Origin of the sequence: Aeromonas sp. 600948 (assembly GCF_049174875.1) — a bacterium.
In the GTDB taxonomy this organism is placed as follows: domain Bacteria; phylum Pseudomonadota; class Gammaproteobacteria; order Enterobacterales; family Aeromonadaceae; genus Aeromonas; species Aeromonas veronii_A.
The window spans coordinates 113,817-166,146 of sequence record NZ_JAAKTY010000007.1; the positions used below are offsets into that span (position 1 = coordinate 113,817).

General features: G+C 60.9%; 44 protein-coding genes, 1 tRNA gene and 1 rRNA gene (1 of these 46 running past the window's edge). 15 read left to right on the plus strand and 31 right to left on the minus strand.

The window, feature by feature from the left end:
• Nucleotides 1-108, minus strand: the beginning of a protein-coding gene (locus tag G5182_RS08470; RefSeq protein WP_216952313.1) for an aspartate aminotransferase family protein. Its footprint begins 1,224 nt before the window's first position; the window shows 108 of its 1,332 coding nt (coding positions 1-108); the start codon lies at nucleotides 106-108; the stop codon falls past the left edge of the window.
• A gap of 186 nt (nucleotides 109-294) precedes the next feature.
• On the opposite strand from G5182_RS08470, the gene G5182_RS08475 reads away from it, so the two are divergent.
• The 5 genes from G5182_RS08475 (at nucleotide 295) to G5182_RS08495 (ending at nucleotide 5,036) form a co-directional block, all read left to right on the plus strand.
• Entirely contained in the window at nucleotides 295-837 is a 543-nt protein-coding gene (locus tag G5182_RS08475) for a cupin domain-containing protein (protein ID WP_042012327.1), read from the plus strand.
• A gap of 125 nt (nucleotides 838-962) precedes the next feature.
• A complete protein-coding gene (locus G5182_RS08480) occupies nucleotides 963-2,459 on the plus strand; it encodes an aldehyde dehydrogenase (protein WP_216952314.1) in 1,497 nt (498 codons plus the stop codon).
• Nucleotides 2,460-2,584: 125 nt separating this feature from the next.
• A complete protein-coding gene (locus tag G5182_RS08485) occupies nucleotides 2,585-2,755 on the plus strand; it encodes a hypothetical protein (protein WP_005341999.1) in 171 nt (56 codons plus the stop codon).
• A gap of 118 nt (nucleotides 2,756-2,873) precedes the next feature.
• Nucleotides 2,874-3,797 (plus strand): EamA family transporter RarD, encoded by a 924-nt coding sequence (gene rarD / locus G5182_RS08490; RefSeq protein ID WP_421254325.1) that lies wholly within the window; start codon nucleotides 2,874-2,876, stop codon nucleotides 3,795-3,797.
• A gap of 129 nt (nucleotides 3,798-3,926) precedes the next feature.
• Nucleotides 3,927-5,036 (plus strand): YeeE/YedE thiosulfate transporter family protein, encoded by a 1,110-nt coding sequence (locus tag G5182_RS08495; RefSeq protein WP_216952316.1) that lies wholly within the window; start codon nucleotides 3,927-3,929, stop codon nucleotides 5,034-5,036.
• A 129-nt stretch (nucleotides 5,037-5,165) separates the two neighbouring features.
• On the opposite strand, the gene mgtA is transcribed toward G5182_RS08495, so the two are convergent.
• The 3 genes from mgtA to G5182_RS08510 form a co-directional block, all read right to left on the minus strand.
• Entirely contained in the window at nucleotides 5,166-7,928 is a 2,763-nt protein-coding gene (gene mgtA, locus G5182_RS08500; RefSeq protein ID WP_421254326.1) for a magnesium-translocating P-type ATPase, read from the minus strand.
• Nucleotides 7,929-9,149: 1,221 nt separating this feature from the next.
• Complete coding sequence (gene ompA, locus G5182_RS08505; RefSeq protein ID WP_216952325.1) at nucleotides 9,150-10,244, minus strand: porin OmpA; 1,095 nt, start codon at nucleotides 10,242-10,244, stop codon at nucleotides 9,150-9,152.
• A 126-nt stretch (nucleotides 10,245-10,370) separates the two neighbouring features.
• Complete coding sequence (locus G5182_RS08510; protein WP_182963048.1) at nucleotides 10,371-10,937, minus strand: TetR/AcrR family transcriptional regulator; 567 nt, start codon at nucleotides 10,935-10,937, stop codon at nucleotides 10,371-10,373.
• A 76-nt stretch (nucleotides 10,938-11,013) separates the two neighbouring features.
• On the opposite strand from G5182_RS08510, the gene G5182_RS08515 reads away from it, so the two are divergent.
• A complete protein-coding gene (locus tag G5182_RS08515) occupies nucleotides 11,014-11,466 on the plus strand; it encodes an HPP family protein (protein ID WP_227342965.1) in 453 nt (150 codons plus the stop codon).
• 49 nt (nucleotides 11,467-11,515) lie between these two features.
• Here G5182_RS08515 and ilvA read toward each other — a convergent pair whose 3' ends face one another.
• The 5 genes from ilvA to ilvG form a co-directional block, all read right to left on the minus strand.
• Entirely contained in the window at nucleotides 11,516-13,036 is a 1,521-nt protein-coding gene (gene ilvA / locus G5182_RS08520; RefSeq protein WP_167570662.1) for a threonine ammonia-lyase, biosynthetic, read from the minus strand.
• Nucleotides 13,037-13,039: 3 nt separating this feature from the next.
• Nucleotides 13,040-14,881: a dihydroxy-acid dehydratase gene (gene ilvD, locus G5182_RS08525; RefSeq protein WP_421254327.1), complete on the minus strand. Its 1,842-nt coding sequence runs from the start codon at nucleotides 14,879-14,881 to the stop codon at nucleotides 13,040-13,042.
• A 143-nt stretch (nucleotides 14,882-15,024) separates the two neighbouring features.
• Nucleotides 15,025-15,969: a branched-chain amino acid transaminase gene (locus G5182_RS08530; protein ID WP_227341748.1), complete on the minus strand. Its 945-nt coding sequence runs from the start codon at nucleotides 15,967-15,969 to the stop codon at nucleotides 15,025-15,027.
• Nucleotides 15,970-15,981: 12 nt separating this feature from the next.
• Nucleotides 15,982-16,260 (minus strand): acetolactate synthase 2 small subunit, encoded by a 279-nt coding sequence (gene ilvM / locus G5182_RS08535; protein WP_005342011.1) that lies wholly within the window; start codon nucleotides 16,258-16,260, stop codon nucleotides 15,982-15,984.
• Nucleotides 16,257-17,903 carry an acetolactate synthase 2 catalytic subunit gene (gene ilvG, locus G5182_RS08540; RefSeq protein ID WP_227341747.1) on the minus strand — a complete coding sequence of 549 codons (1,647 nt, stop codon included), beginning with the start codon at nucleotides 17,901-17,903 and terminating at the stop codon, nucleotides 16,257-16,259. Before ilvG ends, ilvM begins: the two co-directional genes overlap by 4 nt.
• Before the next feature lie 384 nt (nucleotides 17,904-18,287).
• On the opposite strand from ilvG, the gene G5182_RS08545 reads away from it, so the two are divergent.
• The 3 genes from G5182_RS08545 to G5182_RS08555 all read left to right on the plus strand — a co-directional run bounded on the left by G5182_RS08545 (nucleotide 18,288) and on the right by G5182_RS08555 (nucleotide 21,800).
• Complete coding sequence (locus G5182_RS08545) at nucleotides 18,288-19,802, plus strand: YifB family Mg chelatase-like AAA ATPase (protein WP_227341746.1); 1,515 nt, start codon at nucleotides 18,288-18,290, stop codon at nucleotides 19,800-19,802.
• A 126-nt stretch (nucleotides 19,803-19,928) separates the two neighbouring features.
• On the plus strand, nucleotides 19,929-20,828 hold the full coding sequence (locus G5182_RS08550) for an acyltransferase (RefSeq protein WP_005339610.1): 900 nt from the start codon (nucleotides 19,929-19,931) through the stop codon (nucleotides 20,826-20,828).
• A gap of 6 nt (nucleotides 20,829-20,834) precedes the next feature.
• A complete protein-coding gene (locus G5182_RS08555) occupies nucleotides 20,835-21,800 on the plus strand; it encodes an acyltransferase (RefSeq protein ID WP_227341745.1) in 966 nt (321 codons plus the stop codon).
• Here the strand turns inward: G5182_RS08555 and G5182_RS08560 are convergent.
• Nucleotides 21,725-22,231, minus strand: a complete 507-nt coding sequence (locus G5182_RS08560) for a DUF523 domain-containing protein (RefSeq protein WP_227341744.1) — start codon at nucleotides 22,229-22,231, stop codon at nucleotides 21,725-21,727. The two genes, G5182_RS08555 and G5182_RS08560, sit on opposite strands and share 76 nt — an antisense overlap.
• Nucleotides 22,228-22,878 (minus strand): NUDIX hydrolase, encoded by a 651-nt coding sequence (locus G5182_RS08565; protein WP_005339607.1) that lies wholly within the window; start codon nucleotides 22,876-22,878, stop codon nucleotides 22,228-22,230. Before G5182_RS08565 ends, G5182_RS08560 begins: the two co-directional genes overlap by 4 nt.
• Before the next feature lie 74 nt (nucleotides 22,879-22,952).
• On the opposite strand from G5182_RS08565, the gene G5182_RS08570 reads away from it, so the two are divergent.
• Together G5182_RS08570 and pncB are read left to right on the plus strand one after the other, a co-directional pair.
• A complete protein-coding gene (locus G5182_RS08570; protein WP_005357452.1) occupies nucleotides 22,953-23,588 on the plus strand; it encodes a nicotinamidase in 636 nt (211 codons plus the stop codon).
• An 89-nt stretch (nucleotides 23,589-23,677) separates the two neighbouring features.
• Nucleotides 23,678-24,856 carry a nicotinate phosphoribosyltransferase gene (gene pncB / locus G5182_RS08575; RefSeq protein ID WP_005342020.1) on the plus strand — a complete coding sequence of 393 codons (1,179 nt, stop codon included), beginning with the start codon at nucleotides 23,678-23,680 and terminating at the stop codon, nucleotides 24,854-24,856.
• A gap of 72 nt (nucleotides 24,857-24,928) precedes the next feature.
• On the opposite strand, the gene G5182_RS08580 is transcribed toward pncB, so the two are convergent.
• The 9 genes from G5182_RS08580 to rph form a co-directional block, all read right to left on the minus strand.
• On the minus strand, nucleotides 24,929-25,537 hold the full coding sequence (locus G5182_RS08580) for a thiol:disulfide interchange protein DsbA/DsbL (protein WP_005339604.1): 609 nt from the start codon (nucleotides 25,535-25,537) through the stop codon (nucleotides 24,929-24,931).
• A gap of 137 nt (nucleotides 25,538-25,674) precedes the next feature.
• The gene (locus G5182_RS08585; RefSeq protein ID WP_040095068.1) at nucleotides 25,675-26,664 is read right to left on the minus strand and encodes a serine/threonine protein kinase; all 990 of its coding nucleotides are present in this window, start codon (nucleotides 26,662-26,664) and stop codon (nucleotides 25,675-25,677) included.
• A 103-nt stretch (nucleotides 26,665-26,767) separates the two neighbouring features.
• The gene (gene ccoG / locus G5182_RS08590) at nucleotides 26,768-28,219 is read right to left on the minus strand and encodes a cytochrome c oxidase accessory protein CcoG (protein ID WP_005356121.1); all 1,452 of its coding nucleotides are present in this window, start codon (nucleotides 28,217-28,219) and stop codon (nucleotides 26,768-26,770) included.
• Nucleotides 28,220-28,374: 155 nt separating this feature from the next.
• Nucleotides 28,375-28,638, minus strand: a complete 264-nt coding sequence (locus G5182_RS08595; protein WP_005339598.1) for a YihD family protein — start codon at nucleotides 28,636-28,638, stop codon at nucleotides 28,375-28,377.
• Nucleotides 28,639-28,668: 30 nt separating this feature from the next.
• Nucleotides 28,669-29,823, minus strand: a complete 1,155-nt coding sequence (locus G5182_RS08600) for a GGDEF domain-containing protein (protein ID WP_005339596.1) — start codon at nucleotides 29,821-29,823, stop codon at nucleotides 28,669-28,671.
• A 127-nt stretch (nucleotides 29,824-29,950) separates the two neighbouring features.
• On the minus strand, nucleotides 29,951-30,340 hold the full coding sequence (cueR, locus tag G5182_RS08605; protein WP_005356117.1) for a Cu(I)-responsive transcriptional regulator: 390 nt from the start codon (nucleotides 30,338-30,340) through the stop codon (nucleotides 29,951-29,953).
• Nucleotides 30,341-32,770 (minus strand): heavy metal translocating P-type ATPase, encoded by a 2,430-nt coding sequence (locus G5182_RS08610; protein WP_227341743.1) that lies wholly within the window; start codon nucleotides 32,768-32,770, stop codon nucleotides 30,341-30,343.
• Nucleotides 32,771-32,949: 179 nt separating this feature from the next.
• A complete protein-coding gene (gene pyrE / locus G5182_RS08615; RefSeq protein ID WP_139460235.1) occupies nucleotides 32,950-33,603 on the minus strand; it encodes an orotate phosphoribosyltransferase in 654 nt (217 codons plus the stop codon).
• Nucleotides 33,604-33,944: 341 nt separating this feature from the next.
• Nucleotides 33,945-34,661, minus strand: coding sequence for a ribonuclease PH (gene rph, locus G5182_RS08620; RefSeq protein ID WP_005339589.1), 717 nt, complete (start codon nucleotides 34,659-34,661; stop codon nucleotides 33,945-33,947).
• Between the two features lie 147 nt (nucleotides 34,662-34,808).
• Between rph and G5182_RS08625 the strand changes: the two genes are divergently transcribed.
• Complete coding sequence (locus G5182_RS08625) at nucleotides 34,809-35,672, plus strand: YicC/YloC family endoribonuclease (RefSeq protein ID WP_005342032.1); 864 nt, start codon at nucleotides 34,809-34,811, stop codon at nucleotides 35,670-35,672.
• A gap of 120 nt (nucleotides 35,673-35,792) precedes the next feature.
• Here the strand turns inward: G5182_RS08625 and G5182_RS08630 are convergent, their stop codons facing one another.
• Nucleotides 35,793-36,698, minus strand: a complete 906-nt coding sequence (locus G5182_RS08630; protein ID WP_421254328.1) for a LysR substrate-binding domain-containing protein — start codon at nucleotides 36,696-36,698, stop codon at nucleotides 35,793-35,795.
• 118 nt (nucleotides 36,699-36,816) lie between these two features.
• On the opposite strand from G5182_RS08630, the gene G5182_RS08635 reads away from it, so the two are divergent.
• Entirely contained in the window at nucleotides 36,817-37,944 is a 1,128-nt protein-coding gene (locus G5182_RS08635; protein WP_421254329.1) for an S-(hydroxymethyl)glutathione dehydrogenase/class III alcohol dehydrogenase, read from the plus strand.
• Nucleotides 37,945-37,995: 51 nt separating this feature from the next.
• Entirely contained in the window at nucleotides 37,996-38,832 is an 837-nt protein-coding gene (gene fghA, locus G5182_RS08640; protein WP_421254330.1) for an S-formylglutathione hydrolase, read from the plus strand.
• 50 nt (nucleotides 38,833-38,882) lie between these two features.
• On the opposite strand, the gene G5182_RS08645 is transcribed toward fghA, so the two are convergent.
• Nucleotides 38,883-39,605: a head GIN domain-containing protein gene (locus G5182_RS08645; RefSeq protein ID WP_421254331.1), complete on the minus strand. Its 723-nt coding sequence runs from the start codon at nucleotides 39,603-39,605 to the stop codon at nucleotides 38,883-38,885.
• A 363-nt stretch (nucleotides 39,606-39,968) separates the two neighbouring features.
• Between G5182_RS08645 and ovoA the strand changes: the two genes are divergently transcribed.
• Nucleotides 39,969-42,119: a 5-histidylcysteine sulfoxide synthase gene (gene ovoA, locus G5182_RS08650; protein WP_227341740.1), complete on the plus strand. Its 2,151-nt coding sequence runs from the start codon at nucleotides 39,969-39,971 to the stop codon at nucleotides 42,117-42,119.
• Nucleotides 42,120-42,197: 78 nt separating this feature from the next.
• Here the strand turns inward: ovoA and G5182_RS08655 are convergent, their stop codons facing one another.
• The 9 genes from G5182_RS08655 to G5182_RS08695 all read right to left on the minus strand — a co-directional run bounded on the left by G5182_RS08655 (nucleotide 42,198) and on the right by G5182_RS08695 (nucleotide 52,214).
• Complete coding sequence (locus tag G5182_RS08655) at nucleotides 42,198-43,148, minus strand: bile acid:sodium symporter family protein (RefSeq protein WP_129504946.1); 951 nt, start codon at nucleotides 43,146-43,148, stop codon at nucleotides 42,198-42,200.
• A gap of 293 nt (nucleotides 43,149-43,441) precedes the next feature.
• Nucleotides 43,442-44,887 carry an amino acid permease gene (locus G5182_RS08660; RefSeq protein WP_158113477.1) on the minus strand — a complete coding sequence of 482 codons (1,446 nt, stop codon included), beginning with the start codon at nucleotides 44,885-44,887 and terminating at the stop codon, nucleotides 43,442-43,444.
• Between the two features lie 166 nt (nucleotides 44,888-45,053).
• A complete protein-coding gene (locus G5182_RS08665) occupies nucleotides 45,054-45,392 on the minus strand; it encodes a tRNA-binding protein (RefSeq protein WP_026080427.1) in 339 nt (112 codons plus the stop codon).
• 76 nt (nucleotides 45,393-45,468) lie between these two features.
• Nucleotides 45,469-46,914, minus strand: a complete 1,446-nt coding sequence (locus G5182_RS08670) for an amino acid permease (RefSeq protein WP_227341739.1) — start codon at nucleotides 46,912-46,914, stop codon at nucleotides 45,469-45,471.
• 103 nt (nucleotides 46,915-47,017) lie between these two features.
• Nucleotides 47,018-47,473 carry a beta-galactosidase subunit beta gene (locus G5182_RS08675; protein WP_149153830.1) on the minus strand — a complete coding sequence of 152 codons (456 nt, stop codon included), beginning with the start codon at nucleotides 47,471-47,473 and terminating at the stop codon, nucleotides 47,018-47,020.
• Nucleotides 47,470-50,544, minus strand: a complete 3,075-nt coding sequence (gene ebgA / locus G5182_RS08680) for a beta-galactosidase subunit alpha (RefSeq protein WP_227341738.1) — start codon at nucleotides 50,542-50,544, stop codon at nucleotides 47,470-47,472. The genes G5182_RS08675 and ebgA overlap by 4 nt, the downstream gene beginning before the upstream one ends.
• 321 nt (nucleotides 50,545-50,865) lie before the next feature.
• The gene (gene ebgR / locus G5182_RS08685) at nucleotides 50,866-51,831 is read right to left on the minus strand and encodes a transcriptional regulator EbgR (protein WP_058056272.1); all 966 of its coding nucleotides are present in this window, start codon (nucleotides 51,829-51,831) and stop codon (nucleotides 50,866-50,868) included.
• A gap of 165 nt (nucleotides 51,832-51,996) precedes the next feature.
• Nucleotides 51,997-52,111, minus strand: a 5S ribosomal RNA gene (gene rrf, locus G5182_RS08690).
• A 27-nt stretch (nucleotides 52,112-52,138) separates the two neighbouring features.
• Nucleotides 52,139-52,214 (minus strand) — tRNA-Thr (locus tag G5182_RS08695).
• Nucleotides 52,215-52,330 lie beyond the last annotated feature (116 nt).

Below are 52,330 nucleotides of genomic sequence, written 5' to 3' on the forward strand. Positions count from 1 at the left end.
CGCCGACTTCAGGATGCGCGGCGCCGCCTTGAACTGCTGGTTGGCGGTGAACGGCATCCAGAAGGCGGACATGTCGGAGGGAGTATTGATGTCGCTGATCGGTTTCATGGTCACCTCATCCTTAAGGTGTTTAGCAACTATTGGCCATTGCCTATTAAATTAAACACCTGAATCCATAAAAAAGGGCTCATTATCGCCCTGTCTGATGCCACCCCTAGCTAGATGACTCTACAGGGTGGTATAAGATATTTAACACAAATTTAATAATAGTAAACAGTCAAGGAGTGTCTATCGATGGATATCGGTCACCGTCTCAAGGCGGTTCGCACCAAGGCGGCCCTCTCCCAGCGCGAGCTGGCCAAACGCTCGGGCGTGACCAACGGATTCATCTCCCAGATCGAAAAGAATCAGGTGAGCCCGTCAGTTGCCTCCCTGCGCAAGGTGCTGGAAGGGATCCCCATGTCACTGGCCAGCTTCTTTACTGACGAGACCGAAATGGACTCCGAAGTGATCTTTCGCGCCGCCGATATGCCGGATCTCGGCACTCACCCCATCAGCTACCGGCTGGTGGGCCACAGCCGTGCCAACCGTGCCATCGGCATGTTGCAGGAGGTGCTGCCACCGGGCGCCGACACTGGCGACGACATGCTGAGCCACGAGGGTGAAGAGTGCGGCATCGTTATCAAGGGCGAGGTTGAAGTGACCGTGGGTGAGCAGATCTACCTGCTGACACCGGGGGACGGCTACTACTTTGACAGCCGCACTCCTCACCGTTTTCGCAATGTGGGCGAGCAGGAGTGCGTATTGATTTCGGCCAATACCCCCGCCAGTTTCTAACAGGGTGATAAGGGGTCAGCCAGCCGCCAATGTTTAATGAATTGTTACAAAATGGATTTACAAGTGGCAGGATGTTTAGCATATTGATACGCGGACAATGACTTTTGCCGGTTCAAGGAGTGAACATGAGTGACCTGACCCTGGCCCAGTGGCAACACAAGGCCGCCCATCTGACCCTGCCCTCACAAGCCTTTATCAACGGTAGCTATCGGGATGCCGTCAATGGTGCCACCTTCGACTGTATCAACCCGGCCAACGGCAAGCTGCTGACCAAGGTAGCAGCCTGCAATGCCGCCGATGCCGAGCTGGCGGTACAGGCCGCGCGTGATGCCTTCAACGACAAGCGCTGGAGCGGCCTGCCGCCGAAACAGCGCAAGCTGATCATGCAGCGCTTCGCCGAACTGATGCGTCTCAACAAGGTGGAGCTGGCACTGCTGGAGTCGCTGGACATGGGCAAACCCATCGGCGATGCCATGGGCTACGATGCCCCTGCCGCCGCCAACTGCATCGCCTGGAACGCCGAAGCGATCGACAAGATCTACGATCAGGTCGCGCCGGTCGAGGAATCCGCCCTGGCGCTGGTGACCCGGGAACCGCTCGGGGTCGTTGCCGCCATCGTGCCGTGGAACTTCCCGCTGGTGATGGCCTGCTGGAAGCTGGGGCCGGCGCTCGCTACCGGCAACTCGGTCATTCTCAAACCTTCCGAAAAGTCCCCCCTGACCGCCTTGCGTATCGCAGGTCTGGCCAAGGAGGCAGGCATTCCTGACGGCGTGTTCAACGTGCTGCCGGGCTTTGGCCATACCGTGGGCGAGGCGCTGGCCATGCACATGGATGTGGATTGCATCACCTTCACCGGATCCACCAAAATCGGCAAGCACCTGGTGGAGTGTTCCGGCAAGTCCAACCTCAAGCGCGCCTTTATGGAGTGCGGCGGCAAGAGCCCCAACATCATACTGGCGGATGCGCTGGACCTGGATACCGCGGCCAAGAGCGCCGCTGGCGCCATCTTCTACAACCAGGGCGAGGTGTGTACCGCCGCCTCTCGCCTGCTGGTGCAAAACAGCATCAAGCCGCAATTTATGGAGCGACTGCTGGCCCATGCCCGCGAGTGGATCTCAGCCAACCCGCTCGACCCTGCGACCCGCATCGGCGCCATGGTGGATCACATCCAGATGGAGCAGGTGCTGCGCTATGTCGAGATTGGCAAGCAGGAGGGAGCCAAGCTACTGCTGGGAGGCAAACGCACCAATCTTGAGAGCGGCGGCTTCTATATCGAGCCCACCATCTTCGACGAGGTGACACCCGAGATGCGGATCTTCCGCGAGGAGATTTTCGGCCCTGTGCTGGCAGTGACCGGTTTCGACACGCTCGAAGAGGCCATTGCACTGGGCAACGACACCGACTACGGGCTGGCAGCAGCGATCTGGACCGCGGATCTCAACAAGGCGGTGAAGGGTTCCCGCGCCCTGCGTGCTGGCACCGTATTCGTCAACAACTGGGATGGCGGCGACATGACCATGCCGTTTGGTGGCTTCAAGCAGTCTGGTAACGGTCGTGACAAGTCGCTGCACGCGCTGGAGAAGTACACCGAGCTGAAAAGTACCTGGATCCAGCTCGAATAAAGGTATAAATAGCCATCATCATCAGCAATGGGGGAGAAATCCCCCCTTTTGCATTTTGGTCTTCCATCAGGCGGCACAATCGATATAATCATCAAATAAGCAAACCATTAAATATAAAGACAAAAATGCTATTTTTTCTGGGAAGCGTACTTTTTCTGGTGATCGGGTTGCCCCTGCTGTTTTTCGTGCTGGGGCACGGCGAGGCCTACGTGACCTGGGGCCCCTGGATCTCCGCCATCGCCCTGATGTTGTGGCTGTTGATGGACGTCGACAAGATCCGTCGCGGCAAAGGCTGACCAGCTTCCAACCGTATTCTCAAACTTCGTTTATTCGCTTCTTTCCTCGATAAAGGATCGCTACACTGATTTTTTGCGATGTTTTCCCGCATCCAACGCTTCAGTAAAGGTCATCCGCATGCCGCAACAGATCCAGCGCCAGGGCGTCATCTACGCCCTGTGCGCCTATACCCTTTGGGGCATAGCCCCCATCTATTTCAAGACCATCTCTGCCGTCCCGGCCGCTGAAATTCTGACCCACAGGATGATCTGGTCCTGCGTGCTGCTGATGGTGCTCACCCTGGCTGGCCACCAGTGGCACAAGGTGCAGGCAGTGCTGCGTCAGCCAAAAGTGCTGCTCACCCTAGCTTTTACCTCGGTCACCGTTGGCGGCAACTGGCTGCTGTTTATCTGGGCCATCAACAACGGCCACATGCTGGATGCCAGCCTCGGCTACTACATCAACCCGCTGTTCAACGTGCTGCTGGGGATGGTGTTTCTGAGCGAGAAACTGCGCCGCCTGCAGTGGTGGGCGGTGGCGCTGGCCTTTGCCGGGGTGACGATCCAGCTTATCGCCTTTGGCTCCCTGCCCTGGATTGCACTGGTGTTGGCATCGAGCTTCGCCATCTATGGCCTGGTGCGCAAAAAACTGGCCCTCGATGCACTTACCGGTCTGCTGATCGAAACCATGATCATGCTGCCACCGGCAGCAATCTATCTGTGGGGCATTGCCGACAGCCCCACCAGCCATCTCACCCAGAACGACTGGCACCTCAACCTGCTGCTGATCGCTGCTGGCGCCGTCACCACAGCCCCTCTGCTCTGCTTCACCGCCGCCGCGACACGGCTCAAGCTCTCCACCCTGGGCTTCTTCCAGTACATAGGCCCCAGCCTGATGTTCATCCTCGCTGTCACTCTCTACGGCGAGGAGCTGGCAATGGACAAGGCTCTTACTTTCGCCTGTATCTGGAGCGCGCTGCTGATCTTCACGCTGGATGGGCTGCGCAACGGCAAGCGTCCTGCTGCAACGAGCAATATAAAGCCTTCAAAATCAAATCAGTAGCTAACAAAGTCATCAGAAGCGATATGCCATTTTCTCGCCCCCTGACCTGTTAAACCGGTAGCCTTGGACTCAATGTGGGAATAGGATCCGCACTCCCTATTCTCCATCCAGCTATAAGGAATTACAGCTATGACTCGAAAATGGTCGCTCCCCATCGTGGCAATCGCGGGGGGAGCGTTACTCTGGCTTGGCAACACCTTTGGTATGAAATGGGCCCTGATGGCCCTGATCGGATTCGGCTTTGGCTTCACCCTCTCCTTCAGCCGCTTCGGCATCGTGTTCGGTTGGCGCGAAATGCTGACCAAGCGCAACAGTTACTATGTGCGGGTTCACCTGCTCACCATCGCCATCGAAATTCTGCTGTTCACCACCTTCCTCTCCTTTAGTCACGCCCTGTTTGGCGATGCCATGGTGGGCAACGTGATGGCTATCGGCATTCCCTTCATCGTCGGTGCCTTCCTGTTCGGCATCGGCATGCAGCTGGCAGGCGTCTGTGCCACCGGCACTCTTTATTGCTGCGGCGAGGGACAACCCCGCTTCTGGCTGGTGCTGATCTGCTACGGAATCGGCACCCTCATCAGCAACCAGTTCCGCCCCGAACTGGAGGCCACCTTCTCCAGCCATGTGGTGCTGGCCAAGGATTTGACCGGCAATATCTGGAGCGGCATGCTGCTCAACCTGGCGCTGGTCGCCGCGCTGTTCCTGCTGTTTCGCAACAGCGAACTCAAGCGTACCGGCGAACTCAAGCCCCTCTTCAGCGGCGGCAACCTGTTCTGGCGCGATGGCCGCTTCACCGTGCTGACCGGCGGCATCATCATCGCCATACTCAACTCCACTGTCGTCGCCCTGCACGGCTCGGCCTGGACCATCACAGGCGCCGTCTATGACATGGCGCTGCGCGGCGCCTCTCTGTTCGGCCTGTTCGAGGGCAACCCCAAGCTGGCCCAGCCACTCTTCATCAATCCCATGGTCGGCATGTTCTGGCTCGGCATTCTGGGGGCCATGCTGGCGCGCTGCATCAGCGGTGGCGGAAACTTCGCCCCGATGCGGATCGGCAACAGTCTGGCATCCATCCTCGGCGGCCTGCTGATGGGGATGGGCGCCATGTACAGCGCCTGCAACCTCGGCGGCTTCTTCGACGGCACCGCCTCCGGCAGCCTGCACGGCTGGGTCTGGATGCTGATGGCCCTCGCCGGCAGCCTGATCGGTATTCGCCTGCGCCCGCTGTTCAAGCTCTAAGCCACAGGCCGGTACTCGCCAACAAGGGAGTCGGGTCACACCAAATAAAGAGAGCCAGTCCGCTTGCGTGGGCTGGCTCTCTTTTTTCTGTCGCGCCGGGATCACACCGGCCCGTCAGCTAGCACGTCATCAGAACCACTGGCCGTGGCGCTTGATGTAGATGCTCTTGACGGTCTGGGTCAGCCCCATGTAGGCCAGCATGGTAATCACCAACCACATGAAGTACTTGGGCCCATCCAGATTGATGAAACCGAAGTGCTCAGCCACAGGCGAGAAGGGCAGGTAGCAGCCGATGGCAATGGCGATCGAGGTGGAGAGCAGCACCGGCAGGGTAGCGGTACTCTGCAGGAACGGGATCTTGCGGGTACGCAGCATATGTACCACCAGCGTTTGCGACACCAACCCCTCGATGAACCAGCCGGAGTTCATGATGGCCTGACCGTTGACCAGCGGATCCATACTGCCGTTGGCGGTGGCATAGAGGGCGCCAGCACCGAACACGAACCACATCAGGCAATAGGTACTGATATCGAACACCGACGAGGTCGGGCCAAGCCAGAGCATGAAGCGCTTGATGTTGCTCGCCTCCCACTTGCGCGGTCGCTTGAGGAACTCGGGATCCATCTTGTCCCACGGCAGCAGCATCTGGGAGACGTCATACACCAGATTCTGGATCAGCATCTGCATCGCCAGCATGGGTGCCCATGGCAGCCAGGCGGAAGCCACCAGCACCGAGAAGACGTTGCCGAAGTTGGAACTGGCGGTCATGTTGAGGTACTTGAGGATGTTGCCAAAGGTCTCGCGCCCCTTGATCACCCCCTCCTCCAGCACCATCAGACTCTTCTCCAGCAGGATGATGTCGGCGGTCTCCTTGGCGATGTCGGCACCGCTGTCCACCGAGATCCCTACGTCCGCATCCCGCAGCGCCGGCGCATCGTTGATGCCGTCACCGAGGAAACCGACGGTGTTGCCGTTGGCCTGCAGCGCCTTAACCACCCGCGACTTCTGCAGCGGGGTGAGCTTGGCGAAGATGGTGGTCTGCTTGACCACCTCGCACAACGCCACGTCATCCATTCCTTCGATATCCTTGCCGAGCAGCGGTAAGCCGGGCTCCAGCCCTACGTCACGACACACCTTGCTGGTGATGATGGGATTGTCACCGGTCAGCACCTTGACCGCCACACCATAGTCGTTCAGCGCACGGATGGCCGGTGCGGCCGAATCCTTGGGCGGATCGAAGAAGGTGAGGAAGCCGCGCACCACCAGATTGACCTCATCACTGGTACGATAGCTCTGCTTGCACTCGCCTGCCGAGATCTCGCGGGTCGCCACGATCAATACCCGATAGCCCTCGGCATTGAACTCCTCGCTCTGGCGCAGCAGGGCAAGGCGATCGGCGTCGGTCAGATCCCGCACCTCCTGGCCATCGGCGATCTGGCTGGAGACGGCCAGCATCTCTTCCACCGCCCCCTTGGAGACCATCAGCTGCTGGCCACGCTCATCCTGTACGATCACCGACAGACGGCGGCGCACGAAGTCGAATGGCAACTCATCCACCTTGCTGTAACCAGCCGGCTTGCAGCCAGCTCCCAGCACATCGGCATGCTCGATCACCGCGATGTCCATCAGGTTCTTCATGCCGCTCTGATGATAACTGTTGAGCCAGGCCAGCTGCAGGATCCGGTCGTCCCGGTTGCCACGCACGTCGTAGTGGTGCTCGAGGATGATCTTGTCCTGGGTCAGGGTACCTGTCTTGTCGGTGCAGAGCACGTCCATGGCACCGAAGTTCTGCACCGAGTTGAGCCGTTTGACCACCACCTTGCGCTTGGCCATGGCCACCGCCCCTCGCGCCAGGTTGGCGGAGACGATCATCGGCAGCATCTCGGGGGTGAGCCCTACCGCCACCGCCAGCGCGAAGGTGAGCGCCGACATCCAGTCACCACTGCTGATACCACTGAGCATGAAGACGATGGGCACCATCACCAGCATGAAGCGGATCAGCAGCCTGGTGACGCTGTTGACGCCGCGATCGAAACTGGTCTCGATGCGCTTGTGGCTCACCACGTTGCGGGCCAGCGAACCGAAGTAGGTGTCGCTGCCGGTGGCCACCACCACAGCCTTGGCTGTACCGCTCACCACGTTGGTGCCCATGAAGCAGATGTTGGGCTGATCGAGCAACCCCACGTCCCCTGTGCTGTTGCCGTCTGCCGACTTCTCGGCCACAGCTCCCAGAGTGTCATACTTCTCTACCGGCAGTGCTTCACCGGTCAGCACCGCCTGGCTGATGAAGAGATCGCGGGATTCGATCAGCTTGATGTCGGCGGGGATCATGTCTCCCGCCTGCAAGTGCACTATGTCTCCGGCCACCAGCTCGGTCATTGCCACCTCCTTGCGCTGGGGGGTAGCGCCCGGCGAGGGACGACGCTGTACAGTGGCAGTGTTGCGCACCAGTGACTTGAGCGCCTCGGCCGCCTTGGCGGAACGGTACTCCTGCCAGAAGCGCAGCAGACCGCTCAGGCCCACCATGACACCGAGGATGATCACCTTGACCCAGTCCTCATCACCCGGCTCGGCCATCAGCACGTCCATCACGTAACTGACCAGCCCAAGCACCATCAAGACCATCACAAACGGGTTTTTGAACGCCTGCAGCAGCTGGATCAATGGATGGGGCGGCTTGTCGTGGGTCACCTCGTTGGGGCCAAACTGGACCAGACGGTTGGCCGCCTCGGTCGCGGTCAGGCCGTCGATATTGCCGCGCACGGCAGTGAGGGTGTATTCGAGGGACTTGTCGGCCTCGTCGAGCACCCGGGAGGAGAGCTTCTCATTGGCACGGCCCGGGGCGACGAACCCCTGTTGCTTGTGCCGGCTGGCAGTATGTTGTTGCTTCATAACTTTAAATCCTGATTTTCGCTTGCAGAAGGGCCCTGTCGCGGGCCAGGCCAGGCGTCAGTACTGATATCGAAAGCTGTGAACCCGACTCGTTGCCGGCACGCTCAACTGGCGCGCACGGGGCGGCTCGTCAGACAAATGTCTGCCGTCGAGCTAACCAGCATGGTTGGGTCAGATCAGGGGTCAGAACACCGCATCCCGTCCCCGCAGGGGGGATCAGGAGTGGGGAGGCGTGAACCCCGAGGGTCGAGGTTTGGGCTCTTCGGTCATACGATATCCTCCGAGTGGGGTGGAGAGAGGGCCGGACGAACCATGGACAGCGATACACACTGTCGTTGGCAGGCATGGCCGCGAGTCTGCATTATCAGCGGACCAATCCGGTGATCCCGCAACTAGAGCGGCATCACCCATAAAGAAAATCAGGATTACGACAGTTTGAAATAACTGGATGCGGGCAGGAAATAGTATCAGTGATATCTGGCGGGTAAGAACATCGGAGAAAACCACGCCTATAGAAATATTACAGCGCGACCCTTGCCACCGCCGAAATATATTAATCAATCACATCATTTATTTTAATGTGCAACCTGCCATATCGAAAACGAAATAGTTTTCAATATGAGATTATCCATCTTGTTATTTTACGCTTGATCCCTTCCCGACCACGGCACGGATGCATGGTTCCGACGCTGTGACGGCCCTGACGGGCAGTACCGGGATGCATGATGAAGCGTTCAATTGCAGGGGTCGCGAGGCGCGCATGGCTCGCAGATGAGCGGAACGATCCAGATTTACAACCGGAATCCCTGATGAAGGCGGGATAAAGAGGTTGTGAGAGTCGATGCTGACTCATATAGATGCTGCACTCTATGCTTGTGATTCGAGCAATCAGAGTGAGAGAGAAGATAAAATATTCGGCCTCAGCTCTGGTAAACCCGCATCGCGATTTGCAATCGGCTACAACTGTCGCAGTCCATAATATTTACCTGTCTATTGATAACACGCAGAGATTCTAACCAAAAGGATCTTCAGGCGCAAAGTTTAATTCTATTTTTTTACCCTGTAATTTCCTGGAAATATAATAACTATTCCTATTAGGAAAAGATTCGATAACTCATGATGTTGGCAAATCAGGTCTGCACCACCATCCGATCACGCTGACCATAGAAAACGGGAGGCCTGGCCTCCCGTTCTTCTCGAATCCCATCTCTAGCCGCAGCATCACTGCGCCGGCTGGGAAACCCCTTCCAGATGGATTTCAACCCGACGATCCGGTGCCAGACAGGCAATCAGCTCCTGTTTGGAACGGCTGGCGCAGTTGTTGCCAGTAACCGGATTGGCCTTGCCACGCCCTTCGACCCGCACCTTGTCAGCATACAAGCCTTTGGCTACCAGATAGCTGGCCACGCTCTGGGCCCGCTTCTCGGAGAGGGCCAGGTTGTAGTTGTCGGAGCCGATGCGGTCGGTATAACCGACCACGGTCGCGACGCCATCCTTCGGATTGGCCGCCACAATCTGGCTGAACAGGGCATCGAGCGCCTGGCTGGCGGCTGGTTTCAGGGTCGCCTTGTTGAACTCGAACAGCACATCGGAACTCAGGCTGAAGGTCTTGGGCTCCACCACCACAGCCGGGGCAGGCTCGGCTGCCGGAGCTGGCGCCGGCACAGCAACCTCACCCCCTTGCTGACCGAAACGATAGAGCATGCCGAACGAAATCAGGCCGTTATCCAGCTCGATGCCTGAGCGATCGAGAGAGGCATCTCCCAGCGGCGTAGTGTACTGGTACTCCAGACGGGCGGCCCAGTCACGATCGATGGCGTACTCGGCACCCAGCGCCCCGACAAATGCGGCGCCATGCTTTTTACCGGTCTCGCTGCTATTGGCGAAGCTGATCTCGCTATCCGTCCAGGCATAGGCACCGCCGAGCCGGCCATAAAGATCGAGCACATTCGTTGCCGGGAAGCTGATCTTCATGGTGGCCTGAATCATCTGGCTCTTGGCTTCGGTATTGAGGGTATTGGCGCCGGTGCCCGAGGTGGTGTCGTATTTGCCAAGCCAGTCATAACCCAGCTCGAACCCCAGGTTGGGGTTGAGCTGGTAACCGGCGAACAGACCCAGACCCAGATCATCCGTGTTCTCGCTGGTATTACCCAACGTCTGGGCAATCGACTCGGCATACTGGTTGTGGTCAACGCCATAGTAATTGGACCAACCGGCCTTGCCACCGACATACCAGGTATTGTCCTGAGCAGCGGCCTGCACGGCTCCGGCCGCCAGCAAACCACTGACCAATACGGCAAGCATGGATTTATTCATATTTTCGCCTCTGCAATAAGTCGTTATGGGCGCCTGAGTGCGCACTCTTCCCTGTGTGAAGCCGTCAGGCGGCCTCTCCGCTATTCAGGGTATCCCATCCGAACGCAGCCTCAAATGACCAGCATCTCAGGAGTGTGAAGCGGCCTGCATTATCGCGCCATCGTCGGCCAAAATGGTCTTTGCCAGCATTCTGGCCTGCTCCAACGCCAGTGGCTGCTGATAGCTGTGAGCCATCACGATCGCCCCCTCCAGCAACAGGCAAAGCTCGGTGGCCTGTGCCAGAGAACAGTTGAGCTGGTTTATCACCCAGCCCAATAACGCCTGCTTGTGGGCCATCACCAGCTTGCGCACCGGATGGCGTGGGTCGGCAAACTCGGCGCTGGCGTTGATAAAGTTGCAGCCATAGAAATCAGAGCGGCCAAACCACGCCGCGAAACCATCGAACAGCGCCTGGAGGCGAGCTTCACGTCCGCTCACACCGGCCAGCCGCTGGTCAAGCAAGGCGAAGAACTCCCGGTCACGAGCGAGCAGCACCTCCTCAATCAAGGCATCCTTGGTCGGGAAGTGGCGATAGAGGGTGCGCTTGGTACTCCCCGCCTCGGCCCAGATGCGATCTATGCCGGTGGCATGAAAGCCATGACGGTTGAACAGACGGTAGGCCGTCGCCACCAGTTGTTGACGCTTCTCACTCATGATTTGCCTCTTGAAGTACACCGATCTGTCTACCTAATGTGCCTAATCAGTTCTGGCAAACCAAGAGGAAAGCATGATGACAAAATGGTATGGCCCGTTATGGGCAGGTGTGGGCGCCGCACTCACCATCGGCATATTGGGATGGCTCAATCTGAGCTGGCATGTCGCGCTAGTCATGGCACCTTTCGGGGCCAGCTGTGTGTTGTTGTTTTCCCTGCCAGATAGTCCGCTGGCGCGCCCCAAAAACGTGCTGGGTGGACACCTGCTGACGGCCTGCGTCGGACTGGTCATCGGCCTGCTTCCCCTCCCTGCTGAAATGCAGATGGCTCTGGCAACCGGGCTGGCCATCGCCCTGATGCAGGGACTGAATATTCTTCACCCTCCGGCGGGCGCCAATCCCTTGCTGATCCTGATGACAGGACAAGAGCCAGCCTTCCTGTGGCAAACGGTGCTGCCCGGCACCCTGCTGCTGATGGCACTGGCCCATGGATTTCAATGGCTCAGACAGAAGTTCCCAATTGCAGCCTAAAAACAGAGGGAGGACAACGCCTCCCTCCTGCTTCATCGCGATCCCGCCATCAACTAGCCAGGAATAGCCGGTAGGCGGGGTCGTCGCTCACCTCTTTCCAGCCGTAGCCAATCTCGCGCAGGTAGTCGTGGAAGGCTGCCACGTCTTCATCCGGCAGCTCGAAGGCGCAGAGCACGCGGCCGTAGTCGGCACCGTGGTTACGGTAGTGGAACAGGCTGATGTTCCAGCGACAACCCAGTGTCTCGAGGAAGCGCATCAGGGCGCCAGGCTGCTCCGGAAACTTGAAGCTGTAGAGACGCTCACCAAGGGGCCGGGCCGGGCGGCCGCCAATCATGTAGCGCACATGATTCTTGGCCAGCTCGCTCTCGGTCATGTTGACCACTGGATAGCCGTTGCCACCGAGCTGATCGATGATCTGGCCGAGCTCTTCGTCACCGCCGGTGAGGCGCACCGAAACGAACAGCGACGCCTGTTCGGCATCGGCGTAGCGATAGTTGAACTCGGTCACCATGCGGGGGCCAAGCTGACGACAGAAGTCGAGGAAGGCCCCCTTGCGCTCGGGGATGGTCACCGCCAGCATGCCCTCGCGCTTCTCGCCGATCTCGCAGCGCTCCGACACGTAGCGCAGGCTGTGGAAGTTAACGTTGGCGCCGGAGAGAATGGCCGCCATCCGCCCCCCTTTGACCTGCTCCCGCTCGCTGTAGGCCTTGAGGCCCGCCAGCGACAGGGCCCCCGACGGCTCGGCGATAGCACGGCAGTCGTCGAAGATATCTTTCAGTGCGGCGCAGATCTGGTCGTTGGAGACGGTCACTACCTCGTCCAGATACTGGTTGCACAGGCGGAAGGTCTCCTCGCCGATGCGCTTGACCGCCACCCCGTCGGCAAACAGCGAGACCCGCTCCAGATTGACCGGCTCACCGGCCGCCAGCGCGGCCTTGAGGCAGGCGGAGCCCTCAGCCTCCACCCCGATCACCTTCACATCCGGCAGCAGCTGCTTGATATAGACCGCCACCCCGGCAGCCAACCCGCCACCGCCCACCGGCACGAACACGTGGGTGAGGTGGGTATCCTGCTCCAGCAGCTCTTTGCCGATGGTGCCCTGCCCGGCGATCACCTCGACGTCGTCAAACGGCGGGATCAGGGTGTAGCCCTCCAGCTCGGAGAGGCGGCGACTCTCGCCATAAGCCTCGTCGAAACTGTTGCCAAACAGCATGACGTTGCCGCCCTGCCGGCGCACCGCGTCGATCTTGATGTCCGGCGTGGTCTTGGGCATCACGATGATCGCCTTGATGCCGAGCTTGGCGGCCGAAAGGGCGACCCCCTGCGCGTGGTTGCCGGCGGAAGCAGCGATGACGCCACGCGCCTTCTGCTCCTCGGTCAGGGTGGCGATCTTGTGGTAGGCGCCGCGCAGCTTGAAGGAGTGGACCGGTTGCAGATCCTCCCGCTTCAGGCTGACATGGTTACCGAGCCGCTCGGAGAGTTTCTTCAGGGTTTGCAAGGGGGTCACCCGCGCCGCCTCATAGACGGGGGAGAGCAACACCTTGCGTAGATAATCCGCCGCAGAGACCATGATTTATTCCCCCAGCATCGAGCGATCGCGAACCGCGCCCTTGTCGGCACTGGTGGCGAACATGGCGTAGGCGCGCAGGGCAAAGGAGACCTGACGCTGACGATCGAGCGGCTTCCAGCCCCGAGCCTCTACGGCGATACGGCGGGCGGCCAGCACGCTGTCGGCCACCTCCAGCACCATGCTGCGGGCCGGGATGTTGATGCTGATGATGTCGCCATCCTCCACCAGACCTATGGTGCCACCAGAGGCAGCTTCCGGCGAGACGTGGCCGATGGAGAGACCCGAAGTACCGCCGGAGAAACGGCCATCGGTGATCAGGGCACACGCCTTGCCGAGGCCCATGGATTTCAGATAGGTGGTGGGGTAGAGCATCTCCTGCATGCCCGGCCCCCCTTTCGGCCCTTCGTAGCGGATCACCACTACCTCGCCTGCTTTCACGGTACCATCGAGGATGCCGTTCACCGCGCTCTCCTGACTCTCGAACACCCGGGCCGGACCACGGAAGGTGAGGTTCTCCTCATCCACCCCGGCAGTCTTGACGATGGCGCCGTTGACCGCGAGGTTGCCGGAGAGCACTGCGAGACCGCCCTCCTGGCTGTAGGCGTTATCCAGCGAGCGGATGCACCCTTCGGCTCTGTCCAGATCCAGCTCTGGCCAACGACAATCCTGACTGAACGCCTTGGTGGTGCGGATACCGGCAGGGCCGGCACGGTAGAAGTCCACCACCTCCTGACTCGGCTGGCGGCTGACGTCATATTCATTGAGCTGTTCGACAAGAGAGCAACCCAGCACGGTGCGAGTATCCCCATGCACCAGACCCGCTTTTTCCAGCTGGCCCAGAATGGCGACCACGCCACCGGCGCGGTGCACATCTTCCATATGGTACTTCTGAGTGGAGGGCGCCACCTTGCAGAGCTGTGGCACCTTGCGCGACATGCGGTCAATATCGGCCATGGTGAAGTCGACGCCCGCCTCCTGCGCCGCTGCCAGCAGGTGCAGCACGGTATTGGTGGAGCCACCCATGGCGATGTCGAGCGCCATGGCGTTCTCGAACGCCGCCTTGGTGGCGATATTGCGCGGCAGTGCCGAAGCATCGTCCTGCTCATACCAGCGCTTGGCCAGCGTCACGATGCGCTGGCCCGCCAGCTTGAACAGCTGCTCGCGATCGGCGTGGGTTGCCAGCATGGAGCCGTTGCCCGGCTGGGAGAGGCCGAGCGCCTCGGTCAGGCAGTTCATGGAGTTGGCGGTAAACATGCCGGAGCAGGAGCCGCAGGTGGGGCAGGCACTGCGCTCCACCTGTTCGCTCTGGGCGTCGGAGACCTTGGGATCGGCCCCCTGAATCATGGCGTCCACCAGATCCAGCTTGATGATCTGGTCGGAGAGCTTGGTCTTGCCCGCTTCCATCGGGCCGCCGGAGACGAAGATCACCGGAATGTTGATGCGCAGGGCAGCCATCAGCATCCCCGGGGTGATCTTGTCGCAGTTGGAGATACAGACCATGGCGTCGGCGCAGTGGGCGTTGACCATGTACTCCACCGAGTCGGCAATCAGCTCTCGCGATGGCAGGGAGTAAAGCATGCCACCGTGGCCCATGGCGATGCCGTCATCCACGGCGATGGTGTTGAACTCTTTGGCCACCCCGCCGGCAGCTTCGATCTCGCGGGCCACCAGTTGCCCCAAGTCCTTGAGGTGGACGTGACCCGGTACGAACTGGGTGAAGGAGTTGACCACGGCGATGATGGGTTTGCCGAAATCCTGATCGGTCATTCCGGTGGCACGCCACAGGGCGCGGGCCCCGGCCATGTTACGTCCGTGGGTGGTGGTGGCGGATCTCAACTTCGGCATGTCTCTACTCCCTGAATGCCCATATGGGCTCGATGCGTTATGCGGTGATGATACGAGTGGATCGGAATCGATCCTGGTGAAGACTCCTATGGGAAGCACTCACCGGAAGCGACTCGGGGAGGCTCCGCGCCTCCCCTCTCTCATCAGTCGTTGACGGGTGTCAGCCAACCCCACTTGTCCTCGGTCTGGCCGTTGAACAGACCGAAGAAGGCATTCTGCAGCTGCTCGGTCACCGGGCCACGGCTGCCAGCGCCCACCGTCATCCGATCGACGGAGCGCACCGGGGTCACCTCGGCGGCGGTCCCGGTCATAAAGATTTCGTCTGCGACGTACAGCGCCTCACGGGGCAGCGCCTGCTCGCGCACCTCGTAACCCAAGTCACGCGCCAGCGTCATGATGGTGTCACGGGTAATGCCGGGCAGGATGGCGGCGGTAGCAGGTGGAGTGAAGAGTACGCCGTTCTTCACCAGGAACAGGTTCTCACCCGCCCCTTCGCTCAGGTAGCCATTCACGTCCAGCGCCAGCCCCTCGGCGAAGCCGTTGCGCTTGGCCTCGCGGCTGATCAGCTGGGATGACAAATAGTTGCCGCCCGCCTTGGCGCCGGTGGGAATGGTGTTGGGCGCGAGCCGGTTCCATGAGGTGACGCACACATCCACCCCGTTTTTCAGCCCCTCTTCCCCCAGATAGGCGCCCCAGGGCAGGGCAGCCACTATCAGATCAGCCTTGGCATCCAGCGGCGGATGCAGCCCCAGCCCCACGTTGCCGACAAAGGCCAGCGGGCGCAGGTAGCCGCTCTTCAGGCCGTTCTCGCGCACCACGGTGCGGCAGGCTTCATTCACTTCGGACTCGCTGTAGGGGACGTCCATCCAGTAGATTTTGGCGGAGTCGAACAGGCGGCGAGTATGCTCCTGCAGACGGAAGATGCAGGTGCCTTTGGGGGTATCGTAGGCTCGTACCCCCTCGAACACCGAGGAGCCGTAGTGCAGGGCGTGGCTCATCACGTGCACCTGGGCATCCTGCCAGGGCACCAGTTTGCCGTTGAACCAGATGTATTGCGGGTGAGTGGCAGATTGGGAAGGCTGTGACATTGGCTTGGCTCCTTAAGCTCTGATCCGGGGTTGCTGTTCCAGTGCATCGACCCGGGAGACGTCCACCAGCTTCACCAGCTGGCTCCACAACTGCTGGATGGGACGCACCGACTCGACAGTAACCGTGATCCGCAGCTGTTGGCAATCCTGCTCCATATTCAAGGCGCAGAGATTGAAGCCGCGGTGACGCACCACCCGCAGCACCCGCTCCATCACTTCGGGTCTGGGCTGGGCGTGGATATGCAGGGTGTGTTGTGCAAATGCTGGCTGGGCAAGGGTGTGCGGGTTCATGGGCGTTGCTCCATCATCTGGTGGTTGGCGACTCCCGGCGGAACCAGGGGCCAGACGTTTTCTTCCTCTGAAATAGCCACATGCAGCAAGTAGGCACTCTCGCTTGCCAGCAGGCGATCGAGGGCGCCGGCTATCTGCTCCTTGCATGTGATGGTTTCGCCGGGGATGCCGAAGGCGGCAGCCAGGGCGACGAAATCGGGGTTGTCGGAAAGGATGGTCTCGCTGTAGCGGCCGTCGAAGAATAGCTCCTGCCACTGGCGCACCATGCCGAGGCGCTGGTTGTCCAGCAGCACCATCTTCACCTTGAGTTGGGCGCGGCGGATGGTGCCAAGCTCCTGCACGTTCATCATGAAAGAGCCGTCGCCGCTCACCAGCACCACTTCATCATTGGGGCGCGACATCTTGGCCCCGATGGCGGCCGGCAGACCGAAGCCCATGGTGCCGAGACCGGCGCTGGAGAGGTGGTTGCGCGGACTGGTGAAGCGCATGTGCTGGGCCACCCACATCTGGTGCTGACCCACGTCGCAGGCGACCACGCTGCTCTCCGGCAACCTAGCGGAGAGCTGCTTGAGCAAAGCCGGAGCGTAGATGGCATGACCGGGATGGTCGTAGCGAAAGGCATATTCGCGGGCCATGGCGGCGCAGTGCTCACGCCAGGGGGCGATGTCGAGAGTCATGGCGAAGCGCGGCAGCACCTGTTTGAGATCCGTGGTGATACCCACCTCGGCGGCGCGGCGCTTGCCGAACTCGGCAGCATCCACATCGAGATGGATCACCTTGGCTTCGGGGGCGAACTCCTCCAGCTTGCCGGTCACCCGATCATCGAAACGGGCGCCCACCACCAGCAGCAGATCGCACTGCTGCACCGCGTAGTTGGCGGCCTTGGTGCCGTGCATGCCGAGCATGCCCAGATAAACGGCGCTATCGGGGTCGAGCGCGCCAATCCCCTTGAGGGTGGTGACCGCAGGCATGCCGGTTGCGGCGGCAAAGTCACGCAACTGCTGCTCGGCATTGGCCATACCCACCCCGCCACCGACGTAAAGCACCGGACGCTCGGCGGCAGCCAGCAGGGTGCGGGCCGCGGCCAGATCCGAGGGATTGAGCACCTCCGGCTCTTCCACCGCAAACAGCGGGCTCTGGGGAGGCACTGCGGCCAGCTGCACATCCTTGGGCAGGTCGATCAGCACAGGCCCGGGGCGCCCTTCGGTGGCGATGGCGAAAGCTTCTGCCAGCACCCGCCCCAGATCAGCGGCATCGGTCACCATAAAGGAGTGCTTGGTACAGGAGAGGGACATGCCGAGCACGTCGACCTCCTGAAACGCATCGGTGCCGATGGCGGAACAGGGCACCTGACCGCTGATGGCCACCAGAGGCACCGAATCGAGCAGCGCCTCCGCCAGACCGGTCACCAGATTGGTGGCGCCGGGGCCGGAGGTGGCGATGCAGACTCCCACCTGACCGGAGGCGCGGGCATAACCCACCGCCGCCATGGCGGCACCCTGCTCGTGGCGACAGAGCTGATGGGCCAGACCACCGTCATACAGGGCATCGTAGACCGGCATGATGGCCCCGCCCGGGTAACCAAACACCTGGGTCACACCCTGTTTTTTGAGAGCCTGTACCAAAAACTGCGCGCCGTTCATGTGGAAAATCCTGTCCTTTGGTCGAAAAAAAACCCCCGGGCTGTGAGGCTCGGGGGTCGCTTGTTTCGTTCTGTCCGGTGGTGGGTCTATCCCTTGTTCCGTGCAGCTAAACGAGCCCCGAGCGGTGAGATAATAATCACCACTAGGACCACAATAATGCTGACGAAACGGGAGGCCATGTTCATAGTTACAACCGGAAATCCTGTGAAATTGGGGCGGTTTCTACCGCGAATGGCTATTAGAACTAGCACGGTGATTTTTATTGGGCAAGCCTTTTTTCTGTGACAACCCACTGATTTTGGCTATTCCCCAGCCGGAACTCTGGAATAAAAAACCAACAACAAGCAGTTAGTCAGAACATATATCAACTCAAGGACGGGATTTATGTCATTAGCTGTGGTTTATAGCCGTGCCAGCCTCGGGATCGCGGCCCCGCAAGTTACAGTGGAAGTTCACCTCTCCAACGGCCTGCCTGCCTTCAACATGGTCGGCCTGCCGGAAACCTCGGTGAAGGAGTCGCGAGACCGGGTGCGCAGCGCCCTGCTCAACGGCAATTTCGAGTTCCCGAGCAAACACATCACAGTCAATCTGGCTCCCGCCGATCTACCCAAGGAGGGGGGCCGCTTCGATCTGGCCATCGCCATCGGCATTCTCGCTGCTTCCAAGCAGATACCGGCAAAATACCTGCTCGATCATGAATTTTTGGGGGAGTTGGCCCTGACCGGCGAAATTCGCCCCGTGCTCGGGGTGCTGCCCGCCGTGCTCGCCTGCCGGGATGCGGGGCGCACTCTGCTGGTACCGCGGGAGAACGGCCCCGAAGCGTCCCTCATTCAGGATGCCGAAGTGCGCACCGCCCATCAGCTGCTGGCCGTCACAGCTTGGCTGGCAGGCCAGTACGAACTGCCGCTGCCGGATCCCCAAAGCGCGGAGAGCCTGCCCAATGTGCCGGACCTGCAGGATGTGATCGGCCAGTCACAGGCCAAGCGGGCGCTGGAGATCGCCGCCGCCGGCAGCCACAACCTGCTGTTCATCGGCCCGCCCGGCACCGGCAAGAGCATGCTGGCGAGCCGATTGCCCGGCATTCTGCCGCCGCTCAGCGAGCAGGAGGCGCAGCAGACCGCCGCCATCCACTCCATCGGCGGCCTCACTCCGCGCGCCGGTCACTGGCACCACAGACCCTATCGCACGCCCCACCACAGTGCCTCCGCAGTAGCGCTGGTGGGCGGCGGCAGCCACCCAAGGCCCGGCGAAATATCGTTGGCCCACAACGGGGTGCTGTTTCTCGACGAGCTGCCCGAATTCGAGCGCAAGGTGCTCGACTCCCTGCGCGAGCCACTGGAGACGGGGCACATCACCATCAGCCGGGCCGCCCGCCAGGTGGATTTTCCCGCCCGCTTCCAGCTGGTCGGCGCCATGAATCCCAGCCCCTGTGGCCACTATGGCGACGGCCAGACCCGCTCCAGCCCGGATCAGATCTTGCGCTACCTCGGCAAGCTCTCCGGCCCCTTTCTCGACCGCTTCGATCTGACTGTGGAAGTGCCACTACTACCCAAGGGGAGCCTGACCGGCAAGGCGGAGCGGGGGGAGTCGAGCCAGCAGATCCGCGATCGGGTACTGGTGGCACGGGAGCGCATGCTGAGTCGCAACGGCAAGCTCAACAACCTGCTGGATAGCCGTGAGATAGAGGATATTTGCCGCCTATCACCGCAAGATGCCGAATTTTTGGAGAACGCCATCCAGAAGCTGGGGCTCAGCATCCGGGCCTGGCATCGCATCCTGCGGGTGTCACGCACCATCGCCGATCTGGCCGGGCAACCCGCCATCGGCAAGGAGCATCTTATCGAGGCGCTCGGTTATCGCGCCATGGACCGGCTGCTGTCGCGACTGCGCAGCAGCTGACAGAAGGGAAAGGGTGAGTCCAACCCCGTAACGGCTCTGAATGGTCTCACGGGCAATCGGCTGATATTATGGCCACAGATCTGACCACTTGATGGCCCTTTATCGACAGCAAGACGGACCCGACTCATGCCCAACAAGCTGACAGAGCGACTGCGCGGCAGCCTCTCCACCCTGCTCTATTTTTTCAACACCCTCTTCTGGTTTGTCCCCATCTTTTCGCTGGGTCTGCTCAAGCTCCTGCTCCCCCTCAAGGGATGGCGCACCCTCTGCAACTGGCTGCTGGATGGCTGTGCCAGCTGCTGGATCGGTTTCAACAATCTGATCCAGAAAACCATCATAAAAACCCCTTTCGAGGTGGTCGGAGTGGACAAAGGGCGCCGGAATGAGTGGTATATGGTGATTGCCAACCATCAATCCTGGGTCGACATACTGGTACTGCAGCGGGTTTTTAACCAAAAAATCCCCTTCCTGAAGTTTTTCCTCAAGAAAGAGCTGATTTGGGTACCTTTTCTCGGTCTGGCATGGTGGGCGCTCGACTTCCCCTTCATGCGGCGATATTCCAGGAAATTTCTGGAAAAGCATCCCCATCTGAAGGGAAAAGACATAGAAACAACCCGTAAAGCCTGTGCCAGGTTCCGCCACATTCCGGTGAGTGTGATGAACTTCGTCGAAGGCACCCGCTTCACCAAGGGCAAACATCAGAAGCAGGGTTCGCCCTATCGTCACCTGCTCCACCCGAAAGCAGGCGGCATCGCCTTTACCCTGGCAGCCATGGGTGACCAGTTGCATCAACTGGTGGATGTCACCATCGCCTATCCGGACGGCATTCCCAGCTACTGGGACTTCATGTGTGGCCGGGTCGGGCAAATCAAGGTTCAGGTCCGCTATTTGCCGATCGACCGCAAGCTGGTGGGGGATTACTTCAATGACCCCGAGTTCCAACAAGAGTTTCAACAGTGGTTGAACGGGATCTGGCACGAAAAGGACCAGACCCTGAGCCAACTGCTGGCAACCAAGGCGCAGTAAACATTCATGCTATCCCTGCTTCCCGGCCCGCTGGTGCTGATCATCAGCGCGGGCCTGACCATCCTTTTCACCGCCTTGTGCGCCAGTCTGATCCTGCTGGTGTCGCTGGCCAAACTGTTGCTGCCGATCCCGGCCTTTAGCCGCGCCTGCAGCCGGCTCAACAACCGCTTCATGCGCCTGTGGCTGGCCTGCAATGCGCTGGTGATCCGCCTCACTACCCGCATTGACTGGCAGGTGGAGGACAACACCCGACTGCGCAAGGATGGCTGGTATCTCATCATCAGCAACCATATGAGCTGGACCGATATCGTGGTGCTCGGTCACCTGTTCAGGGATAGGTTGCCGGTGCCCAAGTTCTTTATGAAGCACGAGCTCATCTACATCCCGCTGCTGGGGCTCGCCTGCTGGGGGCTCGATATGCCCTTTATGCGCCGCTACTCACGGGAGTTTTTGCTGAAGAACCCGCACCTGCGCGGCAAGGATATCGAGACCACCCGCAACGCCTGCGAGAAGTTTCGCCACATCCCCACTACCGTCATCAACTTCGTGGAAGGGACCCGCTTCACCGAGCAGAAACGGGACGCATCACGCTCCCGCTATCGTCACCTGATGCCGCCCAAGGCGGCGGGGCTGGCCTTCACGCTGGCCGCCATGGGCGAACAGTTCGACAGCCTGATCAACGTCACCATCCGCTATCCGGACAACGCCGAGACTCCGTTCAAGGACTTCCTGATGGGGCGGGTAAAACGCATTCAGGTGCGGATTGAGGAGCTGCCGGTGAATGAACAGCTGATAGGAGATTACTTCAACGACAAGCAGTTCAAACGCGGTTTTCAGGAGTGGCTAAACCAGCGCTGGCAGGAGAAGGACGAGGTGCTGGAGGGGTGGCAGAGCGGTCAGTCACCGCTGCCGGTTGCCGCCAAATCCGGGGAGGAATCCAAAGAAAGCGCAGAAGCCAACTCGGCCAACTGATCTTCGGAAAAGACTGCAATCCCGTGGCGGCGCAGCAGAGCAGTGGTCTTGCCCTCGCCCGCCACAGAAACACCTTCGAAGCGGCCGTTATAGATACGGCCGCTGCCACATGAGGGGCTCCCCTCTTTCAGCAAGGCGAAGCGAATGCCCTGCGCCTGACAGAGCGCGAGGGTCAGCTCGGCGCCGCGATCAAACTCGGCGGTCACATCCATCCCGCTCGCCGTCACTACGCGCTCGCCCTGTCGCTCGGCAGGGGGGCGTGGGGTCGGCAAACCGCCCGCCACTTCGGGGCAAAACGCCAGCACCCGTCCTTCGGCTCCCAGCGCACTCAGCCAGTCGCTGACGATCCCCTTGCTCTGACCGTCGTAACGCACCGGCTGACCCAGCAGGCAGGCACTCACCAGCACCTTGTGCACACCGGTCTCACTCATGCTTCCGCTCCGTGCATCACCTGATCGAACATCACGCAGCAGGGGCTCTCCAGCCGGTAGAGGATGGCAGGACGCTGTTTGCCGGTGCGCTTGCGGCCGGTATCTACCAGAATGTCGGCGCGATGGATCCGCTTGCGAAATGCCGCCGTATTCATGGGTGTTTGCAGGATGATTTCGAAGGCGCGCTGCACCTCGGAGAGGGTGAACTCGGGCCCCAGCAGTTGCAGCGGCAGGGTGCTGTAGCGGCTCTTGATCCGCAGCCGCTCCAGTCCCTTGGCGATAAGCTGGACATGGTCGAAGGCGAGGCTCAGCCCCGGCAGGTTGGCGAGCGGATGCCAGCAACCGTGGATCGCCTCCACTTCCGGATCCACCAGACAGAGATAGACCAGGGTCGTGGACCAGCCGCGGGGATCCCGCTCCAGATTGCCGAGAGTGCAGACCTGCTCGCTGTAGCAGTGACCAAGCCCCCACTCCGCCAGTAGACGGCGCTGGGCGGCATCGAGATCCCGATCCCGGGTCTCGTCGATGCGCAGCGCCGGCAGTTGCCAGCAATGGGCAAAGGGGGGGCGATCGCGGGTCTCGAGCAGCAGCTCGAGCCGCTCCTCATGCAACCGCAGCACCACCATATCCAGACTCATTCTCAGCATGCCGATCGCCCTGCTCGCCTTCCATTAATGTTTGGTAGATAATATCACACGAATAGTATGTGCAGGAGCCAATCATGGGAACCGTCGCCAGCCTGGATATTGATGCGCAGAAGGGCTTTACCCCCCTCTGCCCGAACGAACTGCCCGTCGCGGGCGGTGATGATATTGTGGCTGCGCTCAACGCTCAGGCCACCCTCGCCACGCTGCGGATCGGCAGCAAGGACTCTCACCCTGCCAATGCCGACTGGGCCGTCTCTGACCCCGCTGGCATGCTGCTGCCGCTGGATCTGCCCAACGCCGACCTCACCTGGCCGGTGCACTGCGTACCGGGCAGCAAGGGCTTCGAGCTGCTCGACGGCCTGCCCGCTCCCATCGACTATGACTTCTTCGTCTGGAAGGGGGTCGAACCGGATCTCCATCCCTACGGCACCTGCTTCCACGACCTGGCCGAACGGCGCAGCACCGGACTCATCGAATTCCTGCAAGCCCGCAAGGTCGATACCGTACTGGTCGGCGGCCTCGCCACCGACTACTGTGTCAAAACCAGCGTGCTGCAACTGCGCCGCGCCGGTTTCCGGGTAATCGTCCATCTCGATGCCTGCCGTGGCATTGCACCCGCGACGGTTGCCAGCGCCCACACCCAGATGATCGAGGCTGGCGCCGAACTGGCCCAGACCCTGATCGATGTACAACGCCTGCTGGACGCCTGATATGCCCCTCATCCTCACCAGCCTGTCCGATAGCGGCGCCTGCAATTTACCTATGCAACTGGCGTTCGCCCGCCTGCGGGGAGCCTGATATGCCACCGATTCTTACCAGCCTGCTCGACACCGACGCCTACAAGCTGCATATGCAGCAGGCGGTGTTCCATCGCTATCCGGATGCCGAGGTGGTGGCCGAGTTTCACAGCCGCAATGAAGAGGATCTGCTGCCCATGATGGGGCAGATCGAGGAGCAACTGCGCCTCGCCGGTTCCCTGCGACTGACTAGGCCAGAGCTCGATTTTCTGGCCGAGCGCCCCTTCTTCACCCCTGACTACCTCGACCACCTGCGCCGCAAGCCGCTCGACGCCTCCCTGCTCAAGGTGTTCGAGCAGGATGGCCGCATCAATGTGCGGGTCGAGGGGCCCTGGCAGGATGTGATCCTGTGGGAGATCCCGGTGCTCGCCATCATCAGCGAGATGCGCAACCGCTTCCGCTATCCCCAGTTCGGCGTCAGCCACGCACTGGAGCGGCTCGATCAGAAGATCGACAAGCTGGAGAAGGAGCTGAGCAGCGATGAGATGAGCGAGTTCAACCTCATCGACTTCGGCACCCGCCGCCGCTTCTCTCACGCGGTACAGGATGCGGTAGTGGGTCGCCTCAAGGAGCGGCTGCCGGCGTTTCGCGGCACCAGCAACTACATGCTGGCCCAGAAGTACAAGCTGCCCGCGGTCGGCACCCAGGCCCATGAGTGGTTCCAGGCGCACCAGCAGCTCGGCTTCCCGCTGGAGCACAGCCAACGCGCTGCCCTCACCAGCTGGCTGGACGAGTTCACCGACCATCTCGGTATCGCCCTGACCGACTGCATCACCATGGATGCCTTCCTGCGGGACTTCGACTTCGAGCTGGCCAGCAGCTATCAGGGCTTGCGTCACGACTCCGGCGATCCCGTGGTGTGGGGCGAGAAGGCGATCAGCCACTATCAGCGCCTTGGCATCGACCCCACCGACAAGACCCTGGTCTTCTCCGACGGGCTCAACCTCGACAAGGCGGTGCAGCTGTTCCGCCACTTCCGTGGCCGCATCAACACCAGTTTCGGCATCGGTACCAAGCTCACCTGCGATCTGCCCGGTGTCAGCCCGATGAACATCGTCTTCAAGCTGATCGAGTGCAATGGCGGCCCGGTCGCCAAGATCTCCGACAGCCCAGGCAAGACCCTCTGCCGGGATGCGGAGTTTATCCGCAACCTCAAACAGGCGTTCCACGTCGGGGTCTGATCTTCCCGAACACCAGAAAACAAAAAGCCCGCCGGTTCGCACCGGCGGGCTTTTTTATCGACTCAAGGGGTATCAGTCTTTCTTGGCCAGCAGGAACTGCACCAGCTTGTTGAACTGCTCTTGAGAGGTGATGGATTCAATCTTCACCATGTACTTGCCGTTCACCAGGAAGGCCGGTACACCGCGAATGTTGTAGCTCTCGGTGTTGCGATCGAACTGGGAGACCATGCCAGAGACGGCAAAGCTGTCGACGGCACCGTCGAACTCTTCAGCCGGTACGCCGTTGTCCACGAAGATCTTCTTCACGTCGTCACGGCTCATCGGCGGCTGACGCTGGGTGTGGATCTTGGTGAAGATGGCCGGAGTCAGCTTGGCTTCGGCATTGAGCAGGCTGGCAACGGCGTAGGCACGCTGCATCTCGGGGCCCATCTCGCGGCCGAGGAAGGCAACCGGGTTCTTCTTGAGGGGCACACCCTCTGGCAACCCGGCCTTCAACTGTTCAACGATCGGTTCGAAGGTAGCGCAGTGCGGGCAGTAGTAGGAGAAGAACTCCATCACTTCCGGCTGGGCACTGCCAGTCTGTTTGACCACATCGTAGTTGACGCCTTCCTTGAACTCGGGGGCGGCGTGAACCATGGGGATCATCAGCATGGCAGCAAGGAAAAATAGAACTTTTTTCATGATGTTTCCTGTTAAGGGATCACTGTGAGGCACGCCCGGCGAACCGAAGCAGTGCCAAGCCTATTGTTTCGCCATGCTGACGTCAATGGTCAGGGCCGGAGATCGAGTCCCCCTTGCCGCGCAAGATCCCTTCTATTTCACCAGTTTGGCATCAGGCTCAACGGTGGCGCCTTGAGTGCCTCCAGCTGATCGTGCAGTGTCGCTATCTGTTGACGCCAGTAGTGATCGGTATTGAACCAGGGGAAGTGACGGGGGAAGGCAGGATCTTCCCAGCGCCGTGCCAGCCAGGCCATGTAATGAACGATGCGCATCGCCCGCAGCGGCTCGATCAGCGCCAGCTCCCGCGAGTCGAACTCCATAAACTCCTCGTAGCCCGCCAGCAGGGTATCGAGCTGGATCTGCTGCTCGTGGCGCTCGCCGCTCAGCATCATCCAGAGATCCTGAATCGCGGGGCCGGTGCGGCAATCATCGAGGTCGACAAACATGGGGCCATCGCGCCAGAGGATGTTGCCCGGGTGGCAGTCGCCATGCAGGGAGATCTGCGCCACATCCAGGGTCATGGCGTCGCTGACATGCTTGATCAGCTCATCGAGTACCCCGAAGAATTGCTTCGCCAGCCCGCTTGGCAGCCACTCGCCAGACGCCAGCAGCTGACGCGGTTCGTGCAGCATGCTCTCCACATCGAGCCGCACCCGATGGTGAAACGGCTTGCTGGCGCCGATCTGATGAATACGGCCGAGGAAACGCCCCACCCACTCCAGCTGGTCGAGGTTATCCACCTCGAACTGGCGGCCACCGACGCTCTGCCAGATGGCAAAGGGGTAGCCCTCGTGCTCCAGCAGGGTCTCGCCCGCGAAGGCGAGCGGTGCGGCGACCGGGATCTCAGCCTCTGCAAGGCGGGTGGCAAACTCGTGCTCTTCGAGGATCTGGGCCCGGCTCCAGCGGCCGGGACGGTAGAACTTCACCACATAGCGGCGACGATCCTCATCCTGAAACTGGTAGACCCGGTTTTCGTAGCTGTTGAGCTCGATAAGGCCGGAGTCGAGCCGCAGGCCACTGAGATCGAGCGCATCCATGATGAGGTCGGGATTGAGGTCGGAATAGTTGAAACGCATGTCATCCACCATAAGAAAGGGGCGCCGTTGCGCCCCATTCTATCACTACTGACCGGCATTGCCGTGCTCGCTGGTGACCGGACTGGTGTCACGCCCCGCCCGCAGCCACACGCAGTTACAACCGGCTGATAAACTTGCTGCCCTGGCGCAGGTTGCCCTTGCTGTCATCGGGCGCCGCCCCCTCCCGTTTCAGCACGAACTGGATATCCAGCGCCGGCCGTTTCAGGTTGTAGGGATCGACCGCCAGACTGACCGGCAGGGTGTAGATCTCGCCCGCCTTCAGGGTCACTTCACGGGGGCCGAACCACTGATACTCGGGCAAGCCCTCTACATCCAGCTGGTAGGTCTGGGACTGCAGGGTCTTGTTGAGGATCTTGAGGGTGTAGGTGTTCTCGATAAGCCCCTCGCTGTTTTCGCGGAACAGCTGGTTGCGATCCCGCAGGATATCGAGCCCCATCGGCATGATGGACATGGCGTTGTAGACAAAGACTCCCAGCATCACCGCCATCACCAGCCCGTAACCAATCAGCTTGGGCCGCGCCACATGAGTGGAGTCGTTGGCCAGCTTGTGCTCGGTGGTGTAGCTGATGAGCCCTTTCGGGTAGCCCATCCGCTCCATGGTCTGGTCGCAGGCATCAACGCAGGCGCCGCAGTTGATGCACTCGTACTGCAAGCCATCGCGGATGTCGATACCGGTCGGGCAAACCTGCACGCAGAGATCGCAGTCGATACAGTCACCCAATCCCATCGCCTTGGGATCCGCCTTGCGGGAGCGGGCGCCACGGGTCTCGCCACGCTTGGTGTCATAGCCGACGATGAAGGTGTCCTTGTCGAACATGGCGGACTGGAAGCGGGCATAGGGGCACATGTGGATACACATGATGGCACGCATCCAGCCTGCATTGCCGTAGGTGATGATGGTGAAGAAGAGCACCCAGAACAGCACCCATCCGCTGGCCTGCAGGGTGAAGAGATCCGGCACCAGTTCAGTCACATCCTGGAAGTAGGCGACGAAGGTCAGGCCGGTCACCAGCGAGATCGCCAGCCAGGCCAGATGCTTAGCCCCCTTGCGAGCCAGCTTCTCGCCGCTCCAGGGCGCCTCGTCCAGCTTGCGCCGTTTGTTGGCGGGCCCTTCCAGCTTCTCTTCAAACCAGATGAACATGAAGGTCCAGACCGTCTGCGGGCAGAGATAGCCACACCAGACCCGACCGAGGAAGGTGGTAATAAAGAAGAGTCCGAAGGCGGCGATCATGAAGAGCCAGGCGAGCAGGGTCAGATCCTGCGGCCAGATGGTGGCGCCAAAGATATGGAACTGCTGGTGACCGAGGTCGAACAGCACCGCCTGTCGCCCGTCGTAACGCAGCCAGGGCAGCAGCACGAACAGCGCCACAAAGAACCAGCCCATGGCCTTGCGCATCCGCTGCCAATACCCTTTCTGGGCCCGCACATAGATGCGGTTGCCCGGGTTGAATCTGTCGTCGCTGGCTTTGAACGTATTGGGGTTGAAGGTCCCGGTTACGCCCTTGTCGGTGACGTCCTTGATATCGATTTTATCGTGGTCGGCCATTGCAAGACATCGCTCCCTTATTTGTTATGGAGCGGATTATATCTTAAACAGCATGCTAATTGTGTGGATTAGATGTATCTAATATTGGGGTTGGATCGCAATTTTCGGCAACAAAAAAGCGCATCACCACGAGGTGATGCGCTTCCGCTAAAGATTCACTTGATTCCGCGAGCCTTGAGCAGCGCCTCTTTGAAATCGGGCACATGATCCTTGGCCAGACCGGGGATCATCGCCTGCTTGTCGGATTCCCGCATCTTGAGGTGATAGATCAGCATGTCGTCAGTCAGCTCGGACAGAGGCCCTTCAAATCCCGCTTCTTGGGCCAGTTTGGCAACAAACTGCACCAGGCTGAGATCCTGTTCCTTGATCCAGGCAGGCTGCAACAACTCCAGCAGCTCTTCGATACGATGACATTGCATAGACAACCTCTTTAATCTGTCACGTTAAATTCAGGCAACCTTACCCATCAAGGCTACTTCGATTCGATCCCGCCCATTATGCTTGGCCTGATACAGGGCCGCATCCGCTTTTTGGATCAAATCGGCGATTTTCATGCTGTTGTCCGGTATCAGTGTCGCAACACCAAAACTACATGTGACCCGACCGGAGACCAGTGACTTCTGGTGCGGGATGGCCAGCTCCTTGAGCGCCTGCCGCACATTGTCCGCCACCTGCAATGCCCCCTGCATGCCGGTGCAGGGCAGCAGCAAGGCAAACTCTTCGCCGCCATAACGGGCCGCCAGATCGTCCTCGCGCCGCTCCACCTCGGCCAGCAGCCCCGCCACCTGTTGCAGGCAGTCATCCCCCAGCTGATGGCCGTAGAGATCGTTGAACTGCTTGAAGTAATCCACATCCACCAGCACCAGTGACAACGGCGCCCGGGCGCGATGGCAGCGCCGCCAGGCGCGCTCCAGAGAGTCGTCGAGATGGGCACGGTTGGCGATGCCGGTCAGGCCGTCGAGGCGAGAGGTGAGGCGCAAATGCTCGGAGACAGCCTTCAGTTCGGCAACCAGCTCGGCGTTGGAGAAACGGTGGTGGAGCGAGGCGATCTGATCCCGCCGCATCCGGCGCAGCAGGGTCGGCAGAAAGACAAACAGATAGCCCGCCAGCATGCAGGAGACAATCCGCTCCTGCTCGTTACCGTTGCCCAGCTCGAACAGCATCGCCATGCCCAGCGGCAGGGCGGAACCATAGAGGGTGCGGCGGCTGCCAAACAGCATGATGGCGCTGCCGGTAAGAATGAGGCTGGAGAGCATCATCATGGCGGCCCGGTAGGTATCGGGCAGCTTGTCCATGTAGAGCAGCACCCCGAGGGCCCAGATGATGGAGGTGATGGTGGCTCCGATAAAGAGCTCCCGCTCCAGCACCGGCAACGGAGTCTGGTGCAGGCGGGCTCGACGCCAGCGCAGGTGCCAGCCCCGACCCAGCAGCCACAGGAAAGTGCCTGCCAGCCAACCGAGCGCTTCGATGGCGGGTAGATAGTCGTGAAACAGCAGACTCCAGCCAAATGCCAACACGCCCAAACAGGGGAGACTGAACGATGCATGGGTATAGAGCTGGGCCATAATGGCCTGCTTAACCTGGCGTGTCACACTCTGGGTCAACTGAGTACTCCTGTACAAGAGCCGAGCAGTCTACCATTACCCCCTGACCCGCAACAATAAAGCGCCGCTTATTAAGAAGTTAATCAATCAATAACGATTTCTTCTGCGCTGGCAGGTGAGTCCTTGCTCACCCCTTCTCCAATTCGTCGAGGATCGGGCACTCGGGATTTTCATCCCCGTGGCAGCAGCAAACCAACCCTTCCAGGGAGGTAAGCATGGCCTGCAGCCCGGCGATGCGAGCCCGCAGATCGACGATCTTCTCCTGCGCCAGCTTCTTCACCTGGGCACTGGTTCTGTGCTCGTCCCGATAGAGCGCCAGCAGCTCCTGACACTCTTCCAGATTGAAGCCGGTCTCTCGCGCCCGCTTGACGAAACGCAGCTCGCGCAGCGCCCCCTCGGTGTAACTGCGATAGCCGTTGTCACTGCGTACCGGGGCTGTGATGAGGCCAATGCTCTCGTAATAACGGATGGTCTTGGCGGTCAGCCCAGTGGCCTTGGCAACCTTGCTGATGTTCATTTATGCCTCCTTACTGATCGGGTTGGATGCTGGCCCGTGCGCCGCCTTGGGCTGCCAGCGTTTCAATAACAGGGAATTGCTCAAAACGGTGATGCTGCTCAGGGCCATGGCCGCCCCCGCCAGCTCGGGGCTCAGGTAGCCCAGCGCCGCCAGCGGAATGCCGATGATGTTGAACACGAAGGCCCAGAACAGATTCTGCTGTATGGTGCGCCAGGTCGCCGCCGAGATGTCGATGGCATCGGCCACCAGCCGCGGGTCGGATCGCATCAGGGTGATGGAAGCGGTCTCCATCGCCACGTCGGAGCCGGAGCCCATGGCGATACCGACATCCGCCGCCGCCAGCGCCGGGGCGTCGTTCACCCCGTCCCCCACCATGGCCACCAGCCCGCGGGTTTGCGCCCGCAGCGCCTCCACTTTCTCCACCTTGCCCGCTGGCAACACGGAGTCGAAGGCCCCGTCCAGCCCCAGCTTGGCGGCGATATGGGCCACGGGGGCCTGCGCGTCGCCGCTCACCAGCCAGCTGGCGATGCCGCGCTGGCGCAGGGTGGCGATGGCTTCCGGACTCTCGGGGCGCAGGGTATCGGCCAGCGCCGCGATGCCGGCCACCACGCCGTCGATGGCCACCCAAACCCGGGTCGCCCCATCGGCGGCTTGTTCATCCTGTTGCGGCTGATCAATGCCGAGCTGGGCCAGCAGGGAGCCATTACCGATGGCGACTGTGTGACCCGCCACCTGACCGACAATACCGGCACCGACCCGCACTTCCACCGCCTCCGGCTGGGGCAACGCCACTTCTGTGCCGACGGCCTCCCGCATCGCCAGCGCCAGCGGGTGTTCGCTCGCCTGCTGCAGGGCGGCGGCGAGGCGCAGTTGCTCGTCATTGCCGCTCCAGCTGGCTAGCACCGGCTTGCCCTGAGTGAGCGTGCCGGTCTTGTCGAAGATAAGCGCCTTGATGGCGTGGGCCTTCTGCAGGGTATCCACATCCTTGATCAGAATGCCGTGGCGCGCCGCCACTCCGGTACCGGTGACGATGGCCGCCGGCGTTGCCAGCCCCAGCGCGCAAGGACAGGCGATCACCAGCACCGCCACAGCCGCCAGCAGTGCCTGACCGAAGTCGTTGCTGATGGCGTACCACACCAGCAGAGTGAACAGGGCGATGGCCATCACCACCGGTACGAACACGGCAGAAACCTTGTCCACCAGTTGCTGCAGCGGAGCCTTGCCCATCTGGGCACTCTCCACCAATGCGATGATCTTGCTGAGACTGGAGTCCTCCCCCACGGTAGTGGCTTCGATCTCCAGCACGCCGGAGCGGTTGATGGCTCCGCCCAGCACCTTGTCGCCCGCACTGCGCGGCACCGGCAGACTCTCGCCGGTGAGGATCGACTCATCCAGTTCGCTGGCGCCGCTCAGGATCTTGCCATCCACCGGCACCCGCTCACCCACCAGCACCCGCAGCCGATCACCGCGCAGCACCTCGTCGATGGCGACGCTCTGCCAGCTCTCGCCACGCCAGACGGTGGCGGTTTCCGGCCGCAGCGCCATCAGTTCGCGAATGGCGGACTGGGTGCTGCGTCTGGCCCGTGCCTCCAGCAACTTGCCGAGAGAAATCAGGGTGATGATGATGGCGCTCGCCTCGAAATAGAGCTTGCCGCTGGCAGCCATCCCCAGCGTCAACAGCAGATAGAGGCTGTAGAAGTAGGCCGCACTGGTGCCGGTGGCCACCAGCACATCCATATTGGCTGCGCGGTTCTTGATGGCGAGCCAGGCGCCGCGATAGAAACGGGCACCGATCCAGAACTGCACCGGGGTGGCGAGCACCAGCTCCAGCCAGGCGGGCAGATGCCAGGGGAACAACCCGGCCATGGCCAGCATCCCCACCAGCAGCGGCAGGGTCAGCAAAGCCGAGACGATGACCCGGGTCTGCGCCTGACGGGCAGTGGCGGCCTCCTGCGCCTCGCGCTCCAGCAACTGCTGGCGGCGGCCGCTGGCCGAACCCTGTGCCAGTTGGGCGCCAAAGCCAAGCGCCTCGATCTGCTCGCGCAAAGCGGCGGGCGTCTGCATCCCGGGGACCAGTACGATGCGGGCCTGTTCGATAGAGAAATTGACCTCGGCCGAGATAACGCCGGGCAGCGCGGCCAGCATCTTGTTCAACCGAGCCGAACAACCGGCACAAGTCATGCCGGTAATTTGGAACAAAAAGGTCTCGCTGCCGTAGTCGTAACCCTGACTCTTGATGCTGTCGAGCACCGCAGGCAGGCGATCGGGGCTGGCCAGCTCGATGGCCGCCTGCTCCAGCGCGAAGTTGACGGTGGCCTCGACCCCTTCAAGCTTGTTGAGGGCGGTCGCGATGCGGCCTGCGCAGTTGGCGCAGCTCATGCCGCTGAGCGGCAACTGCAGATGAATGGGTGATTGAAGATGAGTGGTCATGTTGTTCCTCCCCGGAACCCGTCGGCACAACAAAACGCCGACTGGCAAACCCTAACCTTTACTGTAAGGGCAAGCTCAAGCCACATGATCCACTTTTTGCAGATGAAAAAAACGGCGCCCGTTTGCTGCCAGAGAACAAACGGGCGCCGCATTCAGCTATTGCGCGGTGCGAGCGGAGCTCAGATACCGTACTGGGCGCGATAAGCCTTCATGGCCGCCAGTTGCGCCGCCAGCTCCGGCTGTTCGGCCTGCTTCTCTTCCAGATACTGGATCAAGTCGCTCATCTGGATGATGGCGATGATGTGAGCGCCGTAGTCACGCTCCACTTCCTGAATGGCGGAGAGTTCGCCCTTGCCCTTCTCCTGACGGTCCAGCGCGATCAGTACGCCAGCCAGCGAGGCGCCGTTGGCCTGGATCAGATCCATGGATTCGCGGATGGCAGTGCCGGCGGTGATGACGTCGTCCACCAGCATGACGCGCCCCTTGAGCGGGCTGCCCACCAGATTGCCGCCCTCGCCGTGATCCTTGGCCTCCTTGCGGTTGAAGCACCAGGGCACGTCCACATCGTGCTGCTCCACCAGCTGCACGGCGGTAGCGGAGGCGATGGGGATCCCCTTGTAGGCCGGGCCAAACAGCACATCAAACTCGATACCGGCATCCATCAGAGCGGCGGCATAGAAGCGGCCGAGACGGGCCAGATCGCGGCCGCTGTTGAACAGACCGGCGTTGAAGAAGTAGGGGCTTTTACGACCGGATTTCAGGGTAAATTCACCGAATTTGAGGACCTGTTTCTCCAGGGCGAACTCGATAAATTGACGCTGGTAGGCTTTCATTCTGGCTCCTTGCTTGGCTTGTCGTTGTCTTGTGTGGGGGTATAAAAAAACGCGGTCAATGCCGCGTTTGCAGGATCTGTTGACGCTTCGTCACAGCCGCGACGGAGTCGGTTTTTGCGCAGAACTAGGCATGAGATGCGAAGTTTGGTAATCCAAACGAGGCATCGAATAACGACGTTATGCACAAAAACAGACCCGTCCCTACGGGTTGCGTGGCAAAGGATGCCATGCGTTGTTGCAGGACTTGCCAAGGGAATAACCATTGGCGGCATCCTGCGCCTAGCCTGGCATCCTTTGACACTGCAACGCGACTTGTGCCGAAACATCAACAGGTCCTGGTATCAGGAGAGCGACTGCTTCTGCAGCGCAATGATGTCGGCGATGCCGCCCTTGGCGAGCGCCAGCATCTCCAGCAGCTCCTCATGGGTGAAGGGCTCGGCCTCCGCGGTGCCCTGCACCTCGATGATGCGACCATCTTCGGTCATCACCACGTTCATATCGGTCTCGGCGGCGGAGTCTTCGATGTACTCCAGATCGCAGATGGCTTCGCCCTGATACATGCCGACGGAGACGGCAGCGATCATCTGCTTGAGCGGGCTCTGCTTGATCATGCCCTTCTCGACCATCCAGTTCAGCGCATCCACCAGCGCCACGCAGGCACCGGTAATGGAGGCGGTACGGGTGCCACCATCGGCTTGCAGCACGTCACAGTCAACTGTGATGGAGTGCTCGCCCAGCGCTGTCAGGTCTACCGCCGCGCGCAGGGAGCGGGCGATCAGACGGGAGATCTCCAGGGTGCGGCCACTCTGCTTGCCGGAGGCCGCTTCGCGGTTCATCCGGGAGTGGGTGGAGCGCGGCAGCATGCCGTATTCGGCAGTCACCCAGCCCTGATTCTTCCCTTTCAGGAAGCGCGGCACGCTGGTGTCGACGCTGGCGGTGCAGAGCACGCGAGTGTTACCGAACTCCACCAGCACTGAGCCTTCTGCATGTTTGGTGAAATTGCGGGTAATGGTAACCGGGCGAAGTTGCGCGGCACTGCGATCGCTTGGACGTGACATGGAACGGACCTCTGGGCTGGCTCAAATTGGCGGGGGATTATAAGTGATCCCGCCCCAAATATCAGCCGCTAAAACCACGGCATCGGCTGACGAGCAGGGCCGGGCTGAGTATACTGGCCGCACACTTCATCAAGCCCGGAACAATCAATGATTCACAGCATGACCGCCTACGCCCGCAAGGAATTCAAGGGCGACTGGGGCACAGCCGTTTGGGAAATTCGTTCGGTCAACCAGCGCTATCTGGAAACCTACATTCGCCTGCCGGAGCAACTGCGCAGCCTGGAACCGGTTCTGCGTGAGCGTTTCCGCGCCAAGCTGCAGCGCGGCAAGGTGGAGTGCAACCTGCGTTTTGAAGCCGCTCAGGCCGCGGCCAGCCAGCTGCACATCAATGAAGAGCTGGCCAAGCTCATCATCGACAGCGCCAGCTGGGTAATGAAAGAAGCGGGCCAGGGCCAGCTCAACCCGGTCGACGTGCTGCGCTGGCCGGGTGTCATGGCTGCCGCCGAACAGGACATGGACGCGGTCGCCACCGAGCTGCTCGGCGGTTTTGACCAAACCATGGAAGATTTCCTCGCCTCCCGCGCCAGCGAAGGGGCCAACCTCAAGGCGCTGATCGAACAGCGTCTGGCCGGTATTCAGGTGGAAGTGAAGAAGGTGCGCGTCCACCTGCCGCAGATCATCGAGTGGCAGCGCCAGAAGCTCACCGACCGTCTGGCCGAAGCCAAGGTCGAGCTGGACCCGGCCCGCATCGAGCAGGAGATCGTGCTGCTGGCCCAGAAGATCGACGTGGCCGAAGAGCTGGATCGTCTGGAGATGCACATCAGCGAAACCAACAAGATCATGAAGAAAGGTGGCGCCTGCGGTCGTCGTCTCGACTTCATGATGCAGGAGTTCAACCGCGAGTCGAACACCTTGGGCTCCAAGTCCATCAATGCCGAAGTGACCCAGTCCGCCGTCGAGCTGAAAGTCCTTATCGAGCAGATGCGCGAGCAGATCCAAAACATCGAGTGATGGGTCGCTGACTATCCGGTTGTTGCCTGCGAAAGAGCCCTTGATTCCTCAAGGGCTCTTTTATTTTCAGGCCATCGCACCGGTCGCACGCCGCCAGTGAGTCAACTGGCGGGGAGCGCCCTAGCCTATCGGCATCACCAGCGCCGGTTGGTGAGGGTCGCTGAGGCGCTCGGCCAGATAGTCCACCAGCAGCCGCACCTTGGGGGAGAGGTGGCGGTTGTGGGGATAGAGGGCCCAGATCCCCTCCTCGGGGGCCCGCAGCTCCGGCAGCAGCTCGATGAGCTCCCCCCGGGCCAGGTGGTCGCTCACGTAGTAGTCCGGCAGCTGGATGATGCCGATCCCCTTGATGGCCGCATCCAGCAGGGCGTGGCCGCTGTTGCACTGCAGCAGGCCGCGCACCCGCACGCTGTGGGGTTTACCGTTCAGGGTGAAGTGCCACTCGTCCCCGTTGCCCACCAGACAGGTGTGACGGGCCAGCTCCGAGAGGCTGTTGGGCATGCCGTGACGGGCGGTGTAGGCCGGCGAGGCGCACACATAGGGCACCCGCTGCGCCAGCTTGCGGGCCACCAGGGTCGAGTCCTTGAGGTGGCCGAGACGGATGGCGAGATCGTACCCCTCGTGCACCAGATCCAGCAGCTGGTTGGTGAGGTTCAGGGTCACCTCCAGCTGGGGAAAGCGCACCATGAAGTCGTTCACCAGGGGCGCGATGCGGCTCTCGCCGTAGGAGACCGGGGCCGTGATGCGCAAGGAACCTTGCGGCACCGCCTGATGGCGCCCCACCGCCAGCTCCGCCTCGTAGAGGTTGTCCAGCAGTTGGCGGCAGTGGCGAAAATAGATCTCCCCGAGTTCGGTGAGACGCACCTGGCGGGTGGTACGCAGCAGCAGCTTGGCCTGCAGCCTGTCCTCCAGTTGCGCCACCTGGCGGCTCACCTGGGCCACCGACACCCCGAGCTTGCGCGCGGCCGGGGTGAAGCCCCCCTGCTCCGCCACGCTGACAAATTCACAGACCCCTTCCCAGCCGAACATTATTACCTGTGTGTAAAAGTGATTTGATACTTAGCGTTATTATCACCAAATCGGCGGAAAACTACACTGGATCTCCGAACTCATTTCCGTTCATCCAACCACTACGAGGACGTCATTCATGGCACAGGTTCAGAGCATCAAGTGCAAGGCCGCCATCGCCTGGGGACCGGGTCAGCCCCTCTCCATCGAAGAGGTCGAGGTCATGCCGCCCCAGGCGGGCGAAGTGCGGGTGCGCATCGTCGCCACCGGCGTCTGCCACACCGATGCCTTCACCCTCTCCGGTGAAGATCCGGAAGGGGTCTTCCCCTGCATCCTGGGCCACGAGGGTGGCGGCATCGTCGAGTCCATCGGCGAGGGCGTCACCAGCGTCAAGGTCGGCGATCACGTGATCCCCCTCTACACCCCGGAATGCGGCGAGTGCAAGTTCTGCAAATCCGGCAAGACCAACCTGTGCCAGAAGATCCGCGCCACCCAGGGCAAGGGGCTGATGCCGGACGGCACCACCCGCTTCTCCAAGGACGGCCAGCCCATCTATCACTACATGGGCACCTCCACCTTCAGCGAATACACGGTACTGCCGGAGATCTCCATCGCCAAGGTGGATCCGGCCGCCCCGCTGGAAGAGGTCTGCCTGCTGGGCTGCGGCGTCACCACCGGCATCGGCGCCGTGATGAACACCGCCAAGGTGAAGGAGGGTGAGAGCGTCGCCATCTTCGGGCTGGGGGGCATAGGCCTCTCCGCCGTGATCGGCGCCCGCCTCGCCAAGGCCGGCCGCATCATCGCCATCGACATCAACGAGAGCAAGTTCGAGCTTGCCCGCAAGCTGGGCGCCACCGACTGCATCAACCCGAACACGTTCGACAAGCCCATCCAGGAGGTGATCGTCGAGATGACCGACGGCGGCGTCGACTTCTCCTTCGAGTGCATCGGCAACGTCAAGGTGATGCGCGCGGCGCTGGAGTGCTGCCACAAGGGTTGGGGCGAGTCTGTCATCATCGGCGTGGCCGGCGCGGGCCAGGAGATCAGCACCCGTCCGTTCCAGCTGGTCACCGGCCGGGTGTGGCGCGGCAGCGCCTTCGGCGGGGTGCGCGGTCGCAGCGAACTGCCGAGCTACGTACAGCGCTACATGAAGGGGGAGTTCCGCCTGGACGACTTCATCACCCACACCATGCCCCTCGAGCAGATCAACGAGGCGTTCGATCTGATGCACGAAGGCAAGAGCATCCGCACCGTCATCCACTACTGATCCCATGAGCGCCCCGCCCATCGATGCATGGGCGGGGCAAGGAGTCCTTACATGAATCTGGAGATTATCAGCAGCAACAAGAGCTTCGGCGGCTGGCACAAGCAGTATCGCCACCGCTCCAATGTGCTGGGGTGCGAGATGCGTTTCGCCATCTACCTGCCACCCCAGGCCCTCACCGGCCAGAAAGTCCCGGTGCTCTACTGGCTCAGCGGCCTCACCTGCACCGACGAGAACTTCATGCAGAAGGCGGGGGCACAGCGTGTGGCCGCCGAACTCGGCATCGCCCTGGTGGCGCCGGACACCAGCCCACGCGGCGAGGGGATCCCGGACGATCCGGGCTACGACCTCGGCATGGGGGCGGGTTTCTACGTCAACGCCACCCAGACCCCCTGGCGGGATCACTACCAGATGTATGACTACGTTACCCGGGAGCTGCCCGAGCTCATCGAGACCCACTTCCCGGTCTCGACGAAACGCGCCATCAGCGGCCACTCCATGGGGGGCCACGGCGCCCTCATCGCCGCCCTGCGCGAACCCGGCCGCTACCGATCCGTGTCGGCCTTCAGCCCCATCAGCCACCCGAGCCGCTGCCCCTGGGGCCAGAAGGCACTCGGCGCCTACCTCGGCAACAACCCCCTGCTGTGGCAGGAGTGGGATGCCTGCCAGCTGCTGCGCCACCACGACAGCCCGCCCCTGCCGACCCTGGTGGACGTGGGGCTGGACGACCCCTTCCTGGCCGAGCAGCTGCATATCGATGCGCTGGCCGAAGTGGCCGCCAGCAAGGAGTGGCCGCTGGAGCTCAACCGCCACGAGGGCTATGACCACAGCTACTACTTCGTGGCGAGCTTTATCGAGGCGCACCTGCGCTTTCACGCCCGCCACCTCTGATCAAAACAGGCCCGTTGCGGGCCTGTTTCAGTTGTGGTGATCGGTTGATATCAGCTGCCCGCTCGGGTCACGCCGCCGGAGCCTGCGATCTGCTGCTCCACCTTGGGATCGCCCCAATAAGCGATGTTACCTGAGCCGGCGATGCCGACTTTCAGCGTCTCCTGCGCCCGCACCGCCACATCACCGCTGCCGGCGATATTGACCTCTACCTCCTTGCCGCGCATCTCGCTCCCGAGCACATCGCCAGCACCGGCAATGTTCAGCTCGATGGCCTGTGCCGAACCGCTGCCCAGCTCCAGACTGCCGGTGCCTGCGATATTCCCTTCCAGCCGTTTCAGCTCCAGCTGACTGGCGACGATGTCACCGGTACCGGCCACCGACAGCACCAGCGAATCCCCCTTGAAGCCGCTCAGATCGCCGTTGCCGGTCCCGGCCAATGCCAGTTCGTTCAACACCGGCAAGGTGATGGTCAGCTCCAGCGGCTCGGTAGGCTCGAGCCGGTAACCCTCCTTCACCTCGATCTCCAGCTTGTCGCCGCTCTCGGTCAGCACCAGATAGGGCAGCAGGTTCTCCTGCCCCTTGATCAGGATGCCGCGCGGCTCCCCCGCTACCAGATGGAGGGTGGCAGGCACACCCGCCAGCACCCGGGTCACCCCGTCACCGAGCACCTGCTGGCGCTCGACCACAGCCCCCGTTCCGGTCACTCTGGTCTGATCCAGCCAGTGACACCCACTGAGCCCCGCCATCAACATGACAACCATCATCCATTTCATCGCTACTCTCCTCCTTATGTGTTGGCCATCCAGGGCCAATTGGTTTTCATGCTTTGCAAAGCGTGAGCCAAAAATTAACTTAATGATTCAAAAGGAAATAACCATTAAACCCAGAACAAACCGAAGAATTCGGAGAGCCATTTAGACCATATTTTGGTGAAAATAACCATTCTCGAACGGATATGATTGTGGCTGATTGGCGGGTCGCCTTGCCGGTCACTATGCTGACAGCCCGTGGAAGTTTTTAATTGCCCTGCCGGTCTGTTGAGCCAATAGTGGTACTTCGTGCGTACCAAGCTCTCCATTGCGGTAATGTCATTACCACTGTCTTGTCAGTCTTCACTGCCAACAAGGAGCCAGAGCGTGACCCAAGCAAGCCCTCTCTATGCCACCGCCACCGGTCTGCCGGAACCGACTCGCACCCCGCTGCTGACCGGCAGCGATCCCGAGCAGAAACGGCGCGAACTGCTCGCCTACTTCTGCCAGACCTTCGATCTCTACGACTCGCTGTTCGACTGTCTGATCGATGAGCGGGCCTGGTTCAACAAGGCGATCCCGCTGCGCCACCCGCTCATCTTCTACTACGGCCACACCGCCGCCTTCTTTATCAACAAGCTGCTAGCGGCACGCCTGATCGATCAGCGGCTGGATGCCCGCATCGAGGCCATGGTCGCCATCGGGGTGGACGAGATGAGCTGGGATGATCTGGACGAGACCCACTACGACTGGCCAAAAGTCACCGAGCTGCGCAGCTATCGAGCCAAAGTCCGTTCGCTGGTGTGCGATTTTATTCGCCAGATGCCGCTCACTCTGCCCATCGACTGGCAGAGCCCGGCCTGGGTGATCCTGATGGGGATAGAGCACGAGCGCATCCACCTCGAGACCTCCAGCGTGCTGATCCGCCAGTTGCCGCTCGCCTGGGTGCGGCCGCAGCCTTATTGGCCCGCCTGTACCGAAGCCCGCCACCGTATTGATCAGGTGCCCGCCAACAGCCTGCTGCCGGTGGCTGGCGGCAAGGTGAGCCTTGGCAAGCAGGACGCCACCTACGGCTGGGACAACGAATATGGCGAGCGCAACATCGAGCTGGCCCCGTTTCAGGCCAGCCGCATGCTGGTGAGCAATGCCGAGTACCTCGCCTTCGTCCAGGCGGGGGGCTATGGCCAGCAACAGTGGTGGGATGAGGAGGGGTGGGGCTGGTGCCAGTACGCCAAGGCGCAGATGCCCACCTTCTGGGTGGGTGACCCCGCCGAGCCCGAACAATTGCAACTGCGGCTGATGACCGAGCTGGTCGCCATGCCTTGGGACTGGCCAGTCGAGGTAAACCAGCTGGAGGCGGCTGCCTTCTGCCGCTGGAAGGCGGCCCGGACCGGACTCCCCATCCAGCTGCCGAGCGAGGCGGAGTGGATGCTGCTGCGCGAGCAGCTACCCGGCGATCAGCCGGACTGGACACAAGCCCCCGGTAATATCAATCTGGCCCGTTTTGCCTCCTCCTGCCCGGTGGATGCCTGCCCGCAAGGGGAGTTCTTCGATCTGGTAGGCAATGTCTGGCAGTGGACCAGCACCGCCATCGATGGTTTCGACGGCTTTAAAATCCACCCGCTCTACGACGACTTCTCTACCCCCACCTTTGATGGCAAGCACACCCTGATCAAGGGCGGCAGCTGGATCAGCACAGGTAACGAAGCGCTCAAATCATCCCGTTACGCCTTCCGGCGTCACTTCTTCCAGCATGCGGGTTTCCGCTATCTGGTCTCCCGTTATCAGGAACCCGTTATCGTGAATCCCTATGAAACCGACACGCTGGTCGCTCAGTACCTCGACTTCCAGTACGGCCCGAGCCACTTCGGGGTCGCCAACTACGCCAAGACGCTTGCTGATCTTGCTGGCGAGCTGTGCAGCAACCACCAGCGGGCGCTGGATATCGGCTGCGCCACCGGCCGCGCCAGCTTCGAACTGGCCCGCTACTTCCAGCATGTGGACGGGGTCGACTACTCGGCCCGCTTCATCGATGTGGCGCTGGCCCTCGCCAATCAGGACAGCTTCCGCTACGCCATTCCGCTGGAGGGTGAACTGGTGGAGTATTGTGAGGCGCGCCTGTCGAGCCACGGGCTGGGGGCGAGTCAGGCTGAGCGCATCCACTTCAGTCAGGGGGATGCCTGCAACCTCAAGCCCAAATATGACCACTACGATCTGGTGCTCGCCTCCAACCTGATCGACCGGCTGCGGGAGCCCGCCCGCTTCCTGCGGGACATAGCTCCCCGGCTGCGCAGCGGTGGCCTGCTGGTGCTCACCAGCCCCTACACCTGGCTGGCGGAATATACCCCACCCGCCAACTGGCTCGGTGGCATTCGTGAAAACGGCGAGGCGCTCACCACCTATCAGGCGCTGCAACGGCTGCTGGCGGCGGAGTTCGAGGAGCACTGCCCGCCCCGGGATGTGCCCTTCGTCATCCGCGAGACCGCCCGCAAATACCAGCATACGGTGGCGCAGCTGACCGTCTGGCGCAAACGCTAATCCGCCGATCGGCATGCAGATGAGAAGAGGGAGGCCAATGGCCTCCCTCTTGTTATGGCAGTCAAAACGGCGCGAGTATCAATCTCCCTGCTCGTGATAGCGGCGCGCCAGCACGGCGCACACCATCAGCTGGATCTGGTGGAAGATCATCAGCGGCAGCACCATGACGCCGACGCTGGCGGCGGGGAACATAACGTTGGCCATCGGCACTCCGTTGGCGAGGCTCTTCTTGGAGCCGCAGAAGACGATGGTGATCTCATCCGCCTTGTCGAAGCCGAGACGACGGCTGATCCAGACGTTCCAGCAGAGCACCAGCGCCAGCAAGACACAGCTCAGCAGCACGATACTGGCCAGATCGTACCAGCCTACTTGATGCCAAATCCCCTGCACCACCGCCTCGCTGAAGGCGACATAGACCACCAGCAGGATGGAGCTCTGATCCAGCTTGCCGATGAGCGGCCGATGGCTGTCGACCCAGCGGCCAATGAGCGGGCGCGACAGGTGGCCCACCACGAACGGCAGCATCAGCTGCATCATGATGGACTGGATGGAGTGCCAGGTGTCGATCCCCTCCCCTTGCACGTGGATCATCATCCCCACCAGCACCGGCGAGAGGAAGATGCCGAGGATGCTGGAGGCCGAGGCGCTGCACACCGCCGCCGACACATTGCCCCCCGCCATCGAGGTAAAGGCGATAGCCGACTGCACGGTGGCTGGCAAAGCGCAGAGATAGAGGAAGCCGAGGTAGATAGCCGGGCTCAACCAGCTCGGTACCAGCGGAGTGAGCAGCAGCCCGAGCAGCGGAAACAGCACGAAGGTGCTGAGCATCACCACCAGATGCAGCCGCCAGTGGCCCAGCCCCGCCAGCAGGTTCTGGCGCGACAGCTTGGCGCCATGCATGAAGAACAAGAGCGCCACCGCCAGCTTGGTCAGCAGACCGAACCAGACGGCCACCTGCCCCTCGCAGGGAAAGAGGGAGGCCAGGGTGACCACCGCAATCAGCACAACAGTAAAGGGATCCAGACGCACGAAAGGTCTCCATCAGAAGGGCATCCTGCTGCCGTGGCGACAGTCAGGATTGGGGAGGACAAGAAACAGAGCGGGAGATGTCTGGCACCTCCCGCTAAAACGAACCTCCAGCTTACCCCGATAACGGAGAGGCGCAACGTTGTGCAGCGGTTAATTGTTCATCAATGCTTAACGCCTTTGCTTTGTCGAATAGCGGAAGTTGATGAGCCGCGGCCAGATAGCGCCAAACCGGCGCGAAATGGATAAAAAAACGGGCGACCCAGGCCGCCCGTCTCGTTTTTTCGCTCAGCCGATCAGCGCTGGCTGGCCAGCTGGCCGTTGCCGGTTTTCTTCTCATTGCCGGCGAGCTTGCGAGCCTGCCGCTTCTCGAAGCGGGAGATCCACCAGTAGGCCAGCGCCGAAAAGACCGCGGTCATAAAGACGTTGATGAAGAAGGCGCGCACCAGATCCACCCCGGCCGGGAAGGCGGAGGCGCTCATGCTCACCACGAAGATGGCGATCAGCACCGAGACCACCGCCATGCCGAAGGTGCGTGAGCCCATGCGGAAGTCACGGGGGGTATCGTCATGTTTCCAGCGGAACACGAAGTAGGCCACCATGATGAAGATCGGCGGCAACATGGCGGTGCCGGCGGTAAGGTTGATGGCGGTGTTCATCATCTGCTGCACCGACTCGGAACCGAAGCCGTTGACCACCAGCATCGCGAACACGAAGACAAACTGCCACCAGGCGGCGCGCACCGGCACGCCGTGCTTGTTGAGCTGGGTGGTCTTCTCGCCGTAAACCCCCTGCGGGATCTCGGAGAAGTGGATCTTCACCGGCGCCGAGGTCCACATCATCATGGAGCCGAACATGGCGATAAACAGCACCACGCCGACGAAGCGGCCCACCAGCGCCTCGGAGAGCCCGAAGTACTGCGCCATGCCGGTGAAGATCTCCACCATCCCGCCGGCATAGGTGAGGCTCTCGCGCGGCACGAACACGTTCACCAGCAGGGAACCGACCGCATACATGGCACCGATGACGATACCCGCACTGATGATCACCTTGATAAAGGACTTCTGGCCGCCCTTCACGTCATTGAGGTAGGCGGCCGCCGTCTCGGCACCGCCCGCCGCCTGAAAGATCCAGCACATGATTCCGAGGGTAGCCCAGTTGACGGTGGGAGTCATCGCCTCCAGGGTGATGGGCTGAGCCGGCACATGATCGCCACTCAGGGCCATCAGGGCGCCCAGCACATAGATGGCGAACAGGGCAAACACACCGTAGGCCACTATTTCGGCAATTTTGCCGAGCCAGCTCGCCCCCTTGGTGGATATATGGGTCGCCGCCGCAAACAGCACGATGGAGATGATCGAGGTGACCATGGGCGAAAAGCTGTACTCATAGCCCAGCATGGCGTAGGAGGCGTAGGCAATGACGTTGGGCAGCAGGGAGACGAACCAGAACAGGTTCACGAACCAGTAGAGAAACGAACCCAGATAGGCCATCCGGGTGCCGAGCGGCTTTTTCAGCCAGTCGTACATCCCCGACTCGGAGTTTTTGTTGGCCGAGACGAACTCGGCGATGATGAAGACGAACGGGATGAAGTAGACGATGGTCGCCAGCAGGAAGATAGGGGCGGAGCTGAGCCCCAGCTCGATGTTGTTGTTGACGATGTTGCGCACGTTGAACACGGCGGCAAAGGTCATCGACAACAGGGCAAACTTGCCTATGGTGCCGCGTACGGATTCAGACATGGTGTCCTCCAGTGGACTTGCGCTCCCTGCGGGTAACGCTGTGACTCTGTGATGTGTTCGGCAAGGGTCTGTCGGCCCCGCGCTTTACTCTCTTGTTATGATCGGGCCGCGAGGGCGGCCTCGTTGCTGAACCGGTGCCGTCTCCCGCACCGGCTCGCAATACCATTCAGACGATCGGGGTGCCCGGCGCCATCGGCACCCGCGGCTGCAGCAGCACGCTTTGGCTCTCGTCCGGGGTCTCGGCGCAGAGCAACATGCACTCGGAACGCTCACCGCGCATCCTGGTGGGCTTGAGGTTGGTCAGTACCACCACTTCGCTGCCCATCAGCTCCTCTTCGCTGTAATAAGGCACCAAACTGGTGACGGTCTGCAGCGGCCGCTCGCCACCCACGTCGATCTGGACGATGTAGAGTTTGTCGGCCCCGGGGTGACGAACCACCTCCAGCACCTTGCCCACCTTCATCTCGACCCGTTTGAATTCGGCAAACTCGATCGTCTCGCTCATGCTCTTTTCCTTTTATGGTTTAACGGTTTGCGGGTGGCCAACTGCCACCCGATTTGATTGGGATTCAATTCAGTGCCTATGGCGTCTGCATGGCAACCTGCGCCGCCGGCTGGGCCTCTTTGGCACGCGCTTCGGCACTGAGGGAGGCCTCGTATCTGTTGTATTTCCACCAGGCGAAGCCGAGGAAGATCACGATCCCGCCGACGTTGTAGAAGATGATGGTCATGATGTCGGCACCGGTCGGGAAGGTGGAGGCGAGGAAGCCCACCGAGAAGATGGCGATCAGCACCGAGACCACGGCGATGCCGGTGGTACGCGAACCCATCCTGAAATCCCGCGGCAGGTGATCGAGCTTCAGACGCAGATTGAGGTAGGCCAGCATGATGAACAGCGGCGGCAGCATGGAAGCGGCAGCGGTCATGTTGATGACGGTGTTCATCAGATCCTGCGCGGTGTTGGAGCCCAGGGTCGGGATCACCATCAGCGGCAGCACGATGAGGTACTGGATCCAGGCTGCACGGGCGGGCACGCCATTCTCGTTCAGCTCGACCGTCTTCTTGCCGAAGATGCCGGCCGGGATTTCGGAGAAGAAGATCTTCACCGGGGTCGCCGTCCACATCAGCAGGGAGCCAAACATGGCGGTGAAGGAGACCAGACCCACGAAGCGGTTCATCAGGATCTCAGGCAAACCGAAGTAGGCTGCCAGCCCCTCGAACACCTGCACCGAGCCGCCGGTATATTGCAGGGTGTCGCTGTGGACGAAGACGTTGATCAACAGCGATGCGATGGAGTAGAGCACCCCGATAAAGATCCCGGCGACGATGATCACCTTCACGAAGGATTTGGAGCCCCCTTTCACGTCATTGACGTAGACCGCCACCGACTCGGCGCCACCGGCCGCCATAAAGATCCAGGTGGTGATGCCCAGAAACGCCCAGCTGAAATCGGGGATCATGGCCTCTACCGTGATGGGGTCAGCCGGTTGCACGCCGCCCACCAGTGCCGCACCCGCCAGCAGAATGTAGGAGAGGGTCAGCAGCAGCATCAGGGACGAGGTCACCGAGGTGATGGGGCCGAGCATCTTGGCGCCGTTGGTGGAGACGTAGGTGGCAAAGGCGAACAGCACCATGCTCAATGCCGTGGTCGCCACCGGGGTGAGAATGTACTCGTAGCCGAGGAAGGCATAGGAGGCGTAGGCAATAACCCGCGGCAGCAGCGAGGTGAAGAAGAAGAGGTTCACGAACCAGTAGGTGTAGGCGGAGATAAAGGCCCAGCGACCGCCGAGGGAGCTCTTCACCCAGGCGTAAACCCCCGCTTCGGAGTTCTTATTCAGTGACACAAATTCCGCAATGATCAGGCAGAACGGAATGAAGTAGAAAATGGTGGCCAGAAAGAACATCGGGGCCGAGGCCAGACCGATTTCGATGTTGTTGTTGATGACGTTGTTGAAGCTGAATACCGCCGCGAAGGTGAGCGACAGCAGACCAAACTTGCCTATCGTATTGCGTTTGGAATCAGACATGGGGCATCTCCAGACCTGTAGTTATCTCAGCGAAAGGGCGGGGCATGGTTTGTAGGGTGTGCCCCGCCCTTCCGGCTTTTATCAGTGCAGAACCGGCGGCTTGTTATTTGTTCTTGAAGTAGCCGCCTTCGACGGTGACCTTGATGATCACCTTGCGCACCGGCCCGTCGCCGACAAACCGGTAAGCCTCGTCGTTCTCGAAGATCACCACCTGACCGTTGCCGACTTTCTGGCGCTCGCGCACCTCGCCTGCCAGCCACTCGCGGTCGGTGGTGTCGTCATAGGCCTGCTCGACCCGCAGATCCGGCTTGGCAGCCCACTCCACCGTCTCTTCCCCTTCCAGGTAGTAGTGGACGTCGAAATAGCGGCGCTGCCCCTCGAACAGTGAGGTGGCCGGGCTGGCCCCCTCCTGCAAGCGGTAAGTTAGGGAGTCACCGATGGAGTGGCAGATACCGGGCTTGAGGTTCGGCAGGTTGTTGATGGCCTCCACGCAGCGGCCCCACTTCTTGCCCTCCCGGTAGATGTTTTTGAACAGGGTCAGGTTGTCCAGGGTGATCATGCGAGGTTCCTCCCGCCGTTGATGGTGAGATCGAGCCCGGCCAGCGCAGCCGGATTGAGGTTGCCACGGGCGATGGGCAGCAGGGTCAGGCCGAAGCTGAATGGCTCGAAGCGCACCCGCCAGGAGTCCAGCACCTCGGAGCCCCAGGAGTTGGAGCCGAGCCCCAGTACCTTGTGATCCAGATTGAGGGTGAGATAACCGCAGGGCTCCAGCTCGTTGATGTGCTGCGCCGCGTGGATATGCTCCCAGCTGTAGGGCCAGACGCTCAGGTTGATGGGGGCATCGGGTCGCACGTAGAGACCGGCGCCGTGGCGGTTGGTCAGGGTCGCCCAGCGCACCTGCTGGCGGTTGCCGTTGTCCTGCGGGAAGGGGTAGTGCTCCCACATCTCGCCGACTGTGCTCTGGAAGCTGTCGATCCAGTTGCTCTGGCGGCTGTCCTGATAGTTTTCACCCGGCCCCATGCCGTAGTAGTGCACCCGGTCGAGATCCTGACGAATGCCCAGCTCGAAGCCGATCTTGGGGATGATGTCGTCATAACCGCCGTAGGGCTGGCCGGACAGTGCCACGTGCAGCTGGCCGTTCGGGCTCAGGGTGTAGACGTAGCGGCAGCGCATGCCGAAGTCGAACACCGGCGGCGCGATCAGGCTCTCGACCGTCACCTCGACCGCGTCACCCAGCTGACGCCAGCTCAGGGTACGGAAGTGCTCCTGCATGATCTGCAGGTGGTTCGGGTGCCACAGGCTCTCGTACTCCTGCTTGTGGTTGTCAATCATCGGCTTGAAGAAGGTGAGGCGCGGCGAGCGCTCAATCAGCTCGATACCATCCTGCTGCCAGCTCACCAGCTTGCCGTCGAGGCGCGAGAAGCGCAGGTCAAAGCCGCTGCCGCTCAAGGTCAGGTCGAGGCGCTCGTCGGCGATATGCAACGGAGTGGCGTTGGGGTTGGCAAAGGGTCGCAGCTGGCGAGTCGACTCTTTCAGCTGGAACTGGTACTGGCCCAGCTCGTGCTCCGCCGCGCTGTAACGGGTGGCACTGGCCTTGATGACCCGCAGCTGGACGAAGGTTTCCCGCCCATCGAAGGATGGCAGTTCGAGTTGCAGCTCATTGGTGGCACCGGGAGCAATCCCTTCCAGCCGGATTTGCTGGCTGGCCAGCAGTTCGCCCTCGGCCTTCACCTCGACCAGCAGGCGGATATCGTCGAGAGTGGAGAACCAGTAGCGGTTTTCCACTTCCAGCTTGCCGCTCGCCAGATCCAGCGCCCGCACCTTGACCGGGCAGATCACCTGCTTGTATTCGCGCAGGCCCGGCCCCGGGGTTTGATCCGGGTAGATGAGGCCATCCATGCAGAAGTTGTAGTTGTTGGGGTAGTCGCCATAGTCGCCACCGTACTTGTAAACGGGGCGGCCCTGCTCGTCCTGATCCAGAATGCCGTGATCGCACCACTCCCAGATGTAGTGACCCTGAATGTGGGGATGACGGTCGAACACCTGCTGATATTCGTTGAGGCCACCCGGGCCGTTGCCCATGGCGTGTGCGTATTCGCAGATAATGCGCGGCTTCTCCATCGGGAACTCGCCGAAGCAGTTCATCTGGGAGACGCGGGAATACATGGTACTGACCACATCCACCACCTCAGCATCGCGATCCTCTTCGTAGTGCACCAGCCGGGTCGGGTCGATCGCCTTGCAGCGCTGGTACATAGCTCTGATGTTGCAGCCGTAGCCGGACTCGTTGCCGAGCGACCAGATGATGATGGAAGGGTGGTTCTTCTGGGCGTGCACGTGGCGCTCGATGCGATCCACGAACACCGGCTCCCAGAAGGGGTCATCGGTGATGCGGCTGAGATCGCCGACGTTGGCAAAACCGTGGGTCTCCACGTCGGTCTCCGCCATCACGAACAGACCGTACTGGTCGCACAGCTCGTAGAAGCGCGGGTCGTTCGGGTAGTGGGCGGTGCGTACCGAGTTGAGGTTGTGCTGCTTCATCAGCACGATATCGCGTTCAACACGGTCCATGCCGACCGCGCGGCTCTTGAGGTGGTCGTTGTCGTGGCGGTTCACCCCGTGCAGCTTGAGGTAGTGACCGTTGACGTAGAAGAGGCCATCTTTGACCTTGATTTCACGCACCCCGACCCGCTGCGGGATCACCTCCAGCAGCTCACCCTGACCGTTGTAGAGGGAGAGTTGCAGCTGATAGAGGTAAGGGTCTTCGGCACTCCACAGATGGGGGTTGGCCAGATCCAGCGTGAAGCGGCAGTCACAGTTGCCGTCGATGGCGAGATGATCGAGCGAGCCGCTGGCGATCTCGCTGCCCTGATCCAGCAGCGCCCAGACCAGACGGTGATCACGGGTAGCCGCCCCAAGATTCTCCAGCTGGATATCGCAGCTCAGGGTGGCGCTTTGATTGTCATCGGCCAGCGTGGTGCGGATGAAGAAGTCCTGCACATGGGCGGCCGGTTTGCCCACCAGATAGACGTCGCGGAAGATCCCCGCCATCCACCACATGTCCTGATCTTCGATATAGGTGGAGTCGGCCCACTGCATCACCCGCACTGACAGCAGGTTCTCGCCAACCTTGGCGTAGGCACTGATATCGAACTCGGCGGTGAGACGGCTGCCCTTGCTGAAGCCGACGTAGTGGCCGTTCACATAGACCTCGAAGTAGGTCTCCACCCCGTCAAACTTGATGATCACCTGCTCGCCGTCCCAGGCCGGGCTCAGCGTGAAGCTGCGCTGATAGGCACCGGTGGGGTTGTTGGTCGGCACGAAGGGCACATCGATGGGGAAGGGAAAACCTTCGTCGGTGTACTGCAGCTGGCCATGTCCTTCCATCTGCCACATGTTGGGCACGGTGAGCTGGCCCCACTCGCTCATGGGGCTGTGATAGAAGGCCTCCGGCACCTGCAGGGGGTGGTCGAAGTAGTGGAACTGCCACTGGCCGCCAAGACTCAGAAAACGGCGGCTCAGCTCGCGCTGCATGGTGGCCGCCAGCGCGTGGTCGGCATAAGAGAAGAAGTAGGCACGCGGGGCCAGCCTGTTTTCACCAACGAATTGGACGTTTTCCCAGTTATTCACATGTCCTCCCGGAACAAGGCAACGTTAACTGGGTAAACTCTAGATAAACATTTACTAAATATCAGATTTGGATTGGTAAAGTTTTAACCTGATCACAATGAACAGATGGTTTTGTGAGCGAGATCAGAAGCGGGAGATAAAGGAGGGCAAGATATGGATGAGTGGCATAGATGTTGATAGCCGTTGGCTGAAATGCAATAAAATCAACTATAAAACAATACGATATGACGTCACGGGATGATATGGGAAATAAGTTTACTTGGGAGAGGAGTCGCACCACCGCAAGATGGCACGACTAAAAAGCAGAATGTTTTACTAAAATCAGCGAGTGGTGCCACGCAGGGTCAACTTGCTCGGTACCAGCACCCGAAGGGGAATATCCCGCTCGTCTCGCAGCCGCTCAACCAGCAAATTGACCCCCTGGGAGCCCATCAACTCGGAGTGGATCCGCACCGTAGAGAGCGGCGGGAAGGTGAACTTGGCGGTCGGGATATCGTTGACGCTGATAAGCTCGATCTGCTGGGGAATCGCCAGTCCCTTCTCATGAATGGCACGCAGCACACCGATGGCGATGGAGTCGGAGGCGACGAACAGCGCCTTGGGCCAATCCCCTGCCAGCATCTCCTTCGCCAACTGGTAGCCGGAAGCGCTGGAGAAGTCCCCACGATAGAGATCGCTCTCCTGCACCACCCCCAGCCGCTGACCATAATCCCGGAAGGCCAGTTCGCGCAGATCCGGATTCTCATCCTGGCCACCGATATAACCGATGCGCTGGTGTCCCTGAGCGATAAAATAATCCACCACTTGCTGGCTGATCAGGGCGAGATCCACATCGACCGAGTCGAATTCTCCCTGTGAACGGCAGTCGACAAACACCAGCTGGCTGGAACAAGCCCTGAGCTGGGCCAGACGTTCGGCTGTGAGGGTACCGACCACCAGAATGCCATCCACGGCGCTCAATTCACGCCCTTCACCACAGTTGTAGAGATGAGTCAGTTCGATATTGAGGCGGGCACTCTGGGTCTCGATACCATAACGGATGGCGAGATAGTAAGGGTCGTTGACCTCGGTACTCTGGGGATAGGCATAGACCACCAGAAAGTGCAGCTTGCTCTTGTGTACCCCCTTGCGGGCGCTGCTGGTCTTGTACTCCAGCCGTTCGGCAATCTCGAAGATCCGCTGCTTGGTCTCTTCCTTGACGCTCAGGCTGGGATCCTCGTTCAGTACCCGGGATACCGTCGCGAGAGAAACCCCCGCTTCCTGTGCAATTTCCTTCAACGTAGCCATCAATACCTCGCTGGCAGCATCACGTGTTAATCGGTAACGGCTAAAGAGTAACGGGCAATCCCTTGATAGCCCAGCACTTTTACTAAAATGCCGGCGGCGGTGCAGATTTTTGGAACCCAGAAATGCAAAAAGGCCTCCCGGATGGGAGGCCTCTTCTAAATAGGTGCCTGACAGTGTCCTACTCTCGCATGGCGAATGCCACACTACCATCGGCGCTACCGCGTTTCACTTCTGAGTTCGGCATGGGATCAGGTGGTTCCACGGCGCTATTGCCGTCAGGCAAAAGCTTTTAAAACTAACTTGAAAATGGTGCTGATACCCAGAATCGAACTGGGGACCTCATCCTTACCAAGGATGCGCTCTACCGACTGAGCCATATCAGCACACTAACCGGTAAAGACCACGCTGGGCGTAATCTTGAAATTGGGTGCCTGGCAGTGTCCTACTCTCGCATGGCGAATGCCACACTACCATCGGCGCTACCGCGTTTCACTTCTGA

Bases quoted from the DNA above. Each gene is read 5' to 3' on its own strand.
- G5182_RS08660 (WP_158113477.1), bottom strand. From the start codon at position 44,887: ATGTCTGAATCCGTACGCGGCACCATAGGCAAGTTTGCCCTGTTGTCG.
- G5182_RS08510 (WP_182963048.1), bottom strand. From the start codon at position 10,937: ATGAGTGAGAAGCGTCAACAACTGGTGGCGACGGCCTACCGTCTGTTC.
- G5182_RS08570 (WP_005357452.1), top strand. From the start codon at position 22,953: ATGGGAACCGTCGCCAGCCTGGATATTGATGCGCAGAAGGGCTTTACC.
- G5182_RS08625 (WP_005342032.1), top strand. From the start codon at position 34,809: ATGATTCACAGCATGACCGCCTACGCCCGCAAGGAATTCAAGGGCGAC.
- rarD (WP_421254325.1), top strand. From the start codon at position 2,874: ATGCCGCAACAGATCCAGCGCCAGGGCGTCATCTACGCCCTGTGCGCC.
- G5182_RS08635 (WP_421254329.1), top strand. From the start codon at position 36,817: ATGGCACAGGTTCAGAGCATCAAGTGCAAGGCCGCCATCGCCTGGGGA.
- G5182_RS08485 (WP_005341999.1), top strand. From the start codon at position 2,585: ATGCTATTTTTTCTGGGAAGCGTACTTTTTCTGGTGATCGGGTTGCCC.
- ompA (WP_216952325.1), bottom strand. From the start codon at position 10,244: ATGAATAAATCCATGCTTGCCGTATTGGTCAGTGGTTTGCTGGCGGCC.
- G5182_RS08675 (WP_149153830.1), bottom strand. From the start codon at position 47,473: ATGATCACCCTGGACAACCTGACCCTGTTCAAAAACATCTACCGGGAG.
- G5182_RS08530 (WP_227341748.1), bottom strand. From the start codon at position 15,969: ATGTCACAGCCTTCCCAATCTGCCACTCACCCGCAATACATCTGGTTC.
- G5182_RS08495 (WP_216952316.1), top strand. From the start codon at position 3,927: ATGACTCGAAAATGGTCGCTCCCCATCGTGGCAATCGCGGGGGGAGCG.
- G5182_RS08630 (WP_421254328.1), bottom strand. From the start codon at position 36,698: ATGTTCGGCTGGGAAGGGGTCTGTGAATTTGTCAGCGTGGCGGAGCAG.
- G5182_RS08610 (WP_227341743.1), bottom strand. From the start codon at position 32,770: ATGACCACTCATCTTCAATCACCCATTCATCTGCAGTTGCCGCTCAGC.
- G5182_RS08555 (WP_227341745.1), top strand. From the start codon at position 20,835: ATGCTATCCCTGCTTCCCGGCCCGCTGGTGCTGATCATCAGCGCGGGC.
- G5182_RS08565 (WP_005339607.1), bottom strand. From the start codon at position 22,878: ATGCTGAGAATGAGTCTGGATATGGTGGTGCTGCGGTTGCATGAGGAG.
- pncB (WP_005342020.1), top strand. From the start codon at position 23,678: ATGCCACCGATTCTTACCAGCCTGCTCGACACCGACGCCTACAAGCTG.
- G5182_RS08595 (WP_005339598.1), bottom strand. From the start codon at position 28,638: ATGCAATGTCATCGTATCGAAGAGCTGCTGGAGTTGTTGCAGCCTGCC.
- G5182_RS08670 (WP_227341739.1), bottom strand. From the start codon at position 46,914: ATGTCTGATTCCAAACGCAATACGATAGGCAAGTTTGGTCTGCTGTCG.
- fghA (WP_421254330.1), top strand. From the start codon at position 37,996: ATGAATCTGGAGATTATCAGCAGCAACAAGAGCTTCGGCGGCTGGCAC.
- ebgR (WP_058056272.1), bottom strand. From the start codon at position 51,831: ATGGCTACGTTGAAGGAAATTGCACAGGAAGCGGGGGTTTCTCTCGCG.
- ilvD (WP_421254327.1), bottom strand. From the start codon at position 14,881: ATGCCGAAGTTGAGATCCGCCACCACCACCCACGGACGTAACATGGCC.
- G5182_RS08475 (WP_042012327.1), top strand. From the start codon at position 295: ATGGATATCGGTCACCGTCTCAAGGCGGTTCGCACCAAGGCGGCCCTC.
- rph (WP_005339589.1), bottom strand. From the start codon at position 34,661: ATGTCACGTCCAAGCGATCGCAGTGCCGCGCAACTTCGCCCGGTTACC.
- G5182_RS08545 (WP_227341746.1), top strand. From the start codon at position 18,288: ATGTCATTAGCTGTGGTTTATAGCCGTGCCAGCCTCGGGATCGCGGCC.
- ilvG (WP_227341747.1), bottom strand. From the start codon at position 17,903: ATGAACGGCGCGCAGTTTTTGGTACAGGCTCTCAAAAAACAGGGTGTG.
- G5182_RS08480 (WP_216952314.1), top strand. From the start codon at position 963: ATGAGTGACCTGACCCTGGCCCAGTGGCAACACAAGGCCGCCCATCTG.
- cueR (WP_005356117.1), bottom strand. From the start codon at position 30,340: ATGAACATCAGCAAGGTTGCCAAGGCCACTGGGCTGACCGCCAAGACC.
- G5182_RS08580 (WP_005339604.1), bottom strand. From the start codon at position 25,537: ATGAAAAAAGTTCTATTTTTCCTTGCTGCCATGCTGATGATCCCCATG.
- G5182_RS08665 (WP_026080427.1), bottom strand. From the start codon at position 45,392: ATGAGCGAGACGATCGAGTTTGCCGAATTCAAACGGGTCGAGATGAAG.
- G5182_RS08560 (WP_227341744.1), bottom strand. From the start codon at position 22,231: ATGAGTGAGACCGGTGTGCACAAGGTGCTGGTGAGTGCCTGCCTGCTG.
- G5182_RS08515 (WP_227342965.1), top strand. From the start codon at position 11,014: ATGACAAAATGGTATGGCCCGTTATGGGCAGGTGTGGGCGCCGCACTC.
- ilvM (WP_005342011.1), bottom strand. From the start codon at position 16,260: ATGAACCCGCACACCCTTGCCCAGCCAGCATTTGCACAACACACCCTG.
- pyrE (WP_139460235.1), bottom strand. From the start codon at position 33,603: ATGAAAGCCTACCAGCGTCAATTTATCGAGTTCGCCCTGGAGAAACAG.
- ccoG (WP_005356121.1), bottom strand. From the start codon at position 28,219: ATGGCCGACCACGATAAAATCGATATCAAGGACGTCACCGACAAGGGC.
- G5182_RS08645 (WP_421254331.1), bottom strand. From the start codon at position 39,605: ATGAAATGGATGATGGTTGTCATGTTGATGGCGGGGCTCAGTGGGTGT.
- ilvA (WP_167570662.1), bottom strand. From the start codon at position 13,036: ATGGTCTCTGCGGCGGATTATCTACGCAAGGTGTTGCTCTCCCCCGTC.
- G5182_RS08550 (WP_005339610.1), top strand. From the start codon at position 19,929: ATGCCCAACAAGCTGACAGAGCGACTGCGCGGCAGCCTCTCCACCCTG.
- mgtA (WP_421254326.1), bottom strand. From the start codon at position 7,928: ATGAAGCAACAACATACTGCCAGCCGGCACAAGCAACAGGGGTTCGTC.
- G5182_RS08585 (WP_040095068.1), bottom strand. From the start codon at position 26,664: ATGGTGGATGACATGCGTTTCAACTATTCCGACCTCAATCCCGACCTC.